Raw genomic sequence first — 54,419 nt, forward strand, 5'->3', positions numbered from 1 at the left:
TGGAGCTGGTCGAGATGGAAGTGCGCGAGCTGCTTTCCAACTACGACTTCCCGGGCGACGACACGCCGATCATCACCGGTTCGGCGCTGAAGGCGCTGGAAGGCGACGAGAGCGAGATCGGTGTGCCGTCGATCGTGAAGCTGGTCGAGGCGCTGGACAGCTGGATTCCGGAGCCGGAGCGCGACATCGACAAGCCGTTCCTGATGCCGGTCGAGGACGTGTTCTCGATCTCGGGTCGCGGTACGGTGGTCACGGGTCGTGTCGAGCGCGGCATCATCAAGGTGGGTGAGGAAGTCGAGATCGTCGGCATCCGTCCGACCACCAAGACCACCGTCACCGGCGTGGAAATGTTCCGCAAGCTGCTGGATCAGGGTCAGGCGGGCGACAACGTGGGTCTGCTGCTGCGCGGTACGAAGCGTGACGAAGTCGAGCGCGGTCAGGTTCTGGCCAAGCCGGGTTCGATCACCCCGCACACGAAGTTCGAGGCCGAGGTGTACGTGCTGTCGAAGGACGAGGGTGGTCGTCACACGCCGTTCTTCAAGGGCTACCGCCCGCAGTTCTACTTCCGCACGACCGACGTGACGGGTGCCTGCGAGCTGCCGGAAGGCGTCGAGATGGTGATGCCGGGCGACAACGTGAAGATGAAGGTCGAGCTGATCGCGCCGATCGCGATGGACGAAGGCCTGCGCTTCGCGATCCGCGAAGGTGGCCGCACCGTCGGCGCCGGCGTCGTCGCCAAGATTTTCGAGTAATTGCAAGACCGCGGGACCGGAGCCTCGCGCTCCGGTCCCGAATCACGGCATCGGTGAGAAGCCGCTGTCATTCCAAGTTGTAGAAACGTTCTTTCGATAAACAGGACACGGTTATGGCGAACCAGAAGATTCGCATTCGGCTCAAGGCCTACGATCATCGTTTGATCGATCGTTCCGCCGGCGAGATTGTCGAGACGGCCAAGCGCACCGGCGCCACGGTTCTCGGCCCCATCCCGCTGCCGACCAAGATCGAGCGCTACACCATTCTTACGTCGCCGCACGTCGACAAGGATGCGCGCGATCAGTACGAGACCCGTACGCACAAGCGAGTGCTCGACATTGTCGACCCGAACGACAAGACCGTGGACGCGCTCATGAAGCTTGACCTCGCCGCTGGCGTGGACGTTCAGATCAAGCTCGGTTGAGCGATAGACAGGATACGAAGATGAGTATCGGACTGGTTGGCCGCAAATGCGGCATGAGCCGGATCTTCACCGAAGACGGCACGTCGATCCCGGTGACGCTGATCGAAGCGACGCCGAATCGCGTGACGCAGGTGAAGACCGAAGACAACGATGGCTACAGCGCCGTCCAGGTGACCGCGGGCGCCAAGCGCGCGTCCCTGCTGACGAAGCCGGCCAAGGGGCATTACGCCAAGGCCAAGGTCGAGCCGGGCCGTGGTCTGTGGGAATTCCGTGTCAGCGCCGAAGACGTTGCCAAGTACGAAGTGGGCAGCGAAATCAAGGTTGACGACATTTTCGAAGCCGGTCAGGTGGTCGACGTTGCGGGTGTGAGTAAGGGCAAGGGCTTTGCCGGCACCATCAAGCGTCACAACTTCCGTGGCCAGGACAACACGCACGGCAACTCGCTGTCGCATCGTGTCCCGGGTTCGATCGGTCAGAACCAGACGCCGGGTCGCGTGTTCCCGGGCAAGAAGATGTCCGGCCACATGGGTGCCGTGCGTCGTACTGCCCAGGGCCTGCAGGTGGTCAAGGTCGACGCCGAGCGTCACCTGATCGCGATCAAGGGTGCTGTCCCAGGTGCGACCGGCGGTGATGTCATCGTCCGCGCGACGGCGAAGGGTTGAGGAGAAACGGCATGGAACTGAATGTGACTGGCGCCAAGCCGATGAAGGTCTCCGAAGCCGTGTTCGGCGCGGAGTTCCGTGAACACCTGATTCATCAGGTTGTGGTGGCCTACCAGGCTGCCGGCCGTTCCGGCACCAAGGCGCAGAAGACGCGCTCGGAAGTCAGCGGCACGACCAAGAAGTCCAAGCGCCAGAAGGGCGGCGGTGCGCGCCACGGTGCGTTGACTGCGCCGATCTTCGTCGGCGGTGGCGTGACCTTCGCGGCGAAGCCGCGCAGCTTCGAGCAGAAGGTCAACCGCAAGATGTATCGCGGCGCGCTGCGCTCGATCGTGGCCGAGCTGAACCGCAAAGACCGCTTCAAGGTGGTCGAGGATTTCGGTCTCGATTCCGCCAAGACCAAGGCTATGGCTGCGAAGTTGGCCGAGCTGGAAGTCAGCGGTCGTGTACTGCTGGTGTCCGAGAATGCCAGTGAGGAACTGTATCTGGCGGCGCGCAACATCCCGTATGTGCACGTCGTCGACGTTGCCGCCCTGAATCCGGTCAGCCTTGTCGGTGCCGATTACGTGGTGGCGACGGTCGAGTCGGTGAAGAAGCTCGAGGAGTGGCTGGGATGAGCAACGAACGCATTCTCAATACGCTGCGTGGCCCGCACATCTCCGAGAAATCGGCGCTGCTCGGCGAGCACAACCAGTATGTTTTCGTGGTCGCGCCGGACGCGACCAAGGCTGACGTCAAGGCGGCTGTGGAAAACCTCTTCGACGTGACCGTCGAGCGGGTGAATATCGTCAACGGCAAGGCCAAGACCAAGTCGTTCCGCTTCCGCACCGGCAAGCGCCAGGGCAAGCGCAAGGCCTACGTCCGTCTCGCCGATGGCCAGACCATCGACGTGTCGGCGGCCTGATCCAGGAGTTGAATTTCGATGGCACTGATCAAACTCAAGCCAACCTCTGCAGGACGCCGTTCCACGGTGCGCGTGTCCACGCCGGGTCTGCACAAGGGCGCGCCGTACGCGGCGTTGACCGAGGCGCAGTCCCGCACCGGTGGCCGCAACCACCATGGTCGCATCACCACGCGTCATCGCGGCGGTGGTCACAAGCAGCTGTATCGCATCATCGACTTCAAGCGCAACAAGATCGGCATTGCCGCTCGCGTCGAGCGCCTGGAGTATGATCCGAACCGTACCGCGCACATCGCGCTGGTCTGCTACGCCGATGGTGAGCGCCGCTACATCATCGCGCCGAAGGGTCTGGAAGTGGGCGACCGCATCCTGGCCGGTAGCAACGCGCCGATCAAGCCGGGCAACAGCCTGCCGCTGCGTAACATCCCGGTCGGCACCACGGTGCACTGCATCGAGCTGAAGCCCGGCAAGGGCGCGCAGATCGCTCGCAGCGCTGGTGCCTCGGCACAGCTGGTCGCCCGCGAGTCGGCGTACGCCACCCTGCGCCTGCGTTCGGGCGAGATGCGTCGCGTCTCGATCGAGTGCAGCGCGACGATCGGCGAAGTCGGCAACAGCGAGCACAGCCTGCGCAAACTCGGCAAGGCCGGCGCAAAGCGCTGGAAGGGCATTCGCCCGACCGTCCGCGGTGTCGCGATGAACCCGGTCGACCATCCGCACGGCGGTGGTGAAGGCCGTACCTCCGGTGGCCGTCATCCGGTCAGCCCGTGGGGCACGCCGACCAAGGGTTACAAGACCCGTAACAACAAGCGCACGCAGCAGTTCATCGTGCGTCGCCGCAGCAAGAAGTAAAGGGAGACGATCATGCCGCGTTCTTTGAAGAAAGGTCCGTTCGTCGACCTGCACCTGCTGAAAAAGGTGGAGGTCGCCTCCGCCGCCAACAATCGGCGTCCGATCAAGACCTGGTCGCGTCGCTCCATGGTCCTGCCGGAAATGGTCGGCCTGACCATTGCCGTTCACAACGGTCGCCAGCATGTCCCGGTGCTCATCAACGAGAACATGGTCGGGCATAAGCTCGGCGAGTTCGCGGTGACGCGCACCTTTAAGGGCCATTCCGGCGACAAGAAGTCGAAATGACGATGGATAGCACGATGGAAGCCAAAGCGATCCTGCGCAGTGCGCGCATCTCGGCGCAGAAAGTGCGTCTGGTGGCCGACATGGTCCGCGGCATGCCCGTGGGCAAGGCCGAAGGCCTGCTCGAGTACACCAACAAGAAGGCTGCGCACCTGGTGCGCAAGGTGCTGCTGTCCGCCGTCGCCAACGCCGAAAACAATCTCGGTGCCGATGTCGACGAGCTGAAGGTGGCGCGCATCTTCGTGGATGAGGGCCCGACCATGAAGCGCATGCATGCACGCGCCAAGGGTCGTGGTTCGCGCATCCTGCGCCGTACCAGCCACATTACTGTCGTCGTCGGCGACTGATACGAGGACGAAAACGATGGGTCATAAAGTTCATCCCACCGGCATCCGCCTCGGCATTTCCAAGGACTGGAATTCCAAGTGGTATGCCAACAAGGGCCACTATGCCGAGTATCTGGCCGCCGACCTGAAGGTCCGCGATCTGCTGAAGACCAAGCTGAAGCAGGCCGGCATCTCGCGCATCCAGATCGAGCGTCCCGCCAACAACGCGCGCATCACCATTCACACGGCTCGTCCGGGTGTGGTGATCGGCAAGAAGGGCGAGGATATCGAGAAGCTGCGTCAGCAGGTGACCAAGGTGATGGGTGTTCCCACCCACATCAACGTCAGCGAAGTGCGCAAGCCGGAACTGGACGCGCAGCTGGTCGCCGAGTCGATCGCCAACCAGCTCGAGCGCCGCATCATGTTCCGCCGCGCCATGCGTCGCGCCGTCGGTAATGCCGTGCGCCTGGGCGCCTTGGGCATCAAGGTGCACGTCGCCGGCCGCCTGAACGGCGCCGAGATCGCGCGTTCCGAGTGGAGCCGCGAGGGCCGTGTGCCGCTGCATACCCTGCGTGCGGACATCGATTACGGTTTCGCCGAGGCGCACACCACCTACGGTGTGATCGGCATCAAGGTCTGGGTCTACAAGGGTGAGATCTTCGATCTGGAAGCCGCCGAGGAAGCGAAGGACGAAAAGCCGTCCGGTCGTCGCGAGGGCGGTGAAGGCCGCCGCGCTCGGGCTGCGAAGTAAGGAGTCACAGTCATGTTGCAACCCAAGCGAACCAAGTACCGCAAGGTGCACAAGGGCCGTAACCGCGGCCTGAGCAACAACTCGAACCTCGTCAGTTTCGGCGAGTTCGGTTTGAAGGCGACCACCCGCGGCCAGCTCACAGCGCGCCAGATCGAAGCGGCCCGCCGCTGCATCACGCGCTACGTCAAGCGTGGCGGCAAGCTCTGGATCCGCGTGTTCCCGGACAAGCCGATCACCAAGAAGCCCATCGAAGTGCGTATGGGTTCGGGTAAGGGCAACGTCGAGTTCTGGGTCGCCCCGATCCAGCCCGGTCGCATGCTCTATGAAATCGAGGGCGTCGACGAGCAGACCGCTCGTGAAGCCTTCCGTCTGGCGGCTGCCAAGCTTTCGGTGCAGACCCAGTTTGTGACCAGGGCGGTGATGTGATGGCTATCAACGACATTCGTGAAAAATCGGTGGAGGAGCTCAAGGAGCACCTGCTCGAGCTGCGCAAGGAGCAGTTGAACCTGCGCATGCAGCAGGGTTCCGGTCAGCTTTCCCAGCCGCATCAGCTGCGCCGTGTTCGGCGCGACATCGCCCGCACGAAATTCGTGCTGGGCGAGAAGAAGTAAGGACCGCCGACATGAGCGAGAATCAGAAAACAGCACGCAGCCTGCAGGGGCGCGTGATCAGCGACAAGATGGCCGATACGGTCACCGTCCTGATCGAGCGTCAGGTGCAGCATCCGGTCTTCGGCAAGATCATTCGCCGTTCCACCAAGCTGCACGTGCACGACGAATCCGGTGCGCGTGAGGGCGACGTGGTGCGCATCGAAGAGTGCCGGCCGCTTTCCAAGACCAAGCATCATCGCGTGGTCGAAATCGTTTCGCGTGCGGAACAGTAAGGCGAGGGTGCAGACATGATCCAGATGCAAAGCACGCTTTCCGCGGCTGACAACAGCGGTGCCCGTGAACTGATGTGCATCAAGGTGCTGGGCGGCTCCAAACGCCGTTATGCCCGCATCGGCGATGTCATCAAGGTGACCGTCAAGGACGCCATCCCGCGCGGCAAGGTGAAGAAGGGCGAGGTGTACAATGCCGTCGTCGTGCGTACCGCCAAGGGTGTGCGTCGTACCGATGGCTCGCTGATCCGTTTCGACGGCAACGCAGCGGTGCTCCTCAACAACAAGCTCGAGCCGATCGGCACCCGTATCTTCGGACCGGTTACCCGTGAGCTGCGCAGCGAACGATTCATGAAGATCGTTTCGCTGGCACCGGAAGTGCTCTGAGCGGAGGCCTAGACTATGAACCGTATTCAGAAGGGTGATCACGTCATCGTGACCACCGGCAAGAACAAGGGGCAGCGCGGCGATGTCCTGCGTATGGCGGGAGATCGGGTGTTCGTTTCGAACGTCAACCTGGTCAAGCGCCACACCAAGGGCAATCCGCAGGATCCCCAGGCTCCGAGTGGCATTATCGAGCGCGAAGCCTCGATCCACATCTCCAACGTGATGCTGTTCAACCCCGCCACCAACAAGGGTGAGCGCGTGGGTACCAAGACGCTCGAGGATGGGCGCAAGGTCCGCGTGTACCGCTCGAGTGGCGAGGTCGTGGACGTGTAAGGACGAAATCATGACGCGCCTTGAAAATTTCTACAAAGAGCAAGTAGTTCCGAAGCTGATCGAGCGTTTCGGCTACGACAACGTGATGCAGGTTCCGCGCATCACCAAGATCACGCTGAACATGGGCGTGGGTGAAGCCGTGGGCAACAAGAAGGTCCTCGAAAACGCCGTGGCCGACATGGCCAAGGTGTCCGGCCAGAAGCCGGTGACGACCAAGGCTCGCGTGTCCGTCGCCTCGTTCAAGATCCGTGACGGCTGGCCGATCGGTTGCAAGGTGACCCTGCGCCGCGCCCGCATGTACGAGTTCCTCGACCGCCTGGTGAACGTTTCGCTGCCGCGCGTCCGCGATTTTCGCGGCGTCAACGGCCGTTCGTTCGATGGTCGCGGCAACTACAACATGGGCCTGAAGGAGCAGATCATCTTCCCCGAGATCGACTACGATCAGATCGACGCGATCCGGGGCATGGATATCTCCATCACCACGACCGCCAATACCGACGAGGAAGCCAAGGCACTGCTCGAAGCCTTCAGTTTCCCGTTCCGTAACTGACCTTAGGTACAGACATGGCCAAGACCTCCATGGTTGAGCGCGACGTCAAGCGCGCCAAGCTCGTCGCGAAGTACGCCGAGAAGCGTGCGGCGCTGAAGAAGATCGTGCTGAATCCGGAATCCTCCTACGAGGAGAAGATGGAAGCGCAGGCGAAGCTGCAGAAGCTGCCGCGTGATTCCAGCCCGGTTCGCCAGCGCAACCGCTGCGCCCTGACCGGTCGCCCGCGTGGCGTCTACCGCAAGTTCGGCCTGGGCCGCAACAAGCTGCGCGAGGCCACCATGAGTGGCAACGTGCCCGGCCTGCGCAAGGCCAGCTGGTAAACATCGCTCGCCATAGCGGTTCAAGTACTGCTATACTCGCGGGTCTGCCCGGCACGGTCTTCCGTGTCCGGGCATTACAATCGAAGATTTCCGGTCAACGGATATCGGTGCACCCTCAAAGGTTTGACTTATGAGCATGACTGATCCCATTGCCGACATGTTCACGCGGATCCGCAACGCCCAGGCTATGGGCAAGGCGACCGTGAGCATGCCGGCTTCCAAGCTGAAGGCGGCCATCGCCGACTTGCTGAAGAACGAGGGCTACATCCTCGGCAGCAAGGTGGAGCAGGGCGATTCCAACAAGCCCGTTCTCGAAGTCCAGCTGAAGTATTTCGAAGGCCGTCCGGCCATCGAGCGTATCCAGCGCATCAGCCGTTCGGGTCTGCGCGTGTATCGCGGCAAGGACGAACTGCCGCAGATCATCGGCGGCCTGGGCATTTCCATCATCTCGACCTCCGCCGGTCTGTTGACCGATGCACAGGCCCGTACCAAGGGTCTGGGCGGCGAAGTGCTCGGCTTGGTGGCATAAGGGAGGATCGACATGTCTCGTATTGCCAATGCGCCGATCACCCTGCCGAAGGGCGTGGAATTCAAGTCCGATGATAGCGGCGTCACCGTCAAGGGTCCGAAAGGCACCCTGTCGCTGCACGCACTGCCGGGCGTCATCATCAACAACGAGGACGGCACCCTGCGTTTCTCGATCGCCGATGGCGGTGAGGTCAAGTTCGCGGGTACGGCCCGCGCCCTGGTCGCCAACATGGTCAAGGGTGTTACCGACGGATTCGAGCGCAAGCTGGAGCTCGTTGGCGTCGGTTACCGTGCCTCGATGCAGGGCAAGAGCCTGAACCTCAGCGTCGGTTATTCCCATCCGGTGGTCTTCGAGGCTCCCGAGGGCATCACCATCGAGACCCCGACCCAGACCGAAGTGCTGGTGAAGGGTGCCGATAAGCAGCGCGTGGGTCAGGTGGCCGCCAAGATTCGTTCGGTGCGCCCGCCGGAGCCGTACAAGGGCAAGGGCGTCCGCTATGCGGGCGAGCGTATCAGTCTGAAGGAAGCCAAGAAGGCGTAATGCCGCTGCGGGCCGTTCGGTCCGAGCGTTGTAAAGCCGATCCGTTTCCAGGAGTAGCAAGATCGTGGATAAGAATTCCGCCCGTCTGCGCCGTGCCAAGTCCACGCGCGCACACATCCGCAAGCTGGCCGTGCCGCGCCTGACGGTGCATCGCTCGGGCAAGCATCTGTACGCCCAGGTCATCGATGCGACTGGCGGCAAGGTCGTGGCGGCTGCCTCGACCCTGCAGAAGTCGATCAACGAGGGCCTGGAAGGCACGAAGAACCTGACTGCCGCGGCCGCGGTGGGCAAGGCTGTTGCCGAACGTTCCATCGCCGCTGGTGTCGACAGTGTGGCGTTCGACCGTTCGGGCCTGAAGTATCACGGTCGCATCAAGGCGATTGCCGATGCGGCGCGTGAGGCCGGTCTGAAGTTCTGATGTTTCACGGCACGTGGTTTCGGTCCGGCTGGCCACGTGCAGTGTTCGACCATAACAAGAACGACAACAACTCCAAGCGGCTGCGGCCGTAATCTACAAGTCCCGAAATCGTTTCGGGCACGACAGGAAAAGACATGTCTTCGAGTGATCGTGACAATTCGGACGGCCTGCTCGAGAAGCTGATCGCCGTCAATCGTGTGGCCAAGACCGTGAAGGGTGGCCGCCAGATGAGCTTCACCGCACTGACCGTGGTCGGTGACGGCGAAGGTCGCGTGGGTTTCGGCTATGGCAAGGCGCGTGAAGTGCCGCTGGCCATTTCCAAGGCCATGGATCGTGCCCGCCGCAACATGGTGAAGATCGATCTCAACAACGGCACCCTGTGGTATGCCATCAAGGCCAACCACGGCGCGGCGCGTGTGTACATGCAGCCTGCCGCCGAGGGTACCGGTGTCATCGCCGGCGGCGCCATGCGCGCTGTGCTGGAAGTGGTCGGTGTGCGCAACGTGCTGGCCAAGGCCGTCGGTTCGCGCAACCCGATCAATCTGGTTCGCGCCACGATCAACGGCCTGAAAGCGGTTGCTTCGCCGGCGCAGGTCGCGGCCAAGCGCGGCAAGACTGTGGAAGAGGTGCTGGGCAATGGCTAAGAGCAATGCAACCGTTCGCGTGCGCCTGGTGAAGGGCCTGCGCGGAGTGCAGCAGCGTCATCGTCTGAGCGTGAAGGCCCTGGGCCTGAACAAGCTCAATGACGTGCGCGAACTGAAGGATAGCCCGCAGGTGCGCGGCCTGATCAACAAGGTCTACTACCTGGTCCGGGTCGAGGAGTAAGCGATCATGCGTCTGAATACGATCAAGCCGTCCAAGGGCTCGCGCCCGGCCCGCACCCGAGTGGGGCGTGGCATCGGTTCCGGCCTGGGCAAGACCGGTGGCCGCGGCCACAAGGGTCAGCACGCCCGTTCCGGTGGTTATCACAAGGTGGGCTTCGAGGGCGGTCAGATGCCGCTGCAGCGTCGCCTGCCGAAGGTGGGTTTCCGCTCGCTGAAGAAGGCCGATACCGAGCAGGTATTCCTGTATCAGCTGGCCAGCGTGAAGTCCGACACCATCGACTTCGCCACGCTGCGTGAAGCGGGTCTGGTCAGCAATCGCGCCAAGAAGGTCAAGATTGTGCTGCAGGGCAGCATCGATCGCGCGGTCAAGCTGTCCGGCGTTCTGGCCACGGCCGGCGCCAAGGCTGCCATCGAGGCAGCCGGCGGAAGCGTGGAGTAAGGCGTGGCCGGTGCGCAGGGCAACAGCATGCTGGGTTCGCTCGGTCGCCTGACCGAGCTGCGTCAGCGCATCTTCTTCGTGATCGGTGCGCTGGTGGTCTTTCGTCTGGGGTCGTTCATCCCCGTGCCGGGTGTGAACCCGGAAGCGATGAGCAGCTTCCTGAATCAGCAGGGTGGCCTGTTGGGCATGTTCAACATGTTCTCGGGCGGTGCGCTGGGCCGTTTCTCGGTCTTCGCGCTGGGCGTGATGCCTTACATCTCTGCATCCATCGTGGTGCAGATGATGGGGTCGGTTCTGCCGAGCCTGCAGCAGCTGAAGAAGGAAGGCGAGGCAGGACAGCGCAAGCTGACGATGTACACGCGCATCGGCACCGTCGGTCTGGCTGCATTCCAGGCGTTCGGCATCGCCGTCGCTCTGCAGAAGCAGGTGGGCGCTGGCGGTATCCCGGTGGTCTACATTCCGGGACCCGGCTTCGTGTTGTCGGCCGTGATCGGTCTGACCGCGGGCGCCATGTTCCTGATGTGGCTCGGCGAGCAGATGACGGAGCGCGGTGTGGGCAACGGCATCTCGCTGCTGATCTTCGCCGGTATCGTCGCGGGTCTGCCTGCCGCGGTCATGCATACGCTGACCATGGCGAACAACGGTGAACTCTCGATTCTGCGCGTGTTCATGGTCATCGCGGTGGTGCTGGGCGTGACGGCGTTCGTGGTGTTCATGGAGAAGGCGCAGCGGCGCATCACCGTGAACTATGCACGACGTGGCGGTGGTCGTCAGGGTTACCAGAACCAGACCTCGCATCTGCCGCTGAAGATCAACATGTCGGGCGTGATCCCGCCGATCTTCGCGTCGAGTCTGATCATGTTCCCGGCCACGGCTGCCGCCTGGATGGGAACCAGCAACAAGTCGCACTGGCTGACCTCGCTGACCACTGCGTTGTCGCCCGGCGAGCCGCTGCACGATGTGCTGTATGCCGCGCTGATCCTGATCTTCGCGTTCTTCTACACCGCGATCGTGTTCAACTCGCAGGAAACGGCCGACAATCTGAAACGTTCGGGTGCCTTGATTCCGGGTATCCGCCCGGGCCGCAACACCGCCAACTACATCGACGGTGTGATGACGCGACTGACCACGGTTGGTGCGATCTATCTGGTGCTGGTCTGTCTGGTGCCGACGTTTCTGCAGAATGCATGGCATGTCCCGTTCTACTTTGGCGGTACGTCCCTGCTGATCGTGGTGGTCGTGGTGATGGACTTCACGGCTCAGATCCAGGCCCATCTGGTCAGCCACCAGTACGAAAATCTGCTCAAGAAAGCCAATCTCCGTCGCAACTGAGACTGAGCTATTGGCACGGGGAGAAAGCCGGGTTGCCGCGTGCGGTACCCGTAGGGCTTTCTGTTTGATGAAATAAAGGTTAGAATTGCGCGTTTACCGCGCACGTTACGTAATCGGAGAGAACAGCTCATGGCGCGCATTGCGGGTGTCAACCTGCCGGTCCACAAGCATGTCTGGATCGGTCTGCAGAGCATTTATGGTATCGGGCGTACCCGGTCCATGAAGGTCTGTGCCGAAGCCGGCGTGGAACCCACCACGCCGATCAAGTCGCTCAGCGAAGGCGAGATCGAAAAGCTTCGCGCCGAAGTCGGCAAGTACATCATCGAAGGCGATCTGCGCCGTGAGATCGGCATGTCGATCAAGCGACTGATGGATCTGGGCTGCTACCGCGGTCTGCGCCATCGTCGTGGTCTGCCTGTCCGTGGTCAACGCACCAAAACGAATGCGCGTACCCGCAAGGGCCCGCGTCGTCCGATCAGGAAGTAAACGGATTCCAAGTTATGGCAAAGCCGGTTAAGAGCAAGAAGAAGGTCAAACGCGTCGTTACCGACGCGATCGCCCATGTGCAGGCGTCCTTCAACAACACCATCGTCACCATCACCGACCGTCAGGGCAATGCGTTGTCCTGGGCGACCGCCGGTGGTGCCGGTTTCCGTGGTTCGCGCAAGTCCACGCCGTTCGCCGCGCAGGTCGCTGCCGAGCGCGCCGGTCGTGCCGCGCAGGACTACGGTGTGAAGACGGTGGAAGTGCGCATCAAGGGCCCGGGTCCGGGTCGCGAGTCCGCCGTGCGTTCGCTGAACGCGCTGGGCTACAAGGTTCTGAACATCACCGACGTCACGCCGATTCCGCACAACGGCTGCCGTCCCCCGAAGAAGCGTCGCGTCTAAGGAGCACATCATGGCCCGATATCGTGGAGCCACCTGCAAACTGGCGCGCCGTGAAGGTGCTGACCTGGGTCTGAAGAGCCCGGCCCGCGCGCTCGATTCCAAGTGCAAGCTGGAGAACAAGCCCGGCCAGCACGGTGCCAATCGCCGCATGCGCCAGTCGGACTACGCCGGCCAGCTGCGCGAGAAGCAGAAGGTCAAGCGCATCTACGGCGTGTTGGAACGTCAGTTCCGCAACTACTACGCCAAGGCGTCCTCGCTGAAGGGCAACACCGGCGAGAACCTGCTGCGTCTGCTGGAAAGCCGTCTCGACAACGTCGTCTACCGCATGGGTTTCGCGGTGACACGTTCGCAGGCTCGTCAGCTGGTCGCGCACAAGGGCGTCATGGTCAACGGCAAGAAGGTCAACATTCCTTCTTTCCAGGTTCGCGAAGGCGACGAGATCTCCCTGACCGAGCGCGCTCAGAAGCAGCTGCGCGTGCAGGAAGCCTCGACGCTGGCCGACAGCATGGACCTGCGTCCGATGTGGGTCGACGTGGACACCAAGAAGTTCGCCGGTGTGTTCAAGTCGGTGCCGGATCGCGGTGATCTGCCGTCCGACATCAACGAAAGCCTCATCATCGAGCTTTACTCGAAGTAAACCAATTACCGGAGCCGTACATGGCAGTTTCGTCTACAAGCGTGCTGCGGCCGCGCGGCCTCAGTGTCGAGCAGCTCGGCGCCAACCACTCCAAGGTGGTGGTTGAGCCGCTCGAGCGTGGCTTTGGCCACACTCTGGGCAATGCCCTGCGTCGCGTGCTGCTCTCCTCCATCCCGGGCTCGGCAATCATCGAGGTCGAGATCGATGACGTCCTGCACGAGTACACCACGCTCGAAGGTCTGCAGGAAGACGTGATCGAAGTCCTGCTGAACCTGAAGGACGTCGCCATTCGCCAGCACAGCGGCGATGAAGTCGTCCTGACCCTGTCCAAGAAGGGCAAGGGCGTGGTCACTGCTGGCGACATCACCGTCGATCACACCGTGGAAATCGTCAATCCGGATCACGTGATCTGCCACCTGACCAAGGACATCGCGCTGAACATGCGCCTGAAGGTCCGCAAGGGTCTGGGTTACCAGCCGGTCAGTGCACGTCAGAATCCGGACGATGAGGCCCAGCCGATCGGCCGCTTGCAGCTGGATGCGTCCTTCGCGCCGGTGCGCCGTGTGGCCTACGAGGTCGACGCCGCCCGCGTGGAACAGCGTACCAACCTGGACAAGCTGATCCTGGACATCGAGACCAACGGCACCATCGACGCCGAGGAAGCGGTGCGCAAGGCGGCTGAGATCCTCAACGACCAGCTGTCGATCTTCGGCGACTTCTCGCAGCGCGAGAGTGACGAAGGCGAGGCCGAGCAGGCCGGGTTCGATCCGCTGCTGCTGCGTCCGATCGACGATCTGGAGCTGACCGTGCGTTCGGCCAACTGCCTGAAGGCCGAGAGCATCTACTACATCGGCGATCTGGTGCAGAAGACCGAGGTCGAGTTGCTCAAGACCCCGAACCTGGGCAAGAAGTCCCTGACCGAGATCAAGGATGTGCTGGGTGCGCGTGGTCTGGCCCTGGGCATGAAGCTGGAAAACTGGCCGCCGCCGGGCCTCGTGCACGGCATGCAGCTGGGCTAAAAGTTGCTTCTTCCAAGGTTACGGAAGATTGTGATCTTGGCAGTGTTTATTCGTGCAATCGTCCCTGATTGCCGCAGTAGGACCAAGTCGGCCAGAGCGTGTAGTGCGCTCTGGCTGATGCATCAGAAGCGGCCATCCATGGCCGCACTTCTCGAAAGCGTCGTGCTTTTCGAGAATTTTGCGGTCTGCGGACCGTGTTTCTCTAAGGCCCCGATCTAATAGGGCTCATAGCGGGCAACCGCGGGTGTCGGACATAAGAGCCGGTCTCCCATAACGACAAACCAAAAGAGAATGCCATCATGCGTCACATGAAATCCGGTCGTAAGTTCAATCGGACCAGCAGCCACCGTCAGGCGATGTTCCGCAACATGTCAGCATCGCTGATCAAGCACGAGCTGATCCGTACCACCCTGCCCAAGGCCAAGGAACTGCGCCGCGTTGCCGAGCCGCTGATCACCCTGGCCAAGAATGACGGCGTCGCCAATCGTCGTCTCGCCTTCTCGCGCCTGCGCGACAAGGAAGCCGTGGGCAAGCTGTTCACGGATCTGGGCCCGCGCTACCGCGAGCGTCCGGGCGGTTACCTGCGTATCCTGAAGTGTGGCAACCGCGACGGCGACAATGCTCCGATGGCCTACGTCGAGCTGGTCGATCGTCCGGAAGCACCGGAAGCCGAATAAGCGACCGCATCACGAACGCCGGAAATGAGACGCCCCGGGAGCTTCAGCTTCCGGGGCGTCTTTTTTTTGGGACATTGCACTCTCGAGCGTTGGCATGCAGCTGACAAGCGGGCGGGGAATCGGTACCTTTGCCGTTCCATCGTTCAAGTCATTCGCCATGAATCCATTGCGCTGGTCTTTCCGCACGCTCTATCTCTTCGGCTTTCTCGTCTGCGCCGGCTTGATCGCCTTCGCGCTTTATGCGCAATACGTGATGCTGATGGATCCATGTCCGCTGTGCATTCTGCAGCGTGTGGCCTTCATTGCGCTGGGTGTGGTGTTTCTGATTGGTGGCCTGCATGCCCCCAAGGCTCGTGGCAGATGGTTCTATGCGCTGCTTGCTGTCGTGGCGGCCGGGGTCGGGGTGGCGATCGCTTCGCGTCATCTGTGGATTCAGTCGCTTCCGCCGGGCGCCGTGCCCAGCTGCGGAGCGCCGCTCGGCTATCTTCTGGATACTCGCGATGCGCATGGCGGGCTGCTCGGGGTGCTGAAGATGGTGCTGAGCGGGTCGGGCGAATGCGCCAAGGTCGAGACGATCCTCGGGCTGTCGATGCCCTGGTGGTCGTTGATCTGGTTTGTGCTGCTGGGACTCGGCGGTCTGTTCGCCGTACGCAGCCGCCGCTGAAAGCTTCCGCACGAATTTCGCTCATGCCCGCGCGGCATTTCCCTCAATGGGGGATAATGTCTACTCTGCATCCATGAACCATCGTGCCCGCGCCATGAACGTCAGCGACCGTAATCTGCAAGCCATCCGTGAACCCGAGAACTGGGCGGTGGACTCCTGGCAGTCGCGTGAGGCCATTCAGCAGCCGCATTACGAGGACCAGGCGGCGTTGGGTGGTGTGCTGGCCCAGTTGAACGAGCGCCCGCCGCTGGTCACGTCATGGGAAGTGCTGGCGCTCAAGCGCCTGGTAGCCGAGGCGCAGGAAGGTCGACGTTTCGTGCTGCAGGGCGGCGATTGCGCCGAGAGCTTCGCGGACTGCAACAACCGGGTTATCACCAATCGTCTGAAGGTCCTGCTGCAGATGAGTCTGGTGCTGGTCCACGGCCTGCGTCTGCCGGTGCTGCGCGTGGGCCGCTTCGCGGGGCAGTACGCCAAGCCGCGATCGACCGACACCGAGACCCGGGATGGCGTGACGCTGCCCAGCTATCGGGGCGACATCATCAATGCCCCCGCATTCGAGGCCGATGCGCGCCGCGCAGATCCGCAACGACTGCTGCGTGCGCATTCGCATTCGGCGATGACGATGAATTTCGTGCGTGCGCTGATCGACGGCGGTTTCGCGGACCTTCATCATCCCGAATATTGGGATCTGGCCTGGGTCGATCATTCTCCGCTGGCCAGCGAATACCGTCAGATGGTCGACGGCATCAGCGACTCGCTGCGATTCATGGAGACGCTGGCCGGCGAGGCGCTGGAGAGTTTCTCGCGCGTGGATTTCTTCACGTCCCACGAGGCGCTTCTTCTGCACTATGAGCAAGCGCAGACACGGCGCGTACCGCGTCAATGGGGTTGGTTCAACCTCGGTACGCATTTCCCTTGGATCGGCATGCGCACGGCGGCGCTGGATGGCGCGCACGTCGAATACTTCCGCGGCATTCGCAACCCGGTCGCGGTGAAGGTCGGGCCGACCATGCAACGCGATCATCTGCTGCGTCTACTCGAGGTGCTCAACCCCGAGGACGAGCCGGGCCGCCTGACGCTGATCCATCGCATGGGGGCGGGCAAGATCGCCGAGCAACTGCCTCCGCTGCTGGACGCCGTGAAGGCAAGCGGACGACGCGTGCTGTGGATCTGCGATCCGATGCACGGCAACACCGAGAGCACGTCCAACGGCTACAAGACGCGCCGTTTCGCCAATGTCGCCAGTGAGCTGGAGCAGGCCTTCGACGCGCACGCTGCGGCGGGGACGCGTCTGGGTGGCGTGCATCTGGAGCTGACCGGCGAGGATGTCACCGAGTGCATCGGCGGAGCGCGAGGCCTGGCCGAGGCGGACCTTTCGCGCGCGTACAAGTCGAACGTGGACCCGCGCCTGAACTACGAGCAGTCGCTGGAACTGGCGATGCTGATCGTTCGCAAGTCAGGCGGCCGCATCAGCGTCTAGATCCGTCGCGCGTATCGATGACGCGAATTCGGTCATCGCTTCATGATTGAGTCGGGATTGGTGCATCACTCGTGCTCGAAGACGAAGCCGGTGTCGTCGTGTTGTCGGCGGGTGCAGGATTTCCGGGAGCTGAAGCATCGCTGGGCGAGTTCGCGGAGGCTGCCTGAGCTGGTGCGGGGTTCGTTGCATGTTCCACCGAAGGGGGCGGATCGGGCGTTTCCTCCAGCACCGAGGGGAAGAAGTGCGGTCGACGCCGTGCATGGGTGTGCTGCTCGAAGCCGTAGGCGATGCCGATCAGCGTCGGTTCACTCCATTTTCCGGCAAAGAACACCACGCCGATCGGCAGGCCGTGCACGAAGCCGGCCGGGACCGTGATGGACGGATAGCCAGCGACGGCCGCCGCGCCATACCCTGCGCCCGTGACGTGATCGCCATTGACCAGATCGGTAACCCAGGCGGGTCCCTGCGCCGGCGCCACCAAGGCATCCAGGTGCTCGGCCTTGAGCGCTGCGTCGATGCCTTCCGGGCCTGCCAGTTCGCGGGCCCTGTTGCGTGCCTGGATGTAAGCCTTGTCGGTCAATGGTCCCATGGCTTCGGCCTTCAGGAACAGTTCCTGACCAAACCAGGGCATCTCGGTGTCTGCATGTGCCTTGTTGTAGGCGATGAGGTCGGCCAGCGAGTGCACCTTCAGGCGTGGCCGTGTCGCGAGGTAGGCATTGAGATCATGCTTGAACTCATACAGCAGCACGGTCATCTCGTCCTTGCCGAGATCATTCACATGCGGCAGCTTGACCGGGTCGATGACGGTGGCTCCGGCCGCACGCATCGCTGCCACGGCCTGGTCCAGCACGCGGTCGGTGGCGGGGTCGTAGCCGGCCAGTTCACGCACGACGCCGATGCGCTTGCCGCGTAGTCCGTTCGGATCCAGGAAACGGGTGTAGTCGGCGGCATGCAGGTCGGCTTCGCGCGTGGCCGGGTCCTGCGGGTCGCTGCCGGCCATGGCGGTCAGCAGGCGGGCCGCGTCTCCCACTGTGCGTGCCATCGGACCGGCGGTGTCCTGGCTGTGACTGATGGGAATGATGCCCGTGCGGCTGACCAGGCCCACGGTCGGTTTGATGCCGACGATGCCGTTGGCGGCGGAAGGGCAGATCACCGAGCCGTCGGTTTCGGTGCCGATGGCGACGGTGACGAAGCCGGCCGCGACGGCCGCGCCGGACCCGGAACTCGAGCCGCAAGCGCTGCGAGTGAGCACGTACGGATTGCGCGTCAGTCCGCCGCGACCGCTCCAGCCGCTGCTGGAGTGCGTAGAGCGAAAATTGGCCCATTCACTGAGGTTGGTCTTGCCCAGTAGCACCATGCCCGCCGCGCGCAGTTTCAGCGCGACGGTGGCGTCGCGCGGCGCGGGTGGGCCGGCCAGTGCCAGTGAGCCGGCGGTGGTCTGCATGCGGTCGCCGGTGTCGATATTGTCCTTCAGCAGGACCGGTATGCCGAGCAGCGGTGCATGCGAGTCCGGTGCGGCGGCGCGTTGATCGTCGCGCTGGCGGGCGATTTCCAGCGCATCGGGGTTGATCTCCAGCACCGCGTTCACATTGGGGCCGGACTGATCCTTGGCTGCGATGCGCATGATGAAATTGCGCGCCAAGGTTTCCGCACTGAGCTGCCCCTGGTGCATGCGCTGCTGAAGCACTGGAATCGAAGCGTAGATATTCGGCACGGGCGTTGCTACGGGCGCTGAGGCCGGCGTTTGTGCAGGACTTGCGTCGGCGGCCAGTGCAGAAAGTGCAAGGAATCCCGATACGATCCAGATTTTCATGCCATTCCCCCTGAGGAAATCGCGGCGTGGGCGATACGTGAGACTCAGTCTACAGGCGTTCTCGGTATGACTGAACGTTGCGGCGAAGGCTGCCGGGGCACGTACAATGGAAGGCCTTGCCGCGAAAAGGCGCCGTGCGCGCATTCGCTGCCCTCTGTTACGGGGATCAAGATGCCGCGTTTCGTTCTGACTGTTGCAATGGCGTTTTTGGCGCTCCTGAGCTGGGGCGCGTCGGCGAGCGGGTACACGCCCGCCTCGGTCCCGAACACGCTCAAGCAGCGCATTACGGCCTGCACCAGTTGTCATGGCGCGAACGGTGAAGGCGGCACGAACGGCTTCAATCCGCGCCTGGCGGGCAAGCCGGCCACCTACCTGTATCACCAATTGCTGAATTTCCGCGATGGCCGCCGCCACTATCCGCTGATGACCTATATGCTGCGGCCGCTTTCGGATGCCTATTTGCACGAGATCGCGACCTATTTTTCAGCGCTGGACACGCGTTACCCCGAGCGGCATCCGCCGCGTCTGTCGTCAACAGAGTTGGCGCGGGGGCGCACGCTGGTGCACGAAGGCGATCCGGGCAAGGGCATTCCTGCCTGCCAGGCCTGCCATGGCGCGCGCCTGACCGGTGTCGAACCGGCCATTCCCGGTTTGCTGGGGCTGCCGTACAGCTACCTCAGCGCGCAGCTCGGTGCATGGCGCAACGGCACACGCCGCATGCGCAACCCGGATTGCATGAAGCACGTGGCCGATCGCCTGGATGCGCGCGACATTCGCGCGGTGGCCGCCTGGCTCGCTGCACAGCCGATTCCGGCCGAGGATCGCGCGCAGGCAGCCAGCAGTCCTGGGCATGACCTGCCGCTGCGCTGCGGCAGCGTGGAGATTGGCGAATGATCGTGCGATGGAAGCGATACGCGGCGCTGGGCATGGCGCTCGTGCTCACGGCAGTCGTGCTCGGTGCGGCGACCGCCAGTGGCGAGAAGGACTCGTCGCATGGGCGAACCGGCCACGAAGCCGCGTCAGCCGTGCAGATCGCGCGTGGCAAGTATCTGGTCCGCGCCGGCGACTGCATCGCCTGCCACACGGCGCCGGGCGGCCAGCCGTTTGCCGGCAACCGCATGATTCCGACACCATTCGGGGTGATCTACACGGCGAACCTGACTCCGGACAAGGCCACCGGCCTCGGCGACTGGAGCGTGGACGATTTCTGGCGCGCCATGCATCTCGGGCGGGGGCGTGATGGCCGGCTGCTGTATCCGGCGTTTCCGTATCCGTCCTACACCAAGATCCGCCGCGCAGATGTCGAGGCCATGTATGCCTACCTGCGCACCCTGAAGCCTGTGCACAGCAGGACGAATCCCCCGGAGTTGTCGTTTCCCTACAGCTGGCGCCGCCTGCTGCTGGGCTGGCGTGCACTGTATTTCGATGCTGGCGAATACGTCGCGAACCCCAAGCGCACGGCGCAGTGGAATCGCGGCGCGTATCTGGTGCAGGGGCTGGGACATTGCAGCGCCTGCCACACGCCGCGCAATGCACTCGGAGCGCGCAAGAGCGGTCAGGCGCTGCGCGGCGGCATGATTCCCGAGCAGGGCTGGTACGCCCCTGATCTGGCTGCCGACGCCCACGGTGGACTGGCGGGCTGGAGCGAACAGGACATCGTCGACCTGCTGAAGACCGGTCGTTCGCGCAAGGGGACGGCGTACGGTCCGATGGCGGAAGTGGTGCAGAACAGCCTGCAATATCTGCGCAACAGCGACCTCCATGCCATGGCCGTCTATCTGCGCAGCCTGCCGTCCCGCCGGGCAGAAGATTCCGCCATGTCGAGCGATGCCGAACAACTGCCCGCCAAGACCGCGACAGCCCTGGTCGCGCGAGGACGCGTCATCTATCGGCGTGATTGCTCGGCTTGCCACCAGAAAGACGGCCGTGGCGTCGCGAATGTGTATCCGCCGCTGGCCGGCAACAGCGTGGTGCGCGCGGCCAACCCGGTCAATCCGGTTCGAGCGGTGCTACTCGGTGGATTCGAGCCGACGACCGCCATGTATCCGCGACCGTACTCGATGCCGCCGTACGCGCAGCGACTCAGCGATCGGGACGTGGCGGCCGTGGTCAGCTACATCCGTCAGGCGTGGGGCAATGCCGCCGCGCCGGTGTCGCCGAGCATGGTGGGCGAGTACCGCTCGATTCCGATCCACTGAGCCGGCGGCTCAGTCGGCGTGCAGCCAGTCCGAAAGCATCTGCCAGGGTTCGATGCGCCAGGCCGCGCGCGCCTGGCCGGAGGGCGAGGGCAGCACGAACAGTCGCGTGTCGCCGATGCGTTCTTCCTGCCAGCCGTAGTCGACCGGGTGGCGAAGCCAGGCGCGTGCGGCATTCTTGCTGGTGAAGGCGACAGCTCCCGGCGCGTGTTGGCGGATGCGCGTCTCGAAGGCTTCGATGTCGAATGCGTCGCGCGGTAATTCGTTGTCGTTGCCCGAGTGATGCTTGGCGAGGTCGGTGAGACCGACGCCCAGCGTGAGCAGGTCGGGGAATTCCGTAGGTGCGAAGCGACGGGGCGTGATGCCCACCTCGTGCAGCGCACGCCAGAAGGCGTTGCCGGGATGGGCGTAGTAGGCCGCCTCGCTGGCCGAGCGGCGGCTCGGCGCGGTGCCGCAGAACACCAGGCGCAGACCCGGTTGCAGCATGTCGGGGAGAATCGGCGTCGAGTCAGCGGGCATCGTCGAGCAGGAAGTCGGTGTACTGGAAGCGCTCGTCCCGCAGTACCGACTCGCCGCGCTGGAGTGCGATGGGTGCTTCGAAGGCGGGGCCGGCGAAGGCGAGAGTATGGAATTCGCCGTTCTCGCCGCACGGGTCGACGTCGTCGGGCAGGTCGTCGAGCAGATTGGCGTCGAAGGTGCGTCCGCAGAACGAAGCCTCCAGCTGCGTGGTGTCGACGCAGGTCAGCATGGCGCGGTGGCCCGAGTCCACGAAGCGGCGCGCCATGACTGCGGTGTCCGTCTGCCAGATCGGGAAGACGCCTTCCCACTCCATGCGCGCCAGCTGCTGCTCGCGGTAGGCGCGCACGTCTTCCAGGAACAGATCGCCGTAGGCACAGTGACGCAGGCCGGGCCAGCGTTCGGCGGCCGCGCGCAGGGCGTCTGCATGGGCCTGTTCGTAGGCTTCGTTGCTGCTGGGCCAGTCGATTTCTGCGGTCAGCAGCGGCAGGCCGAGCCGTTCGGACTGGCGTTCGAGCACGTCGCGGCGGATGCCGTGCATGGCGATGCGGTCGAAGGTGCGGGTGACGGTGGTGAGCAGGGCGACGGGCTGCCAGTCCGGATCGGCGCGCAGGGCTTGCAGCGCCATCAGACAGTCCTTGCCGCCGCTCCAGGCGAGCAGTACGGGCGTGGTCATGCGGGCCAGTCTACGGATTCGACCCACTAGTCGCGAGTCGTCGTCGATGGTGCAAAAACGGAAACGGCGCCGGCGATCGTTCGACCGCCGGCGCCGCGCCGTCTTTCTGGTGTCGAGCGTCAGGCTGCGCGCGAGGCGCGCTTGCGATCGCTCTCGGTGAGGTGCTTCTTGCGCAGGCGGATTTCCTTCGGCGTGACCTCGACCAGCTCGTCGTCGTCGATGAATTCCAGTGCCTGTTCCAGCGACATTTTCACCGGCGGCGTCAGCGTCAGCGCGTCGTCCTTGCCCGAAGCGCGGACGTTGGTCAGCTGCTTGGCGCGCAGGGCATTGACGGTGAGGTCGTTGTCCTTGGAATGGATGCCGACCAGCTGGCCCTCGTAGATTTCCACGCCGGCGTCGATCAGCATGCGACCGCGATCCTGCAGACCGAACAGGGCGTAGGCCGGCGCCGGGCCGGTGCCGTTGGAGATCAGGACGCCGTTCTGACGCTTGCCGATCGTGCCTTCCGACTTCGGGCCGTAATGGTCGAAGACGTGGAACAGCAGGCCGGTGCCGGCGGTCAGCGTCTTGAACTCGGTCTGGAAACCGATCAGGCCGCGCGCCGGGATCATGTATTCCAGACGCACGCGACCGCGGCCGTCCGGTTCCATGTTCTTCAGCAGGCCCTTGCGCAGACCCAGACGCTCCATCACGCCGCCCTGGTACTGCTCCTCCAGGTCGACCACCAGTTGCTCGTACGGCTCCTGCATCACGCCGTCGATCTCCTTGATGATGACCTCGGGACGCGACACGCCCAGCTCGTAGCCCTCGCGGCGCATGGTCTCGATCAGGATCGACAGGTGCAGTTCGCCGCGGCCGGAGACCTTGAACTTGTCCGGGTCGTCCGTGTCCTCGACCTTCAGCGCCACGTTGTGCAGCGTCTCGCGGATCAGGCGGTCGCGGATCTGTCGGCTGGTGATGAACTTGCCGCCGCTGACGTCCTTCTTGCCGGCGAACGGCGAGTTATTGACCTGGAAGGTCATGGAGATGGTCGGCTCGTCGACGGTCAGCACCGGCAGCGCCTCGGGTGCGTCGACCGCGCAGACGGTGTCGGAGATGCCCAGGTTCTCGATGCCGGAGATGGCGATGATGTCGCCGGCGCGCGCCTCGGGCACCTCGTTGCGCTCCAGGCCCATGAAGCCGAGCACCTGCAGCACCTTGCCCTGGCGCTTCTTGCCTTCGCGGTCGAGGATGCTGACCGGCATGTTGGTGCGCACGGTGCCACGCTGCACGCGGCCGATGCCGATCACGCCGACGTAGCTGTTGTAGTCGAGCTGGCTGACGCGCATCTGGAACGGGCCGTCCGGGTCCACGTCCGGTGCGGACACCTTGTTGACGATGGTCTCGAACAGCGGCGTCATGTCGCCTTCGCGCACGCTTTCGTCCATGCCGGCATAGCCCTGCAGGCCGGAGGCGTAGACCACCGGGAAGTCCAGCTGCTCATCGCTGGCGCCCAGACGGTCGAACAGGTCGAAGGTGGCGTTGAGCACCCAGTCCGGACGCGCGCCCGGGCGGTCGACCTTGTTGATGACGACGATGGGCTTGAAGCCCATTTCGAAGGCTTTCTGGGTGACGAAGCGCGTCTGCGGCATCGGGCCGTCGAAGGCGTCGACCAGCACCACCACCGAATCGACCATCGACAGCACGCGTTCGACCTCGCCGCCGAAGTCGGCATGGCCCGGGGTGTCGACGATGTTGATGCGCCAGGTCTCGCCCTGCGGATCGGTCCAGCGGATGGCCGTGTTCTTGGCCAGGATGGTGATGCCGCGTTCTTTCTCGAGGTCGTTCGAGTCCATCACGCGATCCGGGATCACCTCGCGCTCGGACAGCGTGTTCGACTGCTTCAGCAGCTGATCGACGAGGGTGGTCTTGCCGTGGTCGACGTGGGCGACGATGGCAATGTTGCGGAGCTTCTCGATGGACATGCGAAACCGGCCCGACCTGTCGGTCGCGCCGCCTTAGTGGTGGAGTGAAGCGCGTGATTATACGGGAAAACTAGCCGAAGCGATATGAACGGCAGCTTGCCGATATCTGCTGGCAGGTTGGCCCCTTGGGTGGGCTGGACGACCGTCCATCACGAGGACATCCGTCAGGCGCGTCGCGGCTACGACGAAGCGGGAAGCGATTGACCGGACGCCGTCCGCTGGGACGACGGCCGGTCGGTGCGGTTCTACTGGATCAGATTGACCTGATCGGCCGCGGTGTACCAAAGCAGGCCGTAATGGCCGTAGGGGTAGGTCAGGCTGCCGTCCTCGCCCCAGATCGACGAGGTGTGCACGCCGTAGACCAGGCAGGTGCCGCTCGAGCAGTTGATCTCGTCCGACCATGACTTGATCGAGTAGACCTTGTCGCCGAAGCGTTTTCCGTACAGGTCGTTGAGGAAGGGACTGTTGACTGACAGCCCCCACGAGCCGCAGGTGGCGTTCCAGACGTTGTACGGATACATGCCGCACGACCACAGACCGTGGAAGGCCCCGGCGATGCCGACAAAAGTGTCGATGTAAGGGCGCGCGCCCAGCTCGACGATCTCGTGCGCGGCCAGGGTCGCGCCCATGGAGTGGCCGATGACGTCGATCTTTCCGGTGCACGAGGCGGCGATGGCGTCGACGATGGCGTTGGCGACTGGAGTCTCTTCCGAACCGTTGTGGTCGTTGCAGGCGGCGCAGGTCTTGCTGCCCCAGTTGGGTGTGAAGATCTGTGAGGCGCTGTAGCCGCGCGCGAGCAGTTCCTGGCGCGTGTTGTCGAAGTCCGACGGCGAGCCGGTGTTGCCGTGCACCAGCACCACGTTGTCGTGGCAGCTGGCTGCGTGCAGCGCGCCGAGCGGCGCCAGAAGCAGCAGGGCCGCGAGACTCAGGATCAGGCGTTGGACGTGCATGATGATTCCTCCCTTGCATTGCCGAAGATTCCCCGCGTCCCCCAACGCGGGGCCGAAACAGCCGAGCTTGTCGTGCGCCGGAACCGGTGCGTGCGCAACCCTGCGATCCCTGTCCGTGTCCGCCTTCCTGCGTTTCCGTTCGGACGCGCGAACCGGCCCCGGCACGAGCGTTATGGAGGCCGTGCGCCTCCGGGAGATGCGGATGGCCGAAGCGGGTCGACGGCATGAGTGTCTGTGCGGTTTGTTTTTCCGCCGATGCCTGATCGATGGCATCGGCCACCGGTGCCCGAACCGTCGAGAATCGGTCCCGGTGCAGTTCCTTCTCCGCCCTGGTCTTTCCAGCCGTTCATGTGGCTAGACCAGTCCGGTCGTGTAGTACAGGGCAATCACCACGAACACGGCCAGCGTCTTGATGATGGTGATGGCGAAGATGTCCTTGTAGGACTGTCGATGGGTCAGGCCGGTGACCGCCAGCAGGGTGATGACCGCGCCGTTGTGCGGCAGCGTGTCCATGCCGCCCGAGGCCATGGCCGCGACGCGGTGGAAGACCTCCAGCGGAATGCCCGCGGCGTGCGCGTTGGCGACGAAGGTGTCGGCCATTGCGCCCAGGGCGATGCTCATGCCGCCCGAGGCCGAGCCGGTGACACCGGCCAGCGCGGTGACCGTGACGGCCTCGTTGACCAGCGGGTTGGGAATCGCGTGCAGCGCGTCGGCGACCACGCGGAAGCCGGGCAGGGCGGCGATCACCGCGCCGAAGCCGTACTCGGAGGCGGTGTTCATCGACGCCAGCAACGCGCCGCCGACGGCCGCCTGGCTGCCGGCCGCGAAGCGTTGCCGGACGGGGCGCCAGGCGAAGACCAGCACGCAGACGATGCCGACCAGCAGCGCGCCTTCCACAGCCCAGATGCCGGCCACGCGAGAGACCTGCTGCACCACCGGCTCGGCTTTGCCGACCACGGCGGGCGTGAACGACGTGGTCGCGCCGTACAGGCGCGGAATCAGGTCGGTGAAGATCTTGTTGGTCACGCCGACCAGCAGCAGCGGCAGGATCGCGATGATCGGGTTGGCCAGCTTGCCGCCCTCGAACGGCGCCGGCTCGTTGACCAGATTCTGGCCGTAGCCCTCGCCGGCGCGCGCGGCCTTGCGGCGACGCCACTCGAGATAGCTCATGCCGACGATGAGGATGAACACGCCACCGAGCGTGCCCAGCCACGGCGCGGCCCAGGCGGTGGTGCCGAAGAAGCTGGTCGGGATGATGTTCTGGATCTGCGGCGTGCCCGGCAGCGAGTCCATGGTGAAGGTGAACGCGCCCAGCGCGATGGTGCCGGGGATCAGGCGCTTGGGAATGTCGGCCTGGCGGAACAGCTCGGCGGCGAACGGATACACCGCGAACACCACCACGAACAGCGACACGCCGCCGTAGGTCAGCAGCGCGCACACCAGCACGATCGACAGCATCGCGCGACCGCGACCGAGCAGGCCGATGGTGGCGGCGACGATGGACTTGGAGAAGCCCGACAGTTCGATCAGCTTGCCGAACACCGCGCCGAGCATGAACACCGGGAAGTAGAGTTTCAGGAAGCCGACCATCTTGGCCATGAACAGGCCGGTGAACATCGGCGCGACCAGCGACGGGTCGGTCAGCAGCACCGCGCCCAGCGCCGCGATCGGCGCGAACAGGATCACGCTGTGGCCGCGGTAGGCCGCGAACATCAGGAAGGCCAGCGCCGCCAGCACGATCAAGAAACTCATGCGTCATCCCCCACTCGTGGAGGTTCCGAGTATCGGCATGCATCCCGGTCCGTCCCACTGGACCAAAGTACAAGTGTGACCGCGCGGGCTTGCCGATAGCCTCGTTGCACGCTGTCCTGAAGACCATTCTTGCGGGGGAACATCATGAAACGACAGATCCTTTGTGTGGCCATCGCCGCCGCCTTCGCCGCGCCGTTGTGCGTGCAGGCCGCGCAGCCGGCTGTTTCGCGCGATGCCGCGCCGGTCATGCAGAACGCGCCCGCGAATGCGCAGAACCCGAAGCAGACGGAGGCCGAGAAGAAGCGCGCCGAGGCCACCCAGCTGCAGACCGTCACGGTCACCGCGCGTCGTCGCAGCGAGAATCTGGAAAAGGTACCGGTCGCGGTCAGCGCCTTCAGTTCGGAGGACCTGAAGGATCTGCAGGCCAACAACATCGACGGGCTGCAGGGCGCGGTGCCGGGCCTGAACATCGTGCCGGGCCGCGGATCGTCGTCGTCGGTCAACGTCTTCATCCGCGGCATCGGTCAGCCGGACGCGTTGCAGACGTTCGATCCGGGCGTGGGCATGTACGTCGACGACGTGTACTACTCGCGTATCCAGGGCGCGCTGTTCGATCTGTTCGACGTCGATCACGTCGAGGTGCTGCGCGGTCCGCAGGGCACGCTGTACGGCAAGAATTCCACCGGCGGCGCGATCAAGATCATCACCAAGCAACCCAGCCAGACGCCGGGCGGTTCGGTCGAGGCCAAGGTCGGCAGCTTCGGCCGCCGGGAAGGACAGTTCTACTTCACCGGTCCGCTGAGCGACACGCTGGCGGGCAGTCTGGCCGGCATCTACACCAAGAGCGATGGTTTCGTCACCGATCCGACCACCGGACGCAAGTACAACAACGATGACACCAAGGCCGTGCGCGGCAAGCTGCGCTGGGAACCGAGCGATGCCTTCAACGCGACCCTTTCGCTGGACTACACCAAGCAGGACACCGCACTGACGCTGGGCCAGCCGACCGCACCGCTGTACGCGACCGACCTGCTGCTGGGGCCGGTGCTGCTGTACACGCCGCCGGGCGGCAAGTACGACTTCCACTCGCAGACGTCGTTCGGTCCGGGCAAGGGGCAGAAGCTCAAGCATCGGGGCGCGGCGCTGCACATGAACTGGAAGCTCTCCGGCGACTGGAACCTGAAGAGCATCACCGCCTACCGCAAGCTCGACAGCAATTCCTACATCGACATCGACGCTTCGCAGTTCCAGCTCGGCGATGTGCTGGTCGATTTCCACCAGAAGCAGTTCAGTCAGGAACTGCAGCTGCAGTACGACAACGGCGACAACCTGGAAGCGGTCTACGGCCTGTACTACCTCAATGAGAAGGTGCCGTCGCACCAGGAGGCCTATGCCAACGACTTCATCCAGTTCGGCGGTCTGCCGATCGATTTCCTGCGCACCATCGACGACGACCTGCGCAACAAGAGCTACGCAGGCTTCGCGCACGTGAACTGGACTTTCGCGCCCACCTGGACCCTGGCCGCGGGCGTGCGCTACACCAAGGAAACCAAGAAGTACTATCGCACCACCAGCGCGTTCTTCGGCGCACCGTTGCAGGCCTTCAGCGCGGACCCGCAGGCGGTCATCGACAACGTCAGCAAGTCATGGAGCGCGGTGACGCCGTCGCTCAGCCTGCAGAAGCAGTTCAATCCGCAGGTGATGGGCTACATCTCGGTCAACCGCGGCTTCAAGTCGGGCGGCTTCAACGGCCGCGCCAACGATCCCAACGAGGCGGCCGATCCGATCTTCAACCCCGAGTATGTGTGGACATACGAAATGGGTCTGAAGATGCGCTCGTCGGACAACCGCCTGCAGGGAAATTTGGCGGCCTACCGCTCCAACTACAGCGACTTCCAGGCACGCGTCTCGGACGTGGTGAATCCCGGTTCGCTGACGCCGAGCTTCGACTTTCCGGTGCTCAACGCGGCCAAGCTGCGCATCCAGGGCCTGGAGTTCGAGGGCACCGCGTTGATGGGTCGCGGCACGCGACTGTCGACCCAGCTGGCCTGGATGGACGCGACCTACCAGAAGTTCGACGATCACCGTCTGAATCCGAGCGATCCGCTGTATGACCCGAACCTGCACAAGCATGTGCCGTTCTCGCCCAAGTTCACCGCGCGCGTGGCGTTGACGCAGACCTTCGAGTTGTCCGGCGGCGCGGCGCTGACCTTCGGCGCGGACGCGTCCTATCGCAGCGATACCTGGCTGAGCGTCGACAACCGTCCGGGCCTGATGCAGAAGGCCTACACGGTGACCGGTCTGTTCGGTGTGTACGACTCGGCGAACGGCGACTGGCAGGTGCGCACGGGCGTGCGCAACCTGGGCGACAAGACCTACAAGACCGACGCGCAGGAATTCTCCAGCGTCGGCAACATCCAGACCGCCTACTACGCCATGCCGCGCAACTGGTACCTGAGCGCGCGCTACAACTTCTGACGCCAGGCCTGCGATCGTTCCCATGGTCTCCCCGGGGAACGGTCGAATCGGGACGTCCGGCCGGAGTCTGCCGGGCGTCCCCGGGCCGCACGGGTTCTTGCGTCATTGTGCCAATCGGCGCCATGCAGGGTTCGAGAGATGACTTCCATGACGATACGCGCGGGACTGGCGCTGATGCTCGCTCCGCTTCTGCTCGCTTCCTGTGTGCGCGCGCCGGACAACACACTGCCGAAGCTCAACGTCGACCCGGCTCGTGTGAAGGTGGCGGGTCTGTCCTCCGGGGCCTACATGGCCACGCAGTCGCACATGGCGTGGCCGGATGTGTTTTCCGGTGCGGCGCTAGTCGCGGGCGGCCCGTGGGGGTGTGCCAAAGGAGAGCTGGCGACGGCGCTCGGCACCTGCATGAAAGGCGTGCCGGCACCGGACGTGAAGGCGCTGGCGTCGCGTGCGCGTGCCGACGCGTCGGTGGGCAAGTTGGGGCCGTTGCGTGATCTTGCCGATGACCGCATCTACGTGCTGCACGGCAAGGACGACGACCGCGTCGCCGCAAGTGTCAGCAAGGCCGCTGCGCAGTTCTACGAGGCCTTGCGCGCGGAGGACTCGGCGCTGGCCTCGATGACGGTGATCTGGGACGGCGACCGGAATTTCGGACACAACCTGCCGGTCGCGGTGTCCGGCGAGGATTGCCGCGCTTCGGTGGAGCCATACCTGGGGCGCTGCGGCTTCGACGCCGCCGGCGAGATCTTCGACAAGCTGTACGGTCCGGCGCCGGCGAGCGCAAAATCGCCGTCGGGCGAACTGCTGCGCTTCGACCAGCACCGGCTGCGTCCGGACGGGCGCGATGCGTTTCTCGCCGACACCGGCTATGCCTACGTGCCGAAGGCGTGCCGGAGCGGTGCCGAATGCGGCGTGCTGGTGGTCTTCCACGGGTGCAAGCAGAACGCCGAGTCCGTGGGCGAGACATTCGTGCGCGAGGCCGGCTTCAACCGCTGGGCCGATGTCTATCACGTCGCCGTGCTGTACCCGCAGACACGCGCCAGCTACGCGCCGCTGAATCCGCAGGCCTGCTGGGACTGGTGGGGCTATTCCGGCGCGGACTACGACACTCGCGCGGGCGTCCAGCAGCAGTGGTTGATCCGCGCGCTGGCGGCGCTGGGCGTGGCGCGCGCGCAGGCGGACATCCAGCAGCCGTAGGCCACGGCGACGCGTTTGGTTATGCTCGAACGCCTGTGCTGTCGACGTGACGGGTCCATGCGGCGGCCGGGGGAGAGCATGCGACATACACGCGGCCAGAAAACCGGGTCATGCTGAGTTCCGGCGTCATCATCGCCGCCGGCGTGGTCTGGCTCGGGCTGCTGTTCGGCGTGGCCCTGTACGGCGAGCGTCATCCGCGTGTGTTCGAGAATCGCTGGGCCATCGTCTATGCGCTGTCGCTGGCGATTCACTGCACTTCCTGGACCTTCTACGGCACGGTGACGCAGGCCAGCCGGTCGGGCTGGTGGCTTCCGCCGACTTTCGTCGGCGCGATCCTGCTGTATGCCTTCGGCGCGGCCGTGCTGATGCGGCTGGTGCGCATGGCGCGGGACTACAACGCCGGTTCGCTGGCCGATTTGATCGCCGCACGTCTGGGACGGCACTCGGGGCTGGCGGCGCTGGTCACGGCGGTGATGCTGATCGGCATCGTTCCGTACATCGCGCTGCAACTGAAAGCCGTGGCGATGAGCTACGGCGTGCTCAGCCGCGACCGCTACGAGGGCATGCCGCCGTGGCAGGACAGCGCCCTGTACGTGGCGTTGATCATGGCGTTGTTCGCGATGCTGTTCGGCACCCGGCGCGCGGCGGCCACCGAGCACAACCGCGGCCTGGTGCTGGCGATGGCGTTCGAGTCGCTGTTCAAGCTCGGTGCGATGCTCGCGCTGGGTGTGATGCTGCTGTTGCCGATGCACCATCTGCCTGCGCTGGCCTCGACGCATGCGCCGGTGCCGCACGATACCAACGGCTTTCCCGCACTGATCCTGCTGGGCGCGCTGGCCATGTTCACGTTGCCGCATCAGTTTCACGCCGGCGTGGTCGAGTGCCGCGACGCGCGTCACGTGAACACGGCGCGCTGGCTGTTTCCGCTGTACCTGCTGCTGATCGCCGCGCCGATCCTGCCGCTGGCGCGGCTTGGCGATGCCTGGCTCGGGCCGGCGGGCGTGTCGTCGGATCTCTATGTGCTGGCGCTGCCGCTGGCGCAACAGCAGAACGGCTTGGCTCTGCTGGCCTTTCTGGGCGGATTGAGCGCGGCGACCAGTATGGTGGTGGTCGCGACGCTGGCGTTGAGCCTGATGGTCGCCAATCATTTCGTCGCGCCGTTGCTGGTGCGCGCGGGCTGGGGACGCGGCGAGCAGGGCGATCTGCGCCGCGAGGTGCTGACCCAGCGGCGCCTGGCGATTCTCGCCATCGTGCTGCTGGCTTGGGGTTATAGCCGCGTGCTGGCCGGCAACGACGCGCTGGCCGACATCGGTGCGATCTCCTTCTCGGCCTTGGCCGAGCTGGCGCCGGCGACGCTGGTGGCGATCTACCGTCCACAGCTCGGCGCGCGCGCGGTCGGTGCCGGTCTGCTGGTGGGCACACTGGTGTGGCTGTACGCCTTGCTGCCCGCCCTGTTCACGCCGCAGCCTGCGTGGGTACATGCCGGGCCGTTCGGAATCGACTGGCTCGCGCCACAGCATCTGCTCGGCCTGTCTGGATGGAGCGGGCTGGGGCGTGCGGTGGTGTTGAGTCTGCTCGCCAACATCGCCGCGATCCTGCTGGTGGCGCGTTCGCGCTATGGCCGCGCGCAGCCGGCTTCGTCGGGCGGCGGCGTGGCGCTGCACGAGTTGCGCGCGCTCTCGGCACGCTTCCTGCCGCAGCAGGAGGTGGAGGATCTGTTCTGCGATGCGCCGGACCGGGTGCTGGCTGAACCGAAGCGTGTCGCCGCAGTCGAGCACGAGCTGGCGGCGGTGATCGGCGCGGCTTCGGCGCGCCTGTTGCTCGACGTGATGCGGCACCAGGGCAGCGAGGACCTGGACACCGTCGCCGCCATCGTCGACGAGGCCTCCCAGGACCTGCGCTTCAATCAGCGCGTGCTGTCGGCGGCGCTGGCGAACATGAGTCAGGGCATCTGCGTGGTCGATGCCGAGCTGTGCGTGGTGGCCTGGAACCAGCCGTACGCGGATCTGTTCGCGTATCCCGAACACCTGCTCGAGGTGGGGCGTCCGATACTTGAACTGATGCGCCACAACATTGCCGCCGGGCTTATCGGCGAAGGCGATGTCGAGGCGCGTTGCCAGCGACGTCTGGCGCATATGCGCGCCGGCACGCCACATCTGTCCGAGCGACACTTGCCCGATGGGCGCGCGATCGAGATTCGCGGCAACCCGATGCCCGGTGGCGGTTACGTGGCGACGTTCACCGACGTGACTGCGTTCCGCATGGCCGAGCGCGAGCTCAAGCGCAGCAACGAGACGCTGGAACTGCGCGTGGCCGAGCGCACCCACGCGCTGGCGCAGGCCAGCGAGGCGGCGCAACGGGCCAACGAGGCCAAGACGCACTTCCTGGCTGCGGTCAGTCACGATCTGCTGCAGCCGCTGCACGCCGCGCAGTTGTTCGCGCATACGCTGGAGGAGCGCCTCGGGGAGAGCCACCGCGAGACGGCGCGGCATCTGCACGGTGCGCTCGACGCCACCGAGCATCTGCTGGCAGGGCTGCTCGATATCGCGCGGCTGGAAGGCGGGCGACTGGCGCCACGCCCGCGTCCGTTCGCGCTGGCGGATGTGCTCGATCCGCTGGCCGCCGAGTTCCAGGCGCTGGCGGCCGAGCGCGGGATCCGCTTGCGGGTGGTCGGCACGTGCCTGTGGGCGCATTCTGATCCGCAACTGCTGCGCCGTGTGCTGCAGAACTTTCTCGCCAACGCCTTGCGCTATGCCCGCCGCGGGCGCGTGCTGCTGGGCTGCCGGCGGCGAGACGGCGAGCTGGAGCTGGAAGTCTGGGACACTGGTCCAGGCATCGAACGTGCCGAACAGGAGCTGATTTTTCAGGAGTTCCGCCGTGGCCGCGCCGCCAGCGGTCAGGGACTCGGGCTCGGCCTGGCCATCGCCGAACGCATGGCGGGCTTGCTTGGCCATCGCCTGACGCTGCGCTCCTGGCCCGGTCGCGGCAGTGTATTCGGCGTGCGTCTGTCCGCAGCCGAGCCCGGCTCGACGTCGCGACGTCCGCCCCCCGCGCTGACTGCAGAGGCGCTTCCGGCCGGTCGTGCGGTGGTCGTGGACAACGAACCGGACGCGCTCACCGCGATGCGTTCGCTCCTTCAGCCATGGGGATGGAGCGTGCATGGCGCGGGTACGTTGGAGGATGCCCTGGCAGCGCCGTGGACGCCGGATCTGCTGCTGCTCGATTACCACCTGGACGGCGGCGTCACCGGCCTCGATGCACTGCAGGCGCTGCGGCTTCGATTCGGCAGCGTGCCGGCGGTCGTGCTGACCGCGGACCGCGACCCGGGGCTGCGCCAGACCGTGCTCGAAACGGGGGCGGTCATGCTGTACAAACCGCTGAAGCCATTGGCGTTGCGTCAGGTACTCAAGCACCTCGTCATGGCATCCAGACCCTCGGCGGCCACGCAGAACTGAATGTAAGGCTCAGTCGGCGTGCGCCGGGTCGGCCAGGTCCAGCGAGCGCAGTAGCACGCCGGCCTGAGTGCGGTTGCGCACTTCCAGTTTCTCGAAGATCGCCGTGGCGTGCGCTTTCACCGTCCGCTCCTGGATGCCGAGGCGGTCGGCGATCTGCTTGTTCAGCAGGCCCTCGGCGAGGAGGCCGAGCACGCGGTACTGCTGCTCGGTCAATCGCGCCAGGCGCGCGGCCAGCTCGCTGTCGGATGGATCGCTGGGTGTGGCCGCGACGCTGTCGCTGAGATGTGGCGGCACCCATTGTCCGCAGTCGAGCACGGTGCGGATGGCGTTAGCGATCTGCTCGGGGTCGGCGCTCTTGGAGATGAAGCCGGACGCGCCGTGGTCCAGCGCGCGCCGGATCACACGCGGTTCATCGTGTGCGGACACCACCAGTACGGCCACAGCTGGATGCTGGCCGCGAAGCGCGGCCAGACCGGACAGGCCGCGGCTGCCGGGCATGTGAAGATCCAGCAGGACCAGATCGATGTCCGGTTCCTCGGCCAGCGCGTCCAGCGTGGCGGGCAGGTCGGGCGCTTCCTGGATGTCGCCGTCCGGGAGTGCGTGCAGCGCGGACTGCCGCAGCGCGGCGCGGAACAGCGGATGGTCGTCGGCAATCAGCAGGCGCGGCATGGGTGCGAAACGGTGGCGTGGCGACAGTCCAACAGCCTACTGCGCGGTCCAGCCGCCGTCGACGACCAGCGTCTGACCGGTGATGTTGCGCGCGGCGGGCGACATCAGGAACGCCGTGATGCCGGCCAGCTCCTCGATGCTGATGAACACGCCCTTGGGCATCGGCTTGAGCATGATCTCGCTGACCACCTGTTCCTCGCTGAGGCCGTTCTCGCGCGCCTGCGCGGCGATCTGTTTGTCGACCAGCGGCGTGTGCACGTAGGCGGGGCAGACGGTGTTGATCGTGATGTCGGCGTCGGCGGTCTCCAGCGCCAGCACCTTGGAGAAGCCGAGCAGGCCGTGCTTGGCGGCGACATACGCGGACTTGTAACGCGAGGCCACCAGCGAATGCACCGAACCGATGTTGACGATGCGGCCGTGGCCGCGTTCGCGCATGGCTGGCAGCAGGGCGCGCGTGATGCGGGCGACGCCAGTCAGCATCACCTGGATCAGCAGGTCCCATTTCTGCATCGGGAAATCCTCCAGCCTCGATACGTGCTGCAGGCCGGCGTTGTTGACCAGCACGTCGACTGGCCCGGGCAGGGCACCGAGCAGGGCATCGACGCTTTCGTCGCGGCTGACGTCCAGCGGCAGCGCATCGGCGCGGCCGCCGTCGTTGCGAATGCGTGCGGCGACCTGCTCGGCGGCCTCGGCGTCGAGGTCGGTGGCGAGAATGTGGTGACCGGCGGCGGCCAGTTCGGTGGCGAGACCGGCGCCGATGCCGCTGCCGGCACCGGTGATCAGGATCGTGGACATGCTGCTACCTCGGGACGTGCGAGCGGGATGGGCCCAGCCTAGCGATCCAGATGCGCCACGGCATGTGGACTTTCGTACCATGGTCAGCGCGGGAATTATGGCTAGGCTGACAGCATGCCTACGTTTGCCCGCTATCTGTGCACCGCCGCCGTGGCCGCCCTGACGGCCTGCTCGGCGCCCTCGACGCCTCGGGAGGAGGCCATGTCCCTCGATTTCCTGTCGGGTCCGGTCCGCGTGACCGATCATCGTGGCGACGACGACCTGCTCTCGGCCGGACTCGGCCTGAAGGGACTGGCCGGGGCGCCGACGCCTTTTGCCGAGGCCGACGCGCCGACGCCCGCGGAGTTGCGCCGCCGCGCCATCCTGATGAGCTGGAAGGGCATCGCCGATCTGGGGCCGCTAGGTGGATATGGCCGCGTCTACGGCGGTGTGCCGGACGTGCCCGGTCGCGAGTACACGGCCTTTGCGCGTCTGCCGGACGCACATGCGCCGCACCGGGTGTTGTTGCAGGCGCCCGACGCCTTCGACAAGCAGGCGCGGTGTCTCATTGTCACCGCGTCGTCCGGTTCGCGCGGCGTGTACGGCGCCATTTCGCTGGCCGGCGCGTTCGGTCTGCCGCGCGGGTGTGCGGTGGCCTATACCGACAAGGGTACCGGCTCGGGCTATTTCGACACCGCCACGGGCACCGGCGTGGCGCTGGACGGCACACGCGCCAGGGCCGGCGAGGCCGCGCTGGAATTCGAACCGCGCGCCTACGACGCCGATGCCGGCGTGGCCGTGAAGCACATGCATTCGGGTGACAATCCGGAAGCCGACTGGGGGCGCGACGTGCTGCAAGCAGCGCGCTTCGGACTGGCCATGCTCGATCGCGCCTACCCGGACCAGGCGCCGTTCACGCCGGAAAACACCCGCATCATCGCGGCCGGTCTGTCCAACGGCGGTGGTGCGGTGCTGCAGGCGGCCGGCCTGGATCACGACGGTCTGCTCGATGCCGTGATGGCGATGGAGCCGAACGTTCACCTGTCCGGCCGTGGACGCGCGCTGTATGACTACGCCACGGAAGCGGCGTTGTGGATGCCGTGTGCGCTGACCGATGCGCGTTTCGACGATGCACCGCTCGCACGTACCGAGGGCAAGCCGCCCGCGCACTGGCTGGCGCGTTGCGCGAGCCTGCATGCGCAGGGCCGGCTTCGTGCCGGCACGCAGACCGAGCAGGCCGCCGAGGCGCTCGCGCATCTGCACGCACAGGGCTGGACCGATGCGGTGCTGTCGACGGCGGCGAGCACCACCGCGTTCGACGCATGGCGCAGTGTGGCAGCGGGGTATGCCTCGGCCTATCTGCGCCGAGAGGTCGGGCAGATGCCCTGCGGATTCCGCTACGACGCCATGGATATGCGGGGACAGCCGACGACGGCCAATCCTGCGCTGCGCGCCGCGTGGTGGTCGGACGCTTCCGGCATTCCTCCCGGTGCGGGCGTCGGGTTGTTCGGCGGTCTGGATGCTTCGGCGGACCCGACGCTGGACAGCCTGGAGTGCCTGCGCGCGCTGTGGAGCGGCAGCGACGACGAGGCCGTGCGCCTGCATGCCTCGGTCGATGCGCTGGCGGCGCAGCTTCCGCGCGCATCGCTGCCGATCTGGGTCGTGCACGGCGCGGATGACGGCCTGATCCCGACCGCATTCACCTCCGAACCCTACGTGGACTGGCTACGCGCCGAAGGGCGTACTCCGCGCTACTGGAAAGTGCCACACGCACAGCATTTCGACGCGTTCCTGGCGCTGCCCGAATTCGGCGCCGCGCACGTGCCGTTGATGCCGTATGGCTACGCCGCCCTGGACGCGCTCTATCGCCATGTGGTCGCGGGCGAGGCGCTGTCCGATGCGCCGATGCCGAAACCCTCGCCGCGCGGGACGGAAGCATTGACGAGCCAGGCTTTGGACCTTTCGCCCTGAGGTCTGGATGGAGCGGTATACTTCGACGTTTCGTTCCCACGACGGATACCGCTCATGAGCATTACCGCCACGTTTCACACCAGCCGCGGCCCGATCCGCATTCGCCTGCATGACGACAAGACGCCGCTGACCACGGCCAACTTCGTCAATCTGGCCAAGCGCGGGTTCTATGACGGGCTCAGCTTTCATCGCGTCATTCCCGATTTCATGATCCAGGGCGGCTGCCCCGAAGGCAGTGGTCGCGGCGGTCCGGGCTACCGTTTCGAGGATGAGTTCGACGCCAGCCTGCGTCACGACAAGCCGGGCGTGCTGTCCATGGCCAACGCCGGTCCGGGCACCAATGGCAGCCAGTTCTTCATCACCCATGGCGCCACGCCGTGGCTGGACGGCAAGCACAGCGTTTTCGGCGAAGTCGTCGACAGCAGCGACCAGACTGTGGTCGATGCCGTGCAGCAGGGTGACGAAATCGAAAAGGTCACCCTGGAGGGCGACGTCGACGCACTGCTGGAGAAGATGAGCGAGCGCGTGGCCGACTGGAACACGGTGCTCGACGACCGCGGTTGACTCGCGGCGGACATCGCAACACGAAAAAGGGCGGCCCGCGGGTCGCCCTTTTTCGTATGCACTCGCCTGCGCGCTAGGCCTTCTTGGCCACCAGCCGATACAGGAACAACAGGATGATGGCGCCGACCACGCCGGCGATGAAACCGCCCAGTCCGCCGCCGACCATGATGCCGAGCTTGGCGGCCAGCCAGTCGCCGACGAACATGCCGGCGATGCCGAGAATGGCGGTGATGATGAAGCCGCCCGGGTCCCTTCCGGGCATGAGGAACTTGGCGACGATGCCGACCACGAGGCCGACGACAAACAACCATAACCAATGCATGTGCGTTCTCCCGTTTGTGGGTCACTGACACGCTGTTACGTGTGTCCACGGTCGCGGACGCCCCATTATGCACGGTCGTGTGCATACGTATGCACGCGCACAAAGGCTCCGGATCTGGCTACCTTTGGCAAATTGAGTGCTGCGCGCTGGCGGGAGGGCTGGTGTGTGGCATAGACTGGGAAAACGTTTACATAAGAACTCACGGGGAGACCACTCGATGAACGCAACCGTCGCGGCGCTACCGAGCCGCAAGACCACGTTCACCTATCTACTGGCCGCGTTGGCCGGGCTCATGTTCGGCCTCGACATCGGTGTGATTTCCGGTGCCGAGCAGTTCATCCAGGCCGAATTCCACATCAGCGACAACTACATCGAGTGGATCGTCAGCATCATGATGTGGGGCGCAGCCACCGGCGCCGCGGGGGCCGGCTGGCTGTCGTCGAGCCTGGGTCGGCGACGCACGCTGATCATCAGTGCGTCGCTGTTCGTGATCGGTTCCGTGCTGTGCGCGTTCGCATGGTCGCCGGCATTTCTTCTGGTGGCGCGGTTCCTGCTGGGCATCGCGATCGGCGTGGCGGCATTCACCGCGCCGCTGTATCTGGCCGAAGTGGCGCCGCAGGAGACTCGCGGTGCGATGATCTCGATGTACCAGCTGATGATCACCATCGGCATCCTGGGCGCATTCCTGTCCAATCTGTGGTTCAGCCAACATGGCGAGTGGCGCTGGATGCTCGGCGTCATCGCCATCCCGGGCGCGCTGTTCCTGGTCGGTGTGCTGAGGCTGCCGGAGAGCCCGCGCTGGCTGGTCATGCGTGGTCGTTCCGAAGAGGCGCGCGATGTGCTGAACCATCTGCGCTCAGACGACGCCACAGTCGAACGCGAAGTGAACGACATCCAGGAACAGCTGAAGATCCCGCAGCGCGGCTGGCACATGTTCCTGCAGAACCGCAATTTCCGCCGTTCGGTCGGTCTGGGCGTTCTGCTGCAGGTCGTGCAGCAGCTGACCGGCATCAACGTGATCATGTACTACGCGCCGCGCATCTTCATGCATGTGGGCTTTGGCGTGAACGCGCAGATGTGGGCCACGGTGATTGTCGGTGTGACCAATGTGCTGGCCACCTTCATCGCCATCGCCTTCGTCGACCGCATCGGCCGCAAGCCGATCCTGTACGCGGGGTTCCTGGTGATGGCCGCCGGTCTGGGCGCGGTGGGCACCATGATGAACATGGGCACGCTCACTCAGGGGCAGCAGATTTTCACCGTCTCCATGTTGCTGGTGTTCATCGTCGGTTTCGCCATGTCGGCCGGACCGCTGGTGTGGGCCATCTGCTCGGAGATCCAGCCGCTGAAGGGGCGTGACTTCGGCATCGGCGTATCGACCCTGACCAACTGGGTGGCCAACGCCATCGTCGGCCTGACCTTCCTCAGCCTGCTCAATGGCATCGGTGCCGCGCAGACCTTCTGGCTGTACGGCGGTCTGAATATTCTGTTCCTGCTGTTCACCATCTGGTTCGTGCCCGAGACCAAGGGCGTGAGCCTCGAGCAGATCGAGCGCAATCTGATGGCCGGCAAGTCCCTGCGCCGCATCGGCAGCTGACGGCTTCCGGGCTTCGCGATTCCGCGGGGCGCGCGAGGGGAAATCCGGAAGGGCGCCGCGAGTCGGCGCCCTTCGTTCATGCTTTCCGCGGCAATTCGGGGTGGGCGACCGTGTGATAAAATCGCCGTTTTCCCCATCCCGTTGCGTGAGGACGTCATGCCCAAGCTCGCCCAGCGCATGAGCCGTGCCAAGCCAAGCACGATCATGCTGATCGCCGAGAAGGCCCGCCAGCTCAAGGCCGAAGGCCGCGACATCATCAGTTTCTCGATCGGCGTGCCGAACTTCCTGCCCGGCCCGCACGTGTACCAAGCCGTGCGCGACTGGCTGGACAAGGACTCGGGTTCCTACGGTTCCAACCGCGGCAGCGCGGACCTGCTGGACGCGTTCCTTGAGCACATGAAGGGCGTCGGCCTGGACGGCTACACGCGCGAGAATTGCGCGGTGGCGGTGGGCGCCAAGCACATCCTGTACAACCTGGCCGAGGCGCTGCTGGACGACGGCGACGAGATGGCCTTTCCGACGCCGTACTGGACCAGCTACCTGGACATCGCCGAGATCCTCGGTGCCAAGGTCAAGCTGCTGCCGTGCCCGCCGGAACAGCACTACAAGCTGACCCCGGCGCAGCTCGACGAGGCGCTGGCCAGCAAGCCCAAGATCTTCCTGTTCAACAATCCGTCCAATCCGACGGGCATGGTCTACACCAAGGAAGAGATCGCCGCACTGGCCGACGTACTGGTCAAGCATCCGGATACCTGGGTCGTCACCGACGACATCTACAACCGCATGGTGTTCGATGGCGTCGGCTACCACAATTTCGTGCAGGCCCGTCCGGAACTGCGCGAGCGCGTGATCTTCGTCGACTCGATGTCCAAGACCTACGGCATGCCCGGCTGGCGCGTGGGCATGATGGCCGGTCCGAAGGCCGTCGCCGACGCGGTGGTGACGCTGAACTCCAACCACATCACCAACATTCCCGAGGTCGCTTCGGTGGCCGCGGCGGCCGCGCTGTCCGGCCCGCAGGACGTGCCGACCGAGAAGCGCGCCGAATTCGCCAAGCGCCGCGATCTGGTGGTCGACATCCTGAACGGCATCGAGGGCGTGAAGTGCCCGCGTCCGCAGGGTGCGTTCTACGCGTTCCCGGACATTTCCTGCGCGTTCGGCAAGAGCCACAACGGCAAGCGTCTGGAGAACGACGTCGACGTCTGCACCGCGCTGCTGGAAGCCAAGGGCGTGGCCTGCGTGCCGGGTTCGGCCTTCGGCGAGCCGCGCGGCCTGCGCATCTCCTACACCTGTCCGGCCGACGAGCTGGAGCCGGGGATGCAGCGCATCCGCGACTTCTTCGCCGAGCTGTCCTGATTTCCACGGTCGCGGAACGGCTTGGTTCCGCGACCGACTCTCGCATTCCCCTGTTCAACGGAGTATCGACATGAAAGCACCCGTTCGAGTTGCCGTCACCGGCGCCGCCGGCCAGATCGGCTACGCGTTGCTGTTCCGCATTGCCGCCGGCGACATGCTGGGCAAGGACCAGCCGGTCATCCTGCATCTGCTCGAGATCACCCCGGCTCTGGACGCCCTGAAGGGCGTGGTGATGGAGCTGAACGACTGCGCGTTCCCGCTGCTGGCCGACATCGTCGCCACCGACGACGCCAATGTCGCCTTCAAGGATGCCGATTACGCGCTGCTGGTCGGCGCGCGTCCGCGCGGCGCTGGCATGGAGCGCAAGGACCTGCTGGAAGCCAACGGCAAGATCTTCGGGCCGCAGGGCAAGGCGCTGAACGACCATGCCAAGCGCGACGTCAAGGTGCTGGTGGTCGGCAATCCGGCCAACACCAACGCGCTGATCGCGCAGCAGAATGCGCCGGACCTGGATCCGAAGTGCTTCACCGCCATGGTGCGCCTGGACCACAACCGCGCCATGAGCCAGCTGGCCGAGAAGACCGGCAAGCACAACACCGACATCAAGAAGATGATCATCTGGGGCAACCACAGTTCCACGCAGTATCCGGATCTGCATCACGTCACCGTCGACGGCAAGAACGCGATGGAGCTGGTCGACCAGGCCTGGTACGAGGGCGAGTTCATCCCCACCGTGCAGCAGCGCGGCGCGGCGATTATCAAGGCGCGCGGCGCTTCTTCGGCCGCCTCGGCCGCCTCGGCCGCGATCGACCACATGCGTTCGTGGGCGCTGGGCACCGACGAGGGGGATTGGGTCTCGATGGGCATTCCGTCGGACGGTTCCTACGGCATCGAGCCGGGCGTGATCTACGGTTATCCGGTGACCTGCAAGGACGGCAAGTACGAGATCGTCCAGGGCCTGGAGATCAACGATTTCTCGCGCGCCCGCATGGACGCGACGGCCAAGGAGCTGCACGAAGAGCGCAGCGCCGTCGAAGGCCTGTTCGCCAAGTAAGCACGGCATCGTGAGCACGATGAGAAAGGGCGGCCCGGTGCCGCCCTTTTTCATGCGTGAAACAGCGGGCGGCGGACACGGCGAGGCATGATGTGATACTGAAAACAGACCGCGACACAAAGCAGCCATGGAAAACCGCATGACGCATGCCCCGACCTTCCTCATCGCCGACGACCACCCGATGTTCCGTTCGGCGGTCGCGCATGCTCTGGGTTCCGAGTTCGACGGTGCCAGCGTGCGCGAGGCCGCCAGCCGCAGTGCGCTGGAGAAGATGCTGGAGGATGGGACGGAGTTCGATCTGATGCTTCTGGACCTGACCATGCCCGGTGCGATCGGTTTCTCTTCGCTGCTGTGGCTGCGTTCGGAATATCCGGATCTCCCGGTGCTGGTCATCTCGTCCAATGATCGGCCGCGCACGGTGCGTCGGGCGCAGCAGTTCGGTGCGGCCGGCTTCGTGTCCAAGGCGGCGCCGGTGGAGACGTTGGGAAAGGCGGTGCGGCACGTGATGCAGGGCGAATTGTGGTTCGAGGCCACCAGTGCCGAACGCAGCGAGCGCGATGCCGAATTGATGTCGCGGCTGGCCCAGCTCACGCCACAGCAGTTCCGGGTGCTGATGCTCATCGCTGAAGGCCTGCTCAACAAGCAGATCGCGGACCGCCTGGGGCTGGCCGAGAACACCGTGAAGATCCACGTCACGGCGGTGCTGTCGAAGCTGAACTGCCGTTCGCGCACGCAGGCTGCAGTGCTGGTCAAGACCCTCGACATCGACGAGGAAGACGATCTCGAATAGCCGTTCAGGACGCGCCCGAGGCAATGAGCAGCTGGCTGGCCAGTGCGCGCAGACGTGCCGGCGAGGCAGGCTTGGCCAGGAAGTGGAGTCCGGCTTCGCGAATCTTGCGGCGAACTTCGGCGCCGGTTTGCGCAGTCAGCACGATCACCGGCGGCCGATGGTTGAGCCGCGCGTACAGTGCGGGTAACAGTTCGGGGCCGCGGACCTTGCCCAGCTGATAGTCGAGAAGGATCAGGTCCACCCGGGGAAAGCTCATGTCCTGCAGCGCGTCGGCGCTGCGTGCGACGTGCACGGTGCATGACCAGCTCCCCAGCAGGGTAGCCAGGGCATCGGCATTCTCGCGGTCGTCGTCGATGCAGAGAATGTGACGCCCGGCGAGCGGCGAGTCGGACGGTGTCTCCACGGAAGCGTCGGGCGAAGATGACGACCCGCGGGAGGGGAATACGCGCGGCACCGTGACCGCGAACACGCTGCCGTGCTCGGGCCATGACCGCAGGCTCAGCGGATGACCGAGCAGTCCGGCGACACGTTCGACGATCGACAGGCCGAGACCGGCGCTGCGCTCGTCGGTGTCCAGACCGGTATCGAGTCGGGCGAACTCCTGGAAGATGGCCTGGCGCTTGTCTTCCGGGATGCCGACCCCGGTGTCCCAGACCTCGATGCGGAGATTTTCACCGCGACGCCGGCAACCGAGGAGCACCGAGCCGCGTGGCGTGTAATGCAGCGCATTGGAGAGGAAATTCTGCAGGATGCGCCGCAGCAGGATGGCGTCGCTGCGCACCCAGGCACGCGTGTTGACCAGACGCAGGGACAGATCCTTTGCCTGGGCGATGATGCCGAACTGGCGCGCCAGGGACTGCAGCAGCGGGGCCAGTTCGATGTCCTCGATCTTCGGCCGGATCACGCCGGCTTCGAGGCGCGACAGGTCGAGCATGCTGCCGAGTTGGTCGTCCAGTGCCTGCAACGCATGTTCGACGCGCTCCAGCATGGCGTGGTCGTCGGGCTTGTGCAGCGCCTTGTGCAGCGCGCCGGAAAACAGCCGTGCCGCATTCAGCGGTTGCAGCAGGTCGTGCACCGCCGCGGCCACGTAGCGGGTCTTGTTGCGGTTCGCGCGTTCGGCCTCGGCCTTGGCCAGGCGCAGCTCGCGCGTGCTTCGTTCCACGCGCAATTCCAGCGTGGAAGTCAGGGTGCGCAGGGCGCGCGCGGCTTTCTTGTAGGGGGTGATGTCGGCGTAGCTGGTCACGAAACCACCGCCCGGCAGGGGATTGCCGCGGATTTCGAGCACCGTGCCGTCCGGACGCTCGCGCTCGTACATATGCGGGCCGCCTTCACGCAGATAGTCCAGGCGCCGCTGGATGGCTTCCTCGACGTCGCCCGGTCCGAGCAGGCCGCGCTGGGCGTTGTAGCGGAATAGGTCCTCGATCGGCCTGCCGGTTTCAAGTAACCGTGGTGGAAAGGCGAAGATGTCGGCGTAGCGACGATTCCATGCGACGAGACGCAGTTGCGCATCGACCACACTGACGCCCTGCGGCAAGTGTTCGAGTTGCTGCGGTTGTCCGCGCGCGGCCGAGAGCGCGGCCTGGACCAGGCTGTCCTGTTCCGAGCGCAGGGCACTGGCGTAATGCGCGACGAGTCGCTCCAGTTCCTCGCGGGTGCGCTGGCGATCCTGCGCCAGGCGCAGGCGTTGATGCAGGAACATGCCGAACAGGATCACCGGCAGCCAGCCGCCGAGCGTGAGCAGCACCGCATGACGGACGGCCGAAACGACCGGCGTCGTACGTGCCAGCGAATGCAGTTCCCAGCCCTGCGCGGGCAATGGCCGCGAGCGCCAGAGCATGTCGTGCTTCTGCGTCGGCATGTCGAACCGCACCAGGCGGCCGCCGTCAGGCAGGCGCTGCTCGATGTGCATGCGTGCCGCCGGGCGCAGCTTGTTGCCGTACTGTCGGGTCTGTGCGATCCGCTGCAGCGTGGCGGCGTCCAGCGGCTTCAGCGGCCGGTATTGCCATGCTGCACGATTGGCGAGAAACACGACGCCATGGCGATCGCTGAGCAGGATGACGTCCTGGCTCGACGCCCACTCGCGGCGGATTTCGCTCAGCGTGATCTTGACCACGATCACGCCGATGCGTCGGCCCGCGTCATCGTGCAACGCCTGGGCGATGAAGTAGCCCGGCACCTGGGTGGATACACCGATGGCGTAGAAGGTGCCGTGGTCGTCGCGCATGGCACGCTGGAAATAGGGGCGGAAGGCGTAGTTGTGTCCGACATTGCTCGAAGGCTGGCGCCAGTTGCTGGCCGCGATGGCGGTGCCGTGGCGGTCGATGAGCGTCAGCGTGGACACGTGCGTGGCGCCGTTGGTGCGTTCCAGTTTGCGGTTCAGTTCGGCGGTATCGACGCTGGCGGACGGCGCTTCCAAAGCGTTGCGCAACGCCGGGTCCAGCGCAAGCGTCGAGGGCAGCACGCGGTAGCGGTCGATCAGTCGCTGCAGAGACAGCGCGCGCAGCTGCAGTTGTGCGCCCTGTTGTTCGGACAGCGCGTGCAGTGCTCGGCGATTCGCAAGCCAGCCGGCCACGAGCGCGCTGCCGGCAATCGCCAGCAGCAGCGCCGAGGCCAGCAGGATGCGTTTGAGGCGTCGATGCATGAGCGGGCGGTCGCGTGGACGGAGGCCCCTATCCTCGCATGGCCGAAGACCGGGGCGTGGCGACTAGCCGGAATGTGTTATTCGGTTCCGCCCGTGCCTGGACTACAACGTATGGCGTCGGGTGAACCGTGCACGCGGTTGCCCATTCATCGCCAAGCACGAGGGGCTTATGCATAGTTCATCGACAACACGAGCGCGGATCGGCGAACGCCGTCCGCTGTACAGGCAGTTGTACGTCCAGGTTCTGGTCGCGATTTTTCTTGGCGCGGTACTGGGCCATTTCTGGCCGGTGTTCGCGGAGTCGCTCAAACCGCTGGGCGATGCCTTCATCAAACTGGTGAAGATGATCATTGCGCCGGTGATCTTTCTCACCGTGGTCAACGGCATCGCCGGCATGTCCAGCCTGCGCTCGGTCGGCCGGGTGATGCTCAAGGCCATGCTGTATTTCCTGGGCCTGTCCACGCTGGCCCTCATCATCGGTTTGCTGATCGCGCACCTGGTTCATCCGGGCACCGGGCTGAATATCGATCCGGCCAGCCTCGATGCCGGGGCGGTGGGGCAGTACGCGACCCGCGCGCATGAAATGAGTCTGACCGGCTTTCTGATGGACATCATTCCGGGGACGCTGTTCGGCGCGTTCGTTTCCGGAAACATCCTGCAGGTGCTGTTCATCGCCGTGCTGTTCGGCATCGCGCTGGCCATGGTCGGCGAGCCTGCGCAACCGGTGGTCCGTTTCCTCGATGCGCTTACGCGGCCGGTGTTCCAGCTGGTGCATATCCTGATGAAGGCCGCGCCGATCGGTGCGTTCGGCGCCATCGCCTTCACCATTGGCCGATACGGCATCGATTCGCTGGCCAACCTGGCCTGGCTGGTGGGGACCTTCTATCTGACGTCGGCATTGTTCGTGGTGGTGGTACTCGGCGTGGTCGCGCGCTTGACCGGCTTTTCGGTGCTCTCGCTGCTGCGCTACCTGAAGGCCGAGTTGCTGCTTGTGCTCGGTACCTCGTCGTCGGAGGCGGCGCTGCCTTCGCTGATGGAGAAAATGGAGAAGGCCGGCTGCAGCAAGTCCGTGGTGGGGCTGGTGGTGCCGGCGGGTTACTCGTTCAATCTGGACGGCACCAACATCTACATGACGCTCGCTTCCATGTTCATCGTGCAGGCGACCAACATCCATCTTTCGCTCGGCCAGGAACTGGCGCTGCTGCTGGTCGCCATGATCAGCTCGAAGGGGGCTGCGGGGGTGACTGGCGCCGGTTTCGTGACCTTGGCCGCGACGCTCTCGGTGGTGCCTTCGGTACCGGTCGCGGGGATGGCGCTGATCCTTGGTGTGGACCGCTTCATGAGCGAGTGCCGTGCGATCACCAATTTCATTGGCAATGCGGTGGCCACGGTCGTGGTGGCGCGCTGGGAAGGCGGGCTTGACCGAGATCGCCTGCACGCGGCGCTCGCTTCCGGGACATCCGGTGAACGCGAACGTCTGCCCGCCGGCACGGAAGAAGCCGCCGACGCCATCTGAGCGGTACGCCGCCCGCCGTACCCGCCCTCCGTTCCTGGCACAGGATTCCGCGACGCAAGCCCGCCGCGGCAGGACCCACTTGCGCGAACGGGCGCGCTGCGGCGGAGGGCGAAGCGGAACGGCGGATCGAACAAACACAAGGCGCATGCCAAAGCCAGGAAACCTGGGGAGTCGCACCATGAAACGCACGAAACGAATCCTGCCCGTCGCGGTGATCGCGGCCCTGATGGGGCTGTCGACGCCCGCTTTTGCCACTGGGCACATCGACAATGACGAGCTGCTGCGCCTGGTCAAACAGCAGGCCGCGCAGATCAAGGCGTTGCAGGCGCGTCTGGCCGTGATCGAGGACAGGGAATCGCAGCCGTCTACCAGCAAGGACGGTGCCGCGCCGGTTCATGGCGCCGGAAACACCGCCGCCGCGACCGCCGCGCCGTCGGCGGCCGGGCATGCCGATTCAGTGCGCTGGGGCGGTCATGGCGAGGCCGGTCCCGTCTTCAGCAGCGACGACGGCTTCTTCACGTTCGCTCCGGCCGGTCGTCTGCTGGTGGACTACACCGCCACGCGCGGTTCCAGTGACCCCGGGCGCAATATCAACGGGTCCCGGGTCACCGATGCGCGTCTCGGCGCCAAGGGCACGATGGGCGCGCTCGGCTACTACGTGCAGGTGAAGTTCACCGACGGCAAAGCCGGTCTGCGCCAGGCATACCTGAGTTATTCGACGCCGCTGCTCGGCCACCACGCGGTGTTCTACCTAGGCAACTTCTTCAAGGATCTGGGCATCGACGGCTCCAGCGCGGCCGCGAACCTTCCCTTCATGTCGCGCGACGCGGCGACCATGGTGGGTGAGCCAGTCAACCGCTATTACGGCCTGGGCATGCAGATGCGCATGTACGGGGACAACTGGCATTACAGTCTTTCGGTCAGCGGCGATGCACCGGGGAATGCCAGCAACGGCAGCACGTCCGATTCGGTCGTCTACCTGACTCGCGCGCACTGGAATCCGATCAAGACCGATGCCGGGTTCATGCACGTCGGCGCCTGGTACTACTACGAGCATCTCAGCCCGGGCGTCGCCAGCATCAACGACCATCCGTCCATTGCCCTGGACTTCAACGAAAACCTGGACGTCAAAGCCGGTGCGGTTCCCGACCCGACCCAGGACCATGCCACGGGCTACGAGCTGGGCGGCGTCTACCGCAGTTTCTGGGCGGTGGGCGAATACGCCCGACGCAGCGTCGATTCGGCCAGTGTCGGTACGGCGCGGCGGCATGGCTCCTCGTTGTCGGCCGGCTGGATGATCACCGGCGAGAAACCCGGCTTTTCCAGCCGCGGCGGCAACTGGCAGTGGGTGCGGGTCAACCATCCGGTGACATCCGGTGGCTGGGGCGCGTTCGAGCTTGCCACGCGGGTCGATCATTACGACTACCGAGGCGGTGCACCGTTCGGCGGCGACGGCCAGAGCTACACGCTGGGCGTCAACTGGTACCTCAACGACTGGTCGCGCGTCATGTTCAACTACATCCGCTGGCATACCGACAACCGGATCGGCGATACGGGATCGGACTGGGGCCATTCGTTCGGGTTGCGCACGCAGCTGATGTTCTGACTGCGCATGGCGTGATCGGCGAGGGAGGCGGCTGCGGCCGCCTTTCTTCGTTCTTCCCGCAAGCGGCAGGGCGGTTTCGCCGTGCCCCGGCAACGTTCCGGGCGACATCGGACGTCCGCGAAATGGCGTATCCTCGCCGTACATGTCGGCTTGTCGGGTCGGCCCGTTATCTTTCAGGAGAAACGTTGCATGAAACGCGCACTGCTTTGTCTGCTTTTCCTGGTCGCGCTGCCAGCGCTCGCCGCGCTGCCCGATGGCGCCAAGGCGCCGATGTTCACGGCCAAGGCGTCGCTGGGCGGCAAGGTGTACAGCTACTCGCTGGCCAAGGAACTGAAGAAGGGGCCGGTGGTGGTCTATTTCTACCCGGCGGCCTTCACGCCCGGCTGCACTATCGAGGCGCACGACTTCGCCGAGGCGATGCCGAAGTACAAGGCGCTGGGCGCCAGCGTGATCGGCGTGTCGCACGACCCGATCGCCAAGTTGAAGAAGTTCTCGGTCAGCGAGTGCCGCAGCAAGTTTCCGGTGGCTTCGGACAAGGACGGCCACATCATGAAGGACTACGATTCGGTGCTGCCGAGCAACGCCGAATACGCCAACCGCACGTCCTACGTGATCGCACCGGACGGCACGGTGATCTACAGCTACACGGCCATGAATCCGGACAAGCACGTCGAGAACACCCTCGGCGCGATCCGCGCGTGGCGCAAGGCGCACGCGATGTGACCTCTGCGCGGCGACACCGCATGGTGTCCTCTGCGTGACCCGACGGGGCGGCTTCGGTCGCCCCATTTCGTCGATCGGGGCGCGAGCTTCGACAGCATGCATCGTTTTGCGCGGTCGCTGCGTATATGCATCAGATCGCCGTTTGCGGCGATCGCTTCATTGCATCGAGGAGGTTTGCAGCATGAAATACGGAATTTCGTTGTTCGTGGCCGTCATTCTGGTCAGTCTGGCGGGCACGGCGGTCGCAGCGCTGCCGGTTGGCGGCAAGGCGCCGATGTTCACCGCACAGGCGTCGCTGGGCGGCACGGTCTACACCTACTCGCTGGCCAAGGCGCTGCAGAAGGGGCCGGTGGTGGTCTATTTCTATCCGGAGGCCTTCACCAAGGGCTGCACCATCGAGGCGCATGATTTTGCCGAGGCGATGCCGAAGTACAAGGCGTTGGGCGCGACGGTGATCGGCGTTTCGCGCGATGATATCGAGGTCCTGAAGAAATTTTCGGTCAGTGAGTGCCGCAGCAAGTTCCCCGTGGCCGCCGATCCGGACGGAAGCATCACCCGCTCCTACGATGCGGTGATGCCGATCCTCCACAAGTACGCGCGGCGGGTGTCCTACGTGATCGCGCCGGATGGCACGGTGATCTATGAATACACGGATCTGAATCCAGAGCACCATGTGGCCAACACCCTGAAGGCGCTGCGGGCCTGGGATCAGGCCCATGGTCGCGGGAATGGCTAGGCCGAATCAGCAGCAGCCCGATCCAACCTGGACGGGCGGGCAGGGCGTGTCGCCGAAGCTGCAGAAAACGCAGCAGTCGCCCGGACGGGGCTTGAGCAGGGTGCCGCAGCCCCTACACGCGTAGAAATACACGCAGGCATTGGCCGGCATCGGCTCGGTTTCGGCATGGCCGCAGGCCGGGCAGGTCAGCGTGCTGGTGGCGATCACTCGGTGTTTCATGGCCCGATCCTAGCGCTGCGGCCATGCCGTTGCGACCGCCCGTCCAGCCGAATGCACTACAATGGCGAGCTCGAACCAGTCCACGGAGTATGTCCATGAGTGCACGAGTATCGATGGGCGCCGCCTTCCGCGCCGCACTCGAGACCGAGAGCCCGCTGCAGGTGATGGGCGCGATCACCGCCTATGCCGGCCTGATGGCCAAGCGCACGGGCTACAAGGCGCTGTACCTGTCCGGCGGCGGCGTGGCCGCCAATTCGCTAGGCATGCCGGACCTGGGCATCAGCACCATGGAAGACGTGCTGACCGACGCCCGCCGTATCGTCGAAGCTACCAACATGCCGCTGCTGGTGGACATCGACACCGCCTGGGGCGGAGCCTTCAACATCGCCCGCACCATCCGTTCCTTCGAGCGTGTCGGCGTGGCCGCGGTGCACATGGAGGATCAGGTCGGTCAGAAGCGCTGTGGTCACCGCCCGGGAAAGGAAGTCGTGTCCAAGCAGGAAATGGTCGATCGCGTGAAGACGGCGGTGGATGCTCGCACCGACGATGATTTCGTCATCATGGCGCGCACCGACGCCGCCGCGAAAGAAGGCATCGACGCCGCCATCGAGCGCGCCGTGGCCTACGTTGAGGCCGGCGCCGACATGATCTTCCCCGAGGCGATGAAGACGCTCGACGACTACCGCAAGTTCAAGGCCGCGGTGAAGGTGCCGATCCTGGCCAACCTGACCGAGTTCGGTTCCACGCCGTTCTTCACTGTCGACGAGCTGCGCGACGCCAACGTCGACATCGCGCTGTATTGCTGCGGCGCCTACCGTGCCATGAACAAGGCGGCGCTTAATTTCTACGAGACGGTGCGCCGCGAAGGTACGCAGAAGTCGGTGGTGCCGACGATGCAGACGCGCGAGGAGCTGTACGACTTCCTCGGCTACCACGAGTACGAGAAGAAGCTCGACGCGCTGTTCGCCGACGACAACGACTGATCTTTCGCGATGAGCGCCGGTCTGACCGGATGCTCTTCCAGCCACATGCAAAATACGAGGTTCCCAGCATGAGCGAGAACACCCAGCAGACCCAGCCCAAGGCCAAGAAGTCCGTGGCGCTGTCCGGCGTTGCTGCCGGCAACACCGCCGTGTGCACGGTCGGGCGCAGCGGCAACGATCTGCATTACCGCGGCTATGACATCAAGGATCTGGCGACCAAGTCCAGCTTCGAGGAAGTGGCGCACCTGCTGATCCACGGTCATCTGCCGACCTGGTCCGAGCTCAATGCCTACCGCGCCAAGCTCAAGCGCATGCGTGGCCTGCCGCAGCAGGTCAAGGGCGTGCTCGAGCGCCTGCCGGCCGCGACTCATCCGATGGACGTGTTGCGCACGGGCTGCTCGGCGCTGGGCACGGTGCTGCCGGAGAAGGACGACCACAATGTCAGCGGCGCGCGCGAGATCGCCGACCGTCTGATCGCCAGCTTCGGCTCCATGCTGTTGTACTGGTACCACTTCCGCCAGAACGGCAAGCCGATCGAGACCGAGACCGACGATGAGACCATCGCCGGCCACTTCCTGCATCTGCTGCACGGTGAGCCGGCGACCGAGACCCAGGTCAACGCGCTGGACAAGTCGTTGATCCTGTACGCCGAGCACGAGTTCAACGCCTCGACCTTCACCGCGCGTGTCATTGCCGGCACCGGTTCGGACATCTATTCGTCCATTACCGGCGCCATCGGCGCGCTGCGCGGACCCAAGCACGGTGGCGCCAACGAAGTGGCGATGGAGATCATCGCCCGCTATCGCGACGCCGACGAGGCCGAGGCCGACATCCGCGAGCGCGTGGCCAACAAGGAAATCGTGATCGGCTTCGGCCACCCGGTGTACACCATCGGCGATCCGCGTAATCCGATCATCAAGGAGATCAGCCGCAAGCTGTGCCAGGAAGGCGGCAACATGCGCCTGTTCGAGATCTCCGAGCGCATCGAGAACGTGATGATGGAACTGAAGAAGATGTTTCCGAATCTCGACTGGTACAGCGCATCGGCCTACCACATGATGGGCGTGCCGACGGCGATGTTCACGCCGCTGTTCGTGATCGCGCGGACCACCGGCTGGAGCGCCCACGTGATGGAGCAGCGTGACGACAAGAAGATCATCCGTCCGAGCGCCAACTACATCGGTCCCGAGGATCGGGCGTACACTCCGATCGAGAAGCGCTGATTCTGCGCAGGCGGCCCGCGACGAGCGGGCCGCCGCTTATCGCGGAGGCACGATGCATCGATTCATCGAAAGCATGGCCACGGCCCCTGTAGTCGTGGGCGGCTACCATCACTGGGGCGTGAATGTCTCGGTGGCCCTGGCCACGGCCATTGTGGTCGGTCTGTGTGTGCTGGTGCACTACGAAGGCCTTTCGCTGCTAACCCGCGGTCTCGCTCATCTGCGCGGCAAGGCACGGCGGCACATCCTGCGCGGCATCTTCGGCGTGCTGGTGTTGCACGTGCTGGAGATCTGGATCTTCGGTCTGGCGCTGTATGTGCTGTTGCTGATCGATCCGCTGTTCGGGCGGATCCACGGGATCGAACCGCACTCGATCTTCGACTACGTCTACTTTTCCGCTGTCACCTACACCACGGTCGGCTTCGGCGACGTGATTCCCTTCGGGCCCCTGCGATTCATGGTCGGGACCGAGGCCTTGGCGGGTTTTGTGCTGCTCACCTGGTCGGCCTCCTTCACCTTCGTGGAGATGCAGCGTTACTGGAAGCGCGACTGACGCGCGGGTTCGGGACGCCTTTTGACCGGCGTCAATGCACGGAGGCGCGGGTGGTGTGACAATGAAATCAACCCGTCACCGGAGGAGCACGTCATGTACAAGCGAATCCTGATCGCCACCGATGGTTCGGAGCGTTCCGAACGCGCCATCGAACAGGGCGTGTCGCTGGCCAAGTCGCTCGGCGCGAGCGTGGTCGGCCTCAATGCCATGCCGACCTATCGCGCATTCGTCGGCAGCGTGGGAGACATCACCAACACGCTGGAAGACGATTATCGCAGGGCAGCCGAAGAGCGCAGCACGGTTATCCTGTCCGATCTGGACAAGGCGGCGAAGGCTGCCGGCGTGCCCTGCGAGACCCATTATCTGTACGGGAAGCCGGTCCATCAGGCGATCATCGATGCGACGGACACCTACGATTGCGATCTGGTCGTGATGGCCTCGCACGGACGAGGCAGCGTCGGCACGCTGCTGCTGGGCAGCGTGACCCAGAAAGTGCTGATGCACGGCGAGCGTCCGGTGCTTGTGGTGCGCTGAAGCGCGTCGGATCTAGAGCGTCGCGGCTAGGCGCGTCCCCTGATCGATGGCGCGCTTGGCGTCCAGTTCCGCCGCGACGTCGGCGCCGCCGATGACGTGCGTGTCGACGCCGGCGGCGATCAGTGCATCGGTGAGTCCGCGGTTCGGCGCCTTTCTGGCGCACACGATCACGTTGTCCATCGCCAGCATGCGTTCTTGTCCGTCATGCGTATGTGCAAGCCGGCGTCGTTGATACCCAGGTAGGTCACGCCGCCGAGCATGTGCACGCTCTTCGCACGCAACGTGGCGCGGCTGCACCTTGTTTGGTTGTCGACACGGCCAGCTCTCGGTCGGCGATGTCGTTCCGATGGGGGGGGGATTACCGAAGCACCGCGTATTCTGCTGGGTACCGAAGTGTCGGTCGAGTTTGTGCTCATTGCCCGGATGGCCTCGTTCACTGATGTCGAAATGCAGCGCTACTGGAAGCGTGATTGATGTTTGATCGGCGTCAAGGCGCAGGACGGGTTCGAGTCGAACAATGGTCTTGCGCCCACAGTCGAGGAGGCGGTCATGTACAAACGAATCCTGATTTCCACGGACGGCTCCGAACATTCCAAACGCGCCATCGCGCAAGGCGTAACACTGGCCAGGTCGCTGGGGGCCAGCGTGGTCGGACTGAATGCGGCACCGAGTTTAAGCATTGATGCAAACAAGATGGATGACATCAGCCACTCCATGGAAGTCGAATACCGCCGCGC

Annotated in this window: 61 protein-coding genes and 1 pseudogene (1 of these 62 running past the window's edge); 50 read left to right on the forward strand and 12 right to left on the reverse strand. The window is 64.8% G+C overall.

The window, feature by feature from the left end; genetic code table 11:
- From HF690_RS07020 to HF690_RS07165, 30 genes are all read left to right on the forward strand, one after another.
- On the forward strand, positions 1-752 hold a 752-nt coding region (locus HF690_RS07020; protein WP_168608978.1), incomplete at its 5' end, for an elongation factor Tu.
- 113 nt (positions 753-865) lie between these two features.
- The gene (gene rpsJ, locus HF690_RS07025; protein WP_043101825.1) at positions 866-1,177 is read left to right on the forward strand and encodes a 30S ribosomal protein S10; all 312 of its coding nucleotides are present in this window, start codon (positions 866-868) and stop codon (positions 1,175-1,177) included.
- A gap of 20 nt (positions 1,178-1,197) precedes the next feature.
- Complete coding sequence (gene rplC, locus HF690_RS07030; protein ID WP_113063513.1) at positions 1,198-1,839, forward strand: 50S ribosomal protein L3; 642 nt, start codon at positions 1,198-1,200, stop codon at positions 1,837-1,839.
- A gap of 11 nt (positions 1,840-1,850) precedes the next feature.
- Positions 1,851-2,453, forward strand: a complete 603-nt coding sequence (gene rplD / locus HF690_RS07035; protein WP_113063512.1) for a 50S ribosomal protein L4 — start codon at positions 1,851-1,853, stop codon at positions 2,451-2,453.
- Positions 2,450-2,740, forward strand: coding sequence for a 50S ribosomal protein L23 (gene rplW / locus HF690_RS07040; RefSeq protein ID WP_113063511.1), 291 nt, complete (start codon positions 2,450-2,452; stop codon positions 2,738-2,740). Before rplD ends, rplW begins: the two co-directional genes overlap by 4 nt.
- A gap of 18 nt (positions 2,741-2,758) precedes the next feature.
- Positions 2,759-3,586, forward strand: coding sequence for a 50S ribosomal protein L2 (rplB, locus tag HF690_RS07045; protein ID WP_113063510.1), 828 nt, complete (start codon positions 2,759-2,761; stop codon positions 3,584-3,586).
- 12 nt (positions 3,587-3,598) lie between these two features.
- Positions 3,599-3,871 (forward strand): 30S ribosomal protein S19, encoded by a 273-nt coding sequence (gene rpsS, locus HF690_RS07050; RefSeq protein ID WP_043101808.1) that lies wholly within the window; start codon positions 3,599-3,601, stop codon positions 3,869-3,871.
- Between the two features lie 14 nt (positions 3,872-3,885).
- Positions 3,886-4,215, forward strand: coding sequence for a 50S ribosomal protein L22 (gene rplV, locus HF690_RS07055; protein WP_113063982.1), 330 nt, complete (start codon positions 3,886-3,888; stop codon positions 4,213-4,215).
- A 16-nt stretch (positions 4,216-4,231) separates the two neighbouring features.
- On the forward strand, positions 4,232-4,945 hold the full coding sequence (rpsC, locus tag HF690_RS07060) for a 30S ribosomal protein S3 (RefSeq protein ID WP_113063509.1): 714 nt from the start codon (positions 4,232-4,234) through the stop codon (positions 4,943-4,945).
- A gap of 12 nt (positions 4,946-4,957) precedes the next feature.
- A complete protein-coding gene (rplP, locus tag HF690_RS07065) occupies positions 4,958-5,371 on the forward strand; it encodes a 50S ribosomal protein L16 (RefSeq protein WP_113063508.1) in 414 nt (137 codons plus the stop codon).
- On the forward strand, positions 5,371-5,556 hold the full coding sequence (gene rpmC, locus HF690_RS07070; RefSeq protein WP_113063981.1) for a 50S ribosomal protein L29: 186 nt from the start codon (positions 5,371-5,373) through the stop codon (positions 5,554-5,556). Before rplP ends, rpmC begins: the two co-directional genes overlap by 1 nt.
- A gap of 11 nt (positions 5,557-5,567) precedes the next feature.
- Positions 5,568-5,828 (forward strand): 30S ribosomal protein S17, encoded by a 261-nt coding sequence (rpsQ, locus tag HF690_RS07075; RefSeq protein ID WP_113063507.1) that lies wholly within the window; start codon positions 5,568-5,570, stop codon positions 5,826-5,828.
- 15 nt (positions 5,829-5,843) lie between these two features.
- Complete coding sequence (rplN, locus tag HF690_RS07080; RefSeq protein WP_113063506.1) at positions 5,844-6,212, forward strand: 50S ribosomal protein L14; 369 nt, start codon at positions 5,844-5,846, stop codon at positions 6,210-6,212.
- A gap of 15 nt (positions 6,213-6,227) precedes the next feature.
- Positions 6,228-6,545, forward strand: a complete 318-nt coding sequence (gene rplX / locus HF690_RS07085) for a 50S ribosomal protein L24 (protein WP_113063505.1) — start codon at positions 6,228-6,230, stop codon at positions 6,543-6,545.
- A 7-nt stretch (positions 6,546-6,552) separates the two neighbouring features.
- Positions 6,553-7,095 (forward strand): 50S ribosomal protein L5, encoded by a 543-nt coding sequence (rplE, locus tag HF690_RS07090; protein ID WP_206098359.1) that lies wholly within the window; start codon positions 6,553-6,555, stop codon positions 7,093-7,095.
- Between the two features lie 14 nt (positions 7,096-7,109).
- Positions 7,110-7,415, forward strand: a complete 306-nt coding sequence (gene rpsN, locus HF690_RS07095) for a 30S ribosomal protein S14 (RefSeq protein WP_113063503.1) — start codon at positions 7,110-7,112, stop codon at positions 7,413-7,415.
- A 130-nt stretch (positions 7,416-7,545) separates the two neighbouring features.
- Positions 7,546-7,944, forward strand: coding sequence for a 30S ribosomal protein S8 (gene rpsH / locus HF690_RS07100; protein WP_113063502.1), 399 nt, complete (start codon positions 7,546-7,548; stop codon positions 7,942-7,944).
- Between the two features lie 12 nt (positions 7,945-7,956).
- Positions 7,957-8,484, forward strand: a complete 528-nt coding sequence (rplF, locus tag HF690_RS07105) for a 50S ribosomal protein L6 (protein WP_113063501.1) — start codon at positions 7,957-7,959, stop codon at positions 8,482-8,484.
- A gap of 64 nt (positions 8,485-8,548) precedes the next feature.
- A complete protein-coding gene (gene rplR / locus HF690_RS07110; RefSeq protein ID WP_113063500.1) occupies positions 8,549-8,902 on the forward strand; it encodes a 50S ribosomal protein L18 in 354 nt (117 codons plus the stop codon).
- 134 nt (positions 8,903-9,036) lie between these two features.
- Positions 9,037-9,546, forward strand: a complete 510-nt coding sequence (gene rpsE / locus HF690_RS07115; protein ID WP_113063499.1) for a 30S ribosomal protein S5 — start codon at positions 9,037-9,039, stop codon at positions 9,544-9,546.
- Entirely contained in the window at positions 9,539-9,727 is a 189-nt protein-coding gene (rpmD, locus tag HF690_RS07120; RefSeq protein ID WP_113063498.1) for a 50S ribosomal protein L30, read from the forward strand. Before rpsE ends, rpmD begins: the two co-directional genes overlap by 8 nt.
- A gap of 6 nt (positions 9,728-9,733) precedes the next feature.
- Positions 9,734-10,165 (forward strand): 50S ribosomal protein L15, encoded by a 432-nt coding sequence (gene rplO, locus HF690_RS07125; RefSeq protein WP_113063497.1) that lies wholly within the window; start codon positions 9,734-9,736, stop codon positions 10,163-10,165.
- 3 nt (positions 10,166-10,168) lie between these two features.
- Positions 10,169-11,497 (forward strand): preprotein translocase subunit SecY, encoded by a 1,329-nt coding sequence (gene secY / locus HF690_RS07130; RefSeq protein WP_113063496.1) that lies wholly within the window; start codon positions 10,169-10,171, stop codon positions 11,495-11,497.
- Between the two features lie 129 nt (positions 11,498-11,626).
- Positions 11,627-11,983, forward strand: a complete 357-nt coding sequence (gene rpsM, locus HF690_RS07135) for a 30S ribosomal protein S13 (RefSeq protein ID WP_113063495.1) — start codon at positions 11,627-11,629, stop codon at positions 11,981-11,983.
- A 14-nt stretch (positions 11,984-11,997) separates the two neighbouring features.
- On the forward strand, positions 11,998-12,384 hold the full coding sequence (gene rpsK, locus HF690_RS07140; RefSeq protein WP_113063494.1) for a 30S ribosomal protein S11: 387 nt from the start codon (positions 11,998-12,000) through the stop codon (positions 12,382-12,384).
- A 10-nt stretch (positions 12,385-12,394) separates the two neighbouring features.
- Positions 12,395-13,021: a 30S ribosomal protein S4 gene (rpsD, locus tag HF690_RS07145; RefSeq protein ID WP_168608979.1), complete on the forward strand. Its 627-nt coding sequence runs from the start codon at positions 12,395-12,397 to the stop codon at positions 13,019-13,021.
- A 20-nt stretch (positions 13,022-13,041) separates the two neighbouring features.
- On the forward strand, positions 13,042-14,040 hold the full coding sequence (locus HF690_RS07150; protein ID WP_113063492.1) for a DNA-directed RNA polymerase subunit alpha: 999 nt from the start codon (positions 13,042-13,044) through the stop codon (positions 14,038-14,040).
- A 299-nt stretch (positions 14,041-14,339) separates the two neighbouring features.
- Positions 14,340-14,717: a 50S ribosomal protein L17 gene (rplQ, locus tag HF690_RS07155; RefSeq protein WP_113063491.1), complete on the forward strand. Its 378-nt coding sequence runs from the start codon at positions 14,340-14,342 to the stop codon at positions 14,715-14,717.
- Between the two features lie 157 nt (positions 14,718-14,874).
- The gene (locus tag HF690_RS07160) at positions 14,875-15,381 is read left to right on the forward strand and encodes a disulfide bond formation protein B (RefSeq protein WP_168609310.1); all 507 of its coding nucleotides are present in this window, start codon (positions 14,875-14,877) and stop codon (positions 15,379-15,381) included.
- 94 nt (positions 15,382-15,475) lie between these two features.
- Entirely contained in the window at positions 15,476-16,861 is a 1,386-nt protein-coding gene (locus HF690_RS07165; protein ID WP_168609311.1) for a class II 3-deoxy-7-phosphoheptulonate synthase, read from the forward strand.
- Between the two features lie 40 nt (positions 16,862-16,901).
- Here HF690_RS07165 and HF690_RS07170 read toward each other — a convergent pair whose 3' ends face one another.
- Positions 16,902-18,674 (reverse strand): amidase, encoded by a 1,773-nt coding sequence (locus tag HF690_RS07170; RefSeq protein ID WP_168608980.1) that lies wholly within the window; start codon positions 18,672-18,674, stop codon positions 16,902-16,904.
- Positions 18,675-18,845: 171 nt separating this feature from the next.
- Between HF690_RS07170 and HF690_RS07175 the strand changes: the two genes are divergently transcribed.
- Positions 18,846-19,568, forward strand: coding sequence for a c-type cytochrome (locus HF690_RS07175; RefSeq protein ID WP_205300809.1), 723 nt, complete (start codon positions 18,846-18,848; stop codon positions 19,566-19,568).
- On the forward strand, positions 19,565-20,872 hold the full coding sequence (locus HF690_RS07180) for a c-type cytochrome (RefSeq protein ID WP_168608981.1): 1,308 nt from the start codon (positions 19,565-19,567) through the stop codon (positions 20,870-20,872). The genes HF690_RS07175 and HF690_RS07180 overlap by 4 nt, the downstream gene beginning before the upstream one ends.
- A 9-nt stretch (positions 20,873-20,881) precedes the next feature.
- On the opposite strand, the gene HF690_RS07185 is transcribed toward HF690_RS07180, so the two are convergent.
- From HF690_RS07185 to HF690_RS07205, 5 genes are all read right to left on the reverse strand, one after another.
- Complete coding sequence (locus tag HF690_RS07185) at positions 20,882-21,388, reverse strand: mismatch-specific DNA-glycosylase (RefSeq protein ID WP_168608982.1); 507 nt, start codon at positions 21,386-21,388, stop codon at positions 20,882-20,884.
- Complete coding sequence (locus HF690_RS07190; RefSeq protein WP_168608983.1) at positions 21,378-22,061, reverse strand: Dph6-related ATP pyrophosphatase; 684 nt, start codon at positions 22,059-22,061, stop codon at positions 21,378-21,380. Before HF690_RS07190 ends, HF690_RS07185 begins: the two co-directional genes overlap by 11 nt.
- A 119-nt stretch (positions 22,062-22,180) precedes the next feature.
- Positions 22,181-24,025, reverse strand: a complete 1,845-nt coding sequence (typA, locus tag HF690_RS07195; protein ID WP_113063485.1) for a translational GTPase TypA — start codon at positions 24,023-24,025, stop codon at positions 22,181-22,183.
- Between the two features lie 245 nt (positions 24,026-24,270).
- Positions 24,271-24,975, reverse strand: coding sequence for an alpha/beta fold hydrolase (locus tag HF690_RS07200; protein ID WP_113063484.1), 705 nt, complete (start codon positions 24,973-24,975; stop codon positions 24,271-24,273).
- A gap of 354 nt (positions 24,976-25,329) precedes the next feature.
- Positions 25,330-26,727: a GntP family permease gene (locus HF690_RS07205; RefSeq protein ID WP_168608984.1), complete on the reverse strand. Its 1,398-nt coding sequence runs from the start codon at positions 26,725-26,727 to the stop codon at positions 25,330-25,332.
- A 144-nt stretch (positions 26,728-26,871) separates the two neighbouring features.
- On the opposite strand from HF690_RS07205, the gene HF690_RS07210 reads away from it, so the two are divergent.
- The 3 genes from HF690_RS07210 (at position 26,872) to HF690_RS07220 (ending at position 33,854) form a co-directional block, all read left to right on the forward strand.
- The gene (locus HF690_RS07210; RefSeq protein WP_240151675.1) at positions 26,872-29,205 is read left to right on the forward strand and encodes a TonB-dependent receptor; all 2,334 of its coding nucleotides are present in this window, start codon (positions 26,872-26,874) and stop codon (positions 29,203-29,205) included.
- A 147-nt stretch (positions 29,206-29,352) separates the two neighbouring features.
- Positions 29,353-30,399 carry an extracellular catalytic domain type 2 short-chain-length polyhydroxyalkanoate depolymerase gene (locus HF690_RS07215; protein ID WP_168609314.1) on the forward strand — a complete coding sequence of 349 codons (1,047 nt, stop codon included), beginning with the start codon at positions 29,353-29,355 and terminating at the stop codon, positions 30,397-30,399.
- A 110-nt stretch (positions 30,400-30,509) separates the two neighbouring features.
- On the forward strand, positions 30,510-33,854 hold the full coding sequence (locus HF690_RS07220) for a hybrid sensor histidine kinase/response regulator (protein WP_168608985.1): 3,345 nt from the start codon (positions 30,510-30,512) through the stop codon (positions 33,852-33,854).
- Between the two features lie 9 nt (positions 33,855-33,863).
- On the opposite strand, the gene HF690_RS07225 is transcribed toward HF690_RS07220, so the two are convergent.
- Both HF690_RS07225 and HF690_RS07230 read right to left on the reverse strand, forming a co-directional pair.
- The gene (locus HF690_RS07225) at positions 33,864-34,523 is read right to left on the reverse strand and encodes a response regulator transcription factor (RefSeq protein WP_113063480.1); all 660 of its coding nucleotides are present in this window, start codon (positions 34,521-34,523) and stop codon (positions 33,864-33,866) included.
- Between the two features lie 36 nt (positions 34,524-34,559).
- Positions 34,560-35,318, reverse strand: a complete 759-nt coding sequence (locus HF690_RS07230) for a 3-hydroxybutyrate dehydrogenase (RefSeq protein ID WP_168608986.1) — start codon at positions 35,316-35,318, stop codon at positions 34,560-34,562.
- Positions 35,319-35,432: 114 nt separating this feature from the next.
- On the opposite strand from HF690_RS07230, the gene HF690_RS07235 reads away from it, so the two are divergent.
- Positions 35,433-37,268 (forward strand): 3-hydroxybutyrate oligomer hydrolase family protein, encoded by a 1,836-nt coding sequence (locus tag HF690_RS07235; RefSeq protein ID WP_168608987.1) that lies wholly within the window; start codon positions 35,433-35,435, stop codon positions 37,266-37,268.
- Between the two features lie 54 nt (positions 37,269-37,322).
- On the forward strand, positions 37,323-37,832 hold the full coding sequence (locus HF690_RS07240; protein WP_168608988.1) for a peptidylprolyl isomerase: 510 nt from the start codon (positions 37,323-37,325) through the stop codon (positions 37,830-37,832).
- A 73-nt stretch (positions 37,833-37,905) separates the two neighbouring features.
- On the opposite strand, the gene HF690_RS07245 is transcribed toward HF690_RS07240, so the two are convergent.
- Complete coding sequence (locus tag HF690_RS07245) at positions 37,906-38,154, reverse strand: GlsB/YeaQ/YmgE family stress response membrane protein (RefSeq protein ID WP_113063476.1); 249 nt, start codon at positions 38,152-38,154, stop codon at positions 37,906-37,908.
- 217 nt (positions 38,155-38,371) lie between these two features.
- On the opposite strand from HF690_RS07245, the gene HF690_RS07250 reads away from it, so the two are divergent.
- The 4 genes from HF690_RS07250 to HF690_RS07265 all read left to right on the forward strand — a co-directional run bounded on the left by HF690_RS07250 (position 38,372) and on the right by HF690_RS07265 (position 42,951).
- Entirely contained in the window at positions 38,372-39,751 is a 1,380-nt protein-coding gene (locus HF690_RS07250; RefSeq protein WP_168608989.1) for a sugar porter family MFS transporter, read from the forward strand.
- A gap of 156 nt (positions 39,752-39,907) precedes the next feature.
- A complete protein-coding gene (locus HF690_RS07255; RefSeq protein WP_113063474.1) occupies positions 39,908-41,107 on the forward strand; it encodes a pyridoxal phosphate-dependent aminotransferase in 1,200 nt (399 codons plus the stop codon).
- 70 nt (positions 41,108-41,177) lie between these two features.
- Entirely contained in the window at positions 41,178-42,161 is a 984-nt protein-coding gene (locus tag HF690_RS07260; protein WP_113063473.1) for a malate dehydrogenase, read from the forward strand.
- Positions 42,162-42,300: 139 nt separating this feature from the next.
- Complete coding sequence (locus HF690_RS07265) at positions 42,301-42,951, forward strand: response regulator (protein WP_113063472.1); 651 nt, start codon at positions 42,301-42,303, stop codon at positions 42,949-42,951.
- Between the two features lie 4 nt (positions 42,952-42,955).
- Here the strand turns inward: HF690_RS07265 and HF690_RS07270 are convergent, their stop codons facing one another.
- Positions 42,956-45,592, reverse strand: coding sequence for a hybrid sensor histidine kinase/response regulator (locus tag HF690_RS07270; RefSeq protein WP_168608990.1), 2,637 nt, complete (start codon positions 45,590-45,592; stop codon positions 42,956-42,958).
- 169 nt (positions 45,593-45,761) lie between these two features.
- On the opposite strand from HF690_RS07270, the gene HF690_RS07275 reads away from it, so the two are divergent.
- The 4 genes from HF690_RS07275 to HF690_RS07290 all read left to right on the forward strand — a co-directional run bounded on the left by HF690_RS07275 (position 45,762) and on the right by HF690_RS07290 (position 50,173).
- Positions 45,762-47,108 carry a dicarboxylate/amino acid:cation symporter gene (locus tag HF690_RS07275; protein ID WP_168608991.1) on the forward strand — a complete coding sequence of 449 codons (1,347 nt, stop codon included), beginning with the start codon at positions 45,762-45,764 and terminating at the stop codon, positions 47,106-47,108.
- 178 nt (positions 47,109-47,286) lie between these two features.
- A complete protein-coding gene (locus tag HF690_RS07280; protein WP_168608992.1) occupies positions 47,287-48,714 on the forward strand; it encodes a porin in 1,428 nt (475 codons plus the stop codon).
- A 189-nt stretch (positions 48,715-48,903) separates the two neighbouring features.
- Positions 48,904-49,437, forward strand: coding sequence for a peroxiredoxin (locus HF690_RS07285; RefSeq protein ID WP_113063468.1), 534 nt, complete (start codon positions 48,904-48,906; stop codon positions 49,435-49,437).
- Positions 49,438-49,618: 181 nt separating this feature from the next.
- Positions 49,619-50,173: a peroxiredoxin gene (locus HF690_RS07290; protein ID WP_168608993.1), complete on the forward strand. Its 555-nt coding sequence runs from the start codon at positions 49,619-49,621 to the stop codon at positions 50,171-50,173.
- A 6-nt stretch (positions 50,174-50,179) separates the two neighbouring features.
- Here the strand turns inward: HF690_RS07290 and HF690_RS07295 are convergent, their stop codons facing one another.
- On the reverse strand, positions 50,180-50,392 hold the full coding sequence (locus HF690_RS07295; protein ID WP_113063466.1) for a GDCCVxC domain-containing (seleno)protein: 213 nt from the start codon (positions 50,390-50,392) through the stop codon (positions 50,180-50,182).
- A 95-nt stretch (positions 50,393-50,487) separates the two neighbouring features.
- On the opposite strand from HF690_RS07295, the gene prpB reads away from it, so the two are divergent.
- The 4 genes from prpB to HF690_RS07315 all read left to right on the forward strand — a co-directional run bounded on the left by prpB (position 50,488) and on the right by HF690_RS07315 (position 53,682).
- Complete coding sequence (gene prpB / locus HF690_RS07300) at positions 50,488-51,375, forward strand: methylisocitrate lyase (protein WP_205300810.1); 888 nt, start codon at positions 50,488-50,490, stop codon at positions 51,373-51,375.
- A 68-nt stretch (positions 51,376-51,443) separates the two neighbouring features.
- Positions 51,444-52,598: a bifunctional 2-methylcitrate synthase/citrate synthase gene (gene prpC, locus HF690_RS07305; RefSeq protein WP_168608994.1), complete on the forward strand. Its 1,155-nt coding sequence runs from the start codon at positions 51,444-51,446 to the stop codon at positions 52,596-52,598.
- A 52-nt stretch (positions 52,599-52,650) separates the two neighbouring features.
- Complete coding sequence (locus HF690_RS07310; RefSeq protein WP_113063463.1) at positions 52,651-53,148, forward strand: potassium channel family protein; 498 nt, start codon at positions 52,651-52,653, stop codon at positions 53,146-53,148.
- A gap of 93 nt (positions 53,149-53,241) precedes the next feature.
- A complete protein-coding gene (locus tag HF690_RS07315; protein WP_113063462.1) occupies positions 53,242-53,682 on the forward strand; it encodes a universal stress protein in 441 nt (146 codons plus the stop codon).
- Between the two features lie 12 nt (positions 53,683-53,694).
- Here the strand turns inward: HF690_RS07315 and fadH are convergent.
- Positions 53,695-53,972: pseudogene (gene fadH / locus HF690_RS15110) on the reverse strand (NADPH-dependent 2,4-dienoyl-CoA reductase); the annotation flags it as partial.
- Between the two features lie 259 nt (positions 53,973-54,231).
- Between fadH and HF690_RS07325 the strand changes: the two are divergent.
- Positions 54,232-54,419, forward strand: the 5' end (the start) of a protein-coding gene (locus tag HF690_RS07325) for a universal stress protein (RefSeq protein WP_146742229.1). It continues 253 nt past the right edge of the window; 188 of the gene's 441 nt are visible here — the first part of the coding sequence; its start codon is at positions 54,232-54,234; its stop codon lies off the right edge, out of view.

This window comes from Oleiagrimonas citrea (genome assembly GCF_012395255.1).
Taxonomy (GTDB): Bacteria; Pseudomonadota; Gammaproteobacteria; order Xanthomonadales; family Rhodanobacteraceae; genus Oleiagrimonas; species Oleiagrimonas citrea.

What these genes read in the sequence shown, in the direction of transcription:
- rpsJ (WP_043101825.1), top strand. Translation starts at nt 866, where the DNA reads ATGGCGAACCAGAAGATTCGCATTCGGCTCAAGGCCTACGATCATCGT.
- rplC (WP_113063513.1), top strand. Translation starts at nt 1,198, where the DNA reads ATGAGTATCGGACTGGTTGGCCGCAAATGCGGCATGAGCCGGATCTTC.
- rplD (WP_113063512.1), top strand. Translation starts at nt 1,851, where the DNA reads ATGGAACTGAATGTGACTGGCGCCAAGCCGATGAAGGTCTCCGAAGCC.
- rplW (WP_113063511.1), top strand. Translation starts at nt 2,450, where the DNA reads ATGAGCAACGAACGCATTCTCAATACGCTGCGTGGCCCGCACATCTCC.
- rplB (WP_113063510.1), top strand. Translation starts at nt 2,759, where the DNA reads ATGGCACTGATCAAACTCAAGCCAACCTCTGCAGGACGCCGTTCCACG.
- rpsS (WP_043101808.1), top strand. Translation starts at nt 3,599, where the DNA reads ATGCCGCGTTCTTTGAAGAAAGGTCCGTTCGTCGACCTGCACCTGCTG.
- rplV (WP_113063982.1), top strand. Translation starts at nt 3,886, where the DNA reads ATGGAAGCCAAAGCGATCCTGCGCAGTGCGCGCATCTCGGCGCAGAAA.
- rpsC (WP_113063509.1), top strand. Translation starts at nt 4,232, where the DNA reads ATGGGTCATAAAGTTCATCCCACCGGCATCCGCCTCGGCATTTCCAAG.
- rplP (WP_113063508.1), top strand. Translation starts at nt 4,958, where the DNA reads ATGTTGCAACCCAAGCGAACCAAGTACCGCAAGGTGCACAAGGGCCGT.
- rpmC (WP_113063981.1), top strand. Translation starts at nt 5,371, where the DNA reads ATGGCTATCAACGACATTCGTGAAAAATCGGTGGAGGAGCTCAAGGAG.
- rpsQ (WP_113063507.1), top strand. Translation starts at nt 5,568, where the DNA reads ATGAGCGAGAATCAGAAAACAGCACGCAGCCTGCAGGGGCGCGTGATC.
- rplN (WP_113063506.1), top strand. Translation starts at nt 5,844, where the DNA reads ATGATCCAGATGCAAAGCACGCTTTCCGCGGCTGACAACAGCGGTGCC.
- rplX (WP_113063505.1), top strand. Translation starts at nt 6,228, where the DNA reads ATGAACCGTATTCAGAAGGGTGATCACGTCATCGTGACCACCGGCAAG.
- rpsN (WP_113063503.1), top strand. Translation starts at nt 7,110, where the DNA reads ATGGCCAAGACCTCCATGGTTGAGCGCGACGTCAAGCGCGCCAAGCTC.
- rpsH (WP_113063502.1), top strand. Translation starts at nt 7,546, where the DNA reads ATGAGCATGACTGATCCCATTGCCGACATGTTCACGCGGATCCGCAAC.
- rplF (WP_113063501.1), top strand. Translation starts at nt 7,957, where the DNA reads ATGTCTCGTATTGCCAATGCGCCGATCACCCTGCCGAAGGGCGTGGAA.
- rpsE (WP_113063499.1), top strand. Translation starts at nt 9,037, where the DNA reads ATGTCTTCGAGTGATCGTGACAATTCGGACGGCCTGCTCGAGAAGCTG.
- rpmD (WP_113063498.1), top strand. Translation starts at nt 9,539, where the DNA reads ATGGCTAAGAGCAATGCAACCGTTCGCGTGCGCCTGGTGAAGGGCCTG.
- rplO (WP_113063497.1), top strand. Translation starts at nt 9,734, where the DNA reads ATGCGTCTGAATACGATCAAGCCGTCCAAGGGCTCGCGCCCGGCCCGC.
- rpsM (WP_113063495.1), top strand. Translation starts at nt 11,627, where the DNA reads ATGGCGCGCATTGCGGGTGTCAACCTGCCGGTCCACAAGCATGTCTGG.
- rpsK (WP_113063494.1), top strand. Translation starts at nt 11,998, where the DNA reads ATGGCAAAGCCGGTTAAGAGCAAGAAGAAGGTCAAACGCGTCGTTACC.
- rpsD (WP_168608979.1), top strand. Translation starts at nt 12,395, where the DNA reads ATGGCCCGATATCGTGGAGCCACCTGCAAACTGGCGCGCCGTGAAGGT.
- HF690_RS07150 (WP_113063492.1), top strand. Translation starts at nt 13,042, where the DNA reads ATGGCAGTTTCGTCTACAAGCGTGCTGCGGCCGCGCGGCCTCAGTGTC.
- rplQ (WP_113063491.1), top strand. Translation starts at nt 14,340, where the DNA reads ATGCGTCACATGAAATCCGGTCGTAAGTTCAATCGGACCAGCAGCCAC.
- HF690_RS07160 (WP_168609310.1), top strand. Translation starts at nt 14,875, where the DNA reads ATGAATCCATTGCGCTGGTCTTTCCGCACGCTCTATCTCTTCGGCTTT.
- HF690_RS07165 (WP_168609311.1), top strand. Translation starts at nt 15,476, where the DNA reads ATGAACGTCAGCGACCGTAATCTGCAAGCCATCCGTGAACCCGAGAAC.
- HF690_RS07170 (WP_168608980.1), bottom strand. Translation starts at nt 18,674, where the DNA reads ATGAAAATCTGGATCGTATCGGGATTCCTTGCACTTTCTGCACTGGCC.
- HF690_RS07175 (WP_205300809.1), top strand. Translation starts at nt 18,846, where the DNA reads ATGCCGCGTTTCGTTCTGACTGTTGCAATGGCGTTTTTGGCGCTCCTG.
- HF690_RS07180 (WP_168608981.1), top strand. Translation starts at nt 19,565, where the DNA reads ATGATCGTGCGATGGAAGCGATACGCGGCGCTGGGCATGGCGCTCGTG.
- HF690_RS07185 (WP_168608982.1), bottom strand. Translation starts at nt 21,388, where the DNA reads ATGCCCGCTGACTCGACGCCGATTCTCCCCGACATGCTGCAACCGGGT.
- HF690_RS07190 (WP_168608983.1), bottom strand. Translation starts at nt 22,061, where the DNA reads ATGACCACGCCCGTACTGCTCGCCTGGAGCGGCGGCAAGGACTGTCTG.
- typA (WP_113063485.1), bottom strand. Translation starts at nt 24,025, where the DNA reads ATGTCCATCGAGAAGCTCCGCAACATTGCCATCGTCGCCCACGTCGAC.
- HF690_RS07200 (WP_113063484.1), bottom strand. Translation starts at nt 24,975, where the DNA reads ATGCACGTCCAACGCCTGATCCTGAGTCTCGCGGCCCTGCTGCTTCTG.
- HF690_RS07205 (WP_168608984.1), bottom strand. Translation starts at nt 26,727, where the DNA reads ATGAGTTTCTTGATCGTGCTGGCGGCGCTGGCCTTCCTGATGTTCGCG.
- HF690_RS07210 (WP_240151675.1), top strand. Translation starts at nt 26,872, where the DNA reads ATGAAACGACAGATCCTTTGTGTGGCCATCGCCGCCGCCTTCGCCGCG.
- HF690_RS07215 (WP_168609314.1), top strand. Translation starts at nt 29,353, where the DNA reads ATGACGATACGCGCGGGACTGGCGCTGATGCTCGCTCCGCTTCTGCTC.
- HF690_RS07220 (WP_168608985.1), top strand. Translation starts at nt 30,510, where the DNA reads ATGCTGAGTTCCGGCGTCATCATCGCCGCCGGCGTGGTCTGGCTCGGG.
- HF690_RS07225 (WP_113063480.1), bottom strand. Translation starts at nt 34,523, where the DNA reads ATGCCGCGCCTGCTGATTGCCGACGACCATCCGCTGTTCCGCGCCGCG.
- HF690_RS07230 (WP_168608986.1), bottom strand. Translation starts at nt 35,318, where the DNA reads ATGTCCACGATCCTGATCACCGGTGCCGGCAGCGGCATCGGCGCCGGT.
- HF690_RS07235 (WP_168608987.1), top strand. Translation starts at nt 35,433, where the DNA reads ATGCCTACGTTTGCCCGCTATCTGTGCACCGCCGCCGTGGCCGCCCTG.
- HF690_RS07240 (WP_168608988.1), top strand. Translation starts at nt 37,323, where the DNA reads ATGAGCATTACCGCCACGTTTCACACCAGCCGCGGCCCGATCCGCATT.
- HF690_RS07245 (WP_113063476.1), bottom strand. Translation starts at nt 38,154, where the DNA reads ATGCATTGGTTATGGTTGTTTGTCGTCGGCCTCGTGGTCGGCATCGTC.
- HF690_RS07250 (WP_168608989.1), top strand. Translation starts at nt 38,372, where the DNA reads ATGAACGCAACCGTCGCGGCGCTACCGAGCCGCAAGACCACGTTCACC.
- HF690_RS07255 (WP_113063474.1), top strand. Translation starts at nt 39,908, where the DNA reads ATGCCCAAGCTCGCCCAGCGCATGAGCCGTGCCAAGCCAAGCACGATC.
- HF690_RS07260 (WP_113063473.1), top strand. Translation starts at nt 41,178, where the DNA reads ATGAAAGCACCCGTTCGAGTTGCCGTCACCGGCGCCGCCGGCCAGATC.
- HF690_RS07265 (WP_113063472.1), top strand. Translation starts at nt 42,301, where the DNA reads ATGACGCATGCCCCGACCTTCCTCATCGCCGACGACCACCCGATGTTC.
- HF690_RS07270 (WP_168608990.1), bottom strand. Translation starts at nt 45,592, where the DNA reads ATGCATCGACGCCTCAAACGCATCCTGCTGGCCTCGGCGCTGCTGCTG.
- HF690_RS07275 (WP_168608991.1), top strand. Translation starts at nt 45,762, where the DNA reads ATGCATAGTTCATCGACAACACGAGCGCGGATCGGCGAACGCCGTCCG.
- HF690_RS07280 (WP_168608992.1), top strand. Translation starts at nt 47,287, where the DNA reads ATGAAACGCACGAAACGAATCCTGCCCGTCGCGGTGATCGCGGCCCTG.
- HF690_RS07285 (WP_113063468.1), top strand. Translation starts at nt 48,904, where the DNA reads ATGAAACGCGCACTGCTTTGTCTGCTTTTCCTGGTCGCGCTGCCAGCG.
- HF690_RS07290 (WP_168608993.1), top strand. Translation starts at nt 49,619, where the DNA reads ATGAAATACGGAATTTCGTTGTTCGTGGCCGTCATTCTGGTCAGTCTG.
- HF690_RS07295 (WP_113063466.1), bottom strand. Translation starts at nt 50,392, where the DNA reads ATGAAACACCGAGTGATCGCCACCAGCACGCTGACCTGCCCGGCCTGC.
- prpB (WP_205300810.1), top strand. Translation starts at nt 50,488, where the DNA reads ATGAGTGCACGAGTATCGATGGGCGCCGCCTTCCGCGCCGCACTCGAG.
- prpC (WP_168608994.1), top strand. Translation starts at nt 51,444, where the DNA reads ATGAGCGAGAACACCCAGCAGACCCAGCCCAAGGCCAAGAAGTCCGTG.
- HF690_RS07310 (WP_113063463.1), top strand. Translation starts at nt 52,651, where the DNA reads ATGCATCGATTCATCGAAAGCATGGCCACGGCCCCTGTAGTCGTGGGC.
- HF690_RS07315 (WP_113063462.1), top strand. Translation starts at nt 53,242, where the DNA reads ATGTACAAGCGAATCCTGATCGCCACCGATGGTTCGGAGCGTTCCGAA.